We start from the raw sequence: 57,671 nt of genomic DNA on the forward strand, positions 1-57,671 counted from the left end.
CGAAGGCGCGCTGTGGCGCAACGGCAACTGGAAACTCGTCCTCAACCTGTACAAGCCGAGCTGGGGCGAGTCGTACCGCTCCATCGCCGCGCGCATGAGCGAGTTCGCACGCGAAAAAGTCGCGCAGCATCCCGGCGAACAGATCGTCGTCGTCAGCCACGAATCGCCGATCTGGTCGTACCGGCACCTGCTGGAGACCGGGCATCCGGAACACTGGATGTTCCTGCGCAAGACCGCGCTCGCATCCGTCACGTCCGTCACGTACGACTGCGCGACCGGCAATGTGATGTCAATCACGTACGTCGACCCCGCGGCCGACGTACAGTAGCGCGACAATGATAGACGGAGTAGCATGCCCGGCTACGGCGGGCGCGCTGCGGAAACGTATGCAAAGGAGCGAATATGGGGTTTGCAATCAATGACGATGCCGTCGCGCGCGTGGCCGCGTTGCCCGGTGTGCGCGCCGCGGCCGAGGCCGGTGCGCAGCTGATCGCGCTGTGGCCGCTGACCGACGCCAAGCAGATGGACAACGATGCGAAATACGCGGAGAACCTGCAGGTGCGTCTCACGCGCACGATCGCGCGCGTGGCGACCGGCGAGGATGTGACCGTGCCCGACGCCGAGTTCGTGTACGAAGGCGCGGACGAGATCCCCGGCCGCCCGCAGGAGATCGTCGACGCGCTGCTCGCCGCGAACGACGCGTACGACACGATGGTCGGCTACCGCGACCACCGCGATCCGAACGTGCTATTCGAGTCGACCGACGCGATGGGCGTGACGTGGTCGGACGCGACCGTCGACGCGCTGCGCGACGCCCTGCCGCAGGTCGAGCGGGCCGTTGCGGCGGATGCCGCCGATTCCGGTGGGGCCGAGGCCGGTGCGGCTGCGACCGGCGATCCGGCCGATGCCCCGGCGTCCCCCGAACTGGTCGACGGTCTGGCCGACCGATTCGCACAGGCTCTGGTGATCTGCGACGGACTGTTCGCCGTGATCGACGCAACGCTCGCGGCCGAACCCGGTTCGCGCGAGGCCGCCGTCGCCAAGCTGCCGATCATCCTGTTCGTCAACGAACTGCGCGAGCAGATGGCCGTGCCGCGCCTGTGCCTGAGCGACGGGCAGTATCAGGCACTGCTCGACGCGCGTGCGGCTGCGGCTGCGGCTGCGGCCGGCGGTTCGGACACGCTGGACGCCACTGCCGAGGCGATCGCGCTGATCGCCGTCAACGAGTGGAAGCGCCACTACGACGACGTGACCTGGGACCCCGACGAGGCCAAGCGTCGCGCCAAGGAGGAGGACGAGCGCAAGAACAAGGAGGCGCTCGCCGCCAAGTTCGCCCACATCAAGGACGACCCCTCCAAGCCCGAAGTCGAACTCTGACGTCGCGGTTCGGCGTCTGTCCCGAAGCGTCGGGAAACGACATATGAGAGGGCCGACCCCGCGTGGGATCGGCCCTCTGTCATGTGCTCAGTCATGCGCTCATGGGCGTGCCGCCGGCCATGCCGGAAGCTGCCCCGTCACTGCTGGGGCGGGTACTGGTTGTTGCCGTCGTACGGGTTCTGCGGCTGCTGGCCGCCGTTCTGCGGATACCCGTTCTGCGGATACGCGCCGGACGCTGGATCCGGATATTGGCCCTGATACTGCCCGTTGTACTGTCCGCTCGCGTCGGCGGGATATTGGGACTGCTGAGCCGGCTGAGCCACGGGCTGGGCGTACGGATCCTGCTGCGCCGGCTGGGCCGGATACTGGCCGTTGGGATACTGCTGCCCGTTCGGCTGGCCGTACTGGGGCTGGCCGTACTGGGGCTGGCCGTACTGGGGCTGGCCATACGGCTGTCCGTACTGCGTCTGTCCGTACTGCGCCTGCTGCGGCCCCATCGGCGGATACGGCTGGACATAGTCGTCGTCGAAACGCACACCTTCCGGCTTGCTGGCCTGGGCCATGAACACGATCCAGATGATGCCCGGAACAATCGCAAGCAGCAGGCCGAGCAGGAACACCATCACGCCGCCGGCCGACATGCCGTAGTGCTGCCCATACCCGTACCCGTAGTAGCCGCTGTCGTATCCGGCCAGCAGGCCGACGAGTGCGGTGCCGCCGCCCACGACCATGAGGATGCCGCCGATGAACGGCACGACGTACAGCGGGATCAGCAGCTTGCCGGAACGGTTCGTATCATGCAGTCGGCGCACACTCAATGCGACCGTCGGCCCGATAATCGCCAGATCCCAGATCACGGTCAGGAACGACGTGTGGCCGTCGGTCGATTCCGACAGCATGTTCAGCACGAAGCTGATCGCGAACGACGCCAGCATCCACCACCAGAACTCGCTGCGCGACGCGCGCCCCTTGAACGTGGCGTACTTCTTCCAGAACCGCAGGAACGCTTCCGGGAAGGGGCAGCCGTAATACGGCTTGTTCAGCGGTGGCACGCCGTACTGCACGCCCGCGCCCGGTCCGCCGGCCGGCATGCCGTACTGTGGCATCACGCCCTGCGGCGGCATCTGATAGCCCGGCTGACCCTGACCGTACGGATTCTGCCCGGCCTGTCCCTGACCGTACTGGCCTTGGTCATACGGATTCTGCCCGTACGGCTGGTTCGTCTGCCCGTACTGCGGCGCGTACTGTCCATACGCCGGCTGTTCCTGACCGGTCGGTGCGTACTGTCCGTACGACTGTCCGGCGTCCGGCTGACCGTATGCCTGATCGTACGGACTGGCCGAGCCGTACTGCGGTTGCGGATCGAACGGGTTGGCCGGGGGAGTCTGTGGTGCGGCCTGTCCGTAGGTTGCGTCGCCTGTCGTTTGTCCATATTCCGACTCGGCATACGACGGCTGGGTGTACGCCGACGAGTACGACTGGCCGTACGGTTCCTGCGCATAGCCGTTCGCATTGGTCGGGTCGCTTGGCTGCGGTGTCTGCGGCTCCGGCTGGGCGACCGGCGTGACCGGTGTCGCCGGCGTGGTCGGTTCAGGAGTAGTCGTCTCGGTCGGTGTGGTCGACTCGGTCGATTCGGTCGGCGTGATTGGTGTGGTCGAGGGCGCCGGCTCGGTCGGTGTGGTCGACTCGGTTGACGGCAGATGTGCACTGTTCGGCTCCGGCGTCTGGTTGTACAGCGTTTCCGCGCTCAAATCGGGGATGTCCGGCATGCTCAGAGACCCGACGCCGGGAATGTCCGGTATCGCCGGCACATGCGGCTCATTGGGATTGTTGTTGGCATCGGTCATCGTTTCGCTCCCTTCGCTGGAATGATGACGTTCACACCCATTCTTCCACAATTACGACGCTCCGTCCGTATTTGCCCAGTTCCCGTTTCTTCACTACGGGGAGCGTGACCGGGAGCGGATGGTCCCAATGGCAGGCATCTCAGAATCCTTGATATTCCAACGATTCCTGATCCGTCGGGTATCGGTGCGGGCGCTCCTCGTCACGCTCCCTGTCACATTTGCCGTGCGCGAGTTGGGCACGGGTCGGTTGCGCGGGCACTCCTGTGGGTCAGTCCTGCAGGGCGGCCCGCAGGTCAGTCCCGCCGCCACGCGTCGAAGAGCCGCAGCTTGGCGAACAGGTCGCCGAACAGGAGCCGGTTGTCGATCTGCGTGATCACATGAATGCCGCGCCCGGCCAAGGCGTCCGCCTCGCTCACCGGTTCGATTGGTCCCGGCCGGTCGTCGGCGTCCAGCGTCGGCCGCGCCGCAGTCACCCATCCGTGCGAGGCGGGGGCCGTGTCCCACGGCGTGAGCAGTGCGGTCAGGCTCACCAGCGGCGAATCGCCGAGGCAGTACGCGCCGGTCGGTCGAGTGCCGTACCGATTGCCGTTGAACCGAATACGGTCGATTTCACCGCACAGATACTCGCCCAGCTTGCCGCACGGCCGCACGTTCGCCGCCAGTTCCGCCGTCGAGACGAGGCATTGACGATAGGCGTTGCGCGGCACCTGCCACAGCGGCAGATCGCAGTCGGCGAGCAGCATGCGTGCCGCGACCGGGTCGATTTCGGCGTTGTACTCGCGCATCGGCCGGCCCAGCGGAGGTTCGGCCAGTCCCGGATACTCCTGACCGCCGATCCACACGACCGTCATGCGCCGGGCGATGCGCGGCTCGATCAGCCACGCGCTCATCAGATCGGTCACGCCGCCGCCGGCCACGTAGTACAGCGGCAGGTCGGTGTCGTCGCGCATCGCCTCGCGTATGATCGCCTCGCTCGCCGCGCCTCGCTGCGGGGTCGAGGGATCCGGCAACGGCAGTTCCGATCCGGTGACGAGCAGATCGTCGTAGTCTCGCAGTCCCATAAGCGCGAACATGCGCTCGATGCGGGCGCGTCCGTTCGCGGCTGTGGTGTCCGACCCGTCGATGAAGTCGCCGTGCCGCAGATGCGAGCAGACGATGAACCGGATGTCGACCGAATCCGAAAGCAGATGATGCGCGAGCTGGAACAGGTCGTCCGGGTCGCCCGCGAAGTCGTTGTCGATGATGACGCGACATGCGGCCTGCCGCGGCCCGTCGCCGAGCCATGGGCTCGTGTTCGGCCGCCATGTCCGTTCGGCGGCAGTGCCTGACTGATGACCGTCAATGATTTCCATGGTCCTCACCATTCCGTTTCATTGCAGCATATACAGCGTTGTAGTAAACAATACTCATCATACTCGCCAAGATACCGGAGGAGGCGCTTCTTATACGTCATGACACGAAGGGTCGGGAAGACCGGACGGGACATGACGCCGAGAAGGGGCCGTTGCACCGCGATCCGCGAATCACGCCATCAGACCCGCGAGCCCCAGATCGCCCGGTTGCCGCCGATCGCGGTGAACGTGAGCGTGGAGCGGCCGTCGGTCTCGCGCGGCAGCACCGCGAACACGCCCGTGTACGTCATGCCGTCGATCGTGAGCGCCACGTCGCTGTCGCAGCAGCGCACGCCGGCCGGGGCGGCGCCGAGCATCCGCCACGATCCGCGCGAGATGGGTCCGTCGGTCGGCCGCGGGGCCGCGCCCGGCGTGTCACTGAATTCGATCCGTCCGCCGCTGGTCACCCGGCCGTCGGGCTGCAGCGTGATCGTCTCCGGCAGGTTCACGCCGTGCCATGATCCGTCCGCGTCGCGCGTGCCGTCGAAGTACGTGTGCGGATCGTGCCGCACGAGCTCGTAGTCGCCGGCCAGATGCGCGGGATGCGCACGATCCGACTCGTATGACGGCCGTGCGTCCGTTGCGCGATCCGGCAACGCGGACGGCGGCAGCGCGACCGAACCGCGGTACTTGTACGGGGCGGCGGCCAGCCAGCCGTCGGCCGTGGGCAGCAGCTCGCGCACGCGCGCCTCGAAATCGTCCTCGCCGCGGCCAACGAACCGCGTGTGGTACGTGAGGAACAGCCGGCCGTCCGAGTTGCGAGTCAGCACCGAATTGTGCCCCTGCGACACCTCCACGTCGCGGTCGCTGACCGGCCCGCCGCTCCATCGCACCGACGACGTGAGCCGCACGCCGGTGTCCTTGGTCTGGTTGTCGGGGATCTCGCCGTTGGAGATGGCCGGATTGCCGTTCTGGTCGACGTACGGGCCGACGAGGTTGCGCGAGCGGAACAGGCGGATCTGGTAGCCGCCGGTGCGGCCGAGCCAGCCGTACGACATGAACAGGTACCACCAGCCGTTGCGGTGCACGAAATACGAGCCTTCGCCGGAATTCCAGTAGCCGCCGGCGACCTTCACGCCGTAGTACGGGTCGGACGCGTCGGGCACGAGCGGGTAACGCGTCGCGTAGTCGCGCAGGCCGGTGGCCGGGTCGAGCCTGAACATCCAGATGCCGCCGAACCACGAGCCGACGCTCATCCACATCTCGCCGTGGTCGCAGCGGATCGGCGCGGCGTCGATCGCGTTGATCCGCGTGTCCTTGAGCGAACGGTAGCGGGCGAGATCACCGTGAGCCTCCGTCTCGCCGAGCACACGCGGCACGTCGGTCGCGTCGACGTTGTCCGGACCGAACCCGGAGTAGACGACCGGCCCGACGTACGTCCAGTCGCCGTCGAGATGCTCGGCGGTCAGCAGCACGATCACCGAACGGAATTCATGGCCGTTGACCGACAGGTACATGCACCACTTGCGCATCACGTCGTTCCACACCACGTCCGGGGCCCAGGTGTTGCCGCGCAGATCGGGGTTCTCCGGCTGCTCGGGCCACGCCTGCCAGATCGAACCGAGCAGACGTTCCGGATCGCGGCTCAGGTTGTTCTCGAACGGCTTCCAGTGGACGAGGTCGCTGCTGCGCGCCCACTTGCGGTGCGTGCCGAACAGGTAGTACGTGCCGTTCTCCTCGATGATGGCCGGGTCGTGGATGGCGGGGCCGGGTACGGCCGGGGCGTGTTGCTGGTTCATGCGTCTTCCTTATGGGTATGCGGGCCGTGAGGACCCTACTTCTGCGAGCCCCAGATGCACAGGTTGTTGCCGATGGCCGAGAACGTCATGACCTGCTTGAGGTCCTTGTCGCGTGGCAGCAGGTCGAACACGCCCTGATATTCCGTGCCGTCGAGCGTGATGCTCATCTGGTCGGAGCCGTCCTTGACGCTCCATGTGCCGGTCTGGTCGCCGGTCACGGTGCCGTCGGACTTGAGTGTGATGTTCACCGCCTCGTTGACGCCGATGTAGTCGGTGCTGTCCTGGTCGGCGATGTTCTTCTTGCCTTGGAAGAACGTGTTCTGCGCGTGCGTGACCAGCTCGTAGTCGCCGGCCAGCCTGGACTTGTCGTAGCCCTTGGTCGCGGCCTTGACGCCGGTGTATTCGTATGGCGCGGCCACGATCCAGCCGTCGGAGGTGGGCAGCAGCTCGCGCACGCGCACCTCGTGCTCCTCGCCGCGGTTGGAGAAGCGCGTGTGGTAGATGATGTACGCGGTGCCGTCGCTGTCGACGAACGCCGAGTTGCCGCCCTGCGCGACCTCGATGTTCGTGTTGTCGTTGCCGCTCCACTTGACGGACGCCATCAGGCGCACGCCGATGTCCGACGTCCAGTTGCTCGCGACGGATCCGGTGTAGACGGCCGGGTTGCCGTTCTCGTCGACGTACGGGCCGGTGATGTCCTTGGAGCGGAACATGCGGATCTGGTAGCCGCCGGTCTGCTGCAGCGCGCCGTAGGAGGCGAACAGGTACCAGTAGCCGTTGGTGTGCAGCAGGTAGGAGCCTTCTCCGGAGTTGCCGTAGCCGCCGGCGAGCTTGATGCCGTAGTACTGGTCGGACTTGTCGGTCACGGTCTGGTAGGTGGTCTTGTAGTCGCGCAGGCCGGTGGCGGGGTCGAGCTTGAACATCCACAGGCCGCCGAACCACGAGCCGAACGTCATCCACATGTCGCCGTTGTCGTCGGTCTCGACGCTCGGGTCGATCGCGTTGATCTCGGTGTCGCCGGGGGACAGGTATCGGGTGGGCACCTCGTCGGTGCCGAGCACCTTGCCGACGTCGGTCTTGTCCATCGTCTCGGTGCGGAAGCCGGAGTAGACGACCGGTCCGACGTACGTCCAGTCGCCGCCGAGATGGTCGGCGGTCAGCAGCACGATCACGGACTTGTAGTTGGTGCCGTTGACGGACATGTACATGCACCACTTCTTCATGGTCTTGTTGTAGACGACCTCGGGGGCCCACATGTTGCCGGTCAGGTCGGAGTTGGACGGCTGCTGGGGCCATTCCTTCCAGATGCCGCCGAGGATGTCCTTGAAATCGGTGCTCAGGTTGTCGGTGAACGGCTCCCAGTTGACCAGGTCAGTGCTCTTGTACCACGCGCGGTGCGAGCCGTAGATGTAGTACGTGTCGCCGTCCTTGGCGATGGTCGGGTCGTGCGAGGAGGCGCGTTTGATGTCGGAGACCTTGGAGACGACGGGCTTGCTGCCGTCCGCCGCGGTTGCGGAACAGCCGGCGAGCGGCGCGACGGCGGCGATGACGACGATGGCGGCCGCGATGACGCGGCGCGCGAGAGATGACTTCATGGTGTCCCTTTCGTTGGTTGGTTCCATGACCGGATCGTCTGGCAAATGGGCTTTGTTGGGGTGTACGGACACGACGCGGCGATGCATTTGTACAACGATGTAATTATGAGTATACTGTACATCGATGTAAAAGACAAGTCGAGACGAAAGGCCGTCACATTGTCAAGCGCTTATTCCCTGATGTGCTATACGCGCATCCCCACCAGCCGCGACGAGGCGAACAACGAGGACATCGCGCTGAGCATGCACCTCGCGCTGCGCTCGCAGACCACCGGCGAATGGATGCCGCTCAACGAAAACTACGGCGTGTTCTTCGCCGCCGCCGTGCCGCGTGACGGCGTGCCGGCCTCCGCGCGCCGCGCCTGCACCGCCGCCGAGCGCCTCGCCGGCGAGCCCGCGGCCGACAGGCCGCCGGTCAGCGACGCCGTCGCGTTCGACGCGGTGATGCCCGACGTCGACACCGTGCTCAAGAGCCTCACGGACCCGTACCTGTTCCGCCTGCGCGACGGACGCTTCGGCATCGCCGCGACCCGCACCGCGCGCGGCGGCGGGGCCGACGGCTCCGAACGCTCCTCGTTCCTGCTCGCCGTCAGCCGCGACCTGCGCTCCTACACGCAGCTCGGCATGGTCCGACTCGACACCGAGGCCGGCGTGCGCCGCCCCGCCGTCGACTTCGACGGCCGGCGCTATGTCATCCGCTGGCGCGACGACGAAGGCGCCGCGCACGCCGCCGCCACGCCCGACATCCTCGCCGCGGCCAACGCCGCGCCGTTGTCCGTCGTCGACTCCGTGCCGGTGGCCCCCGCCTCCCCGGCCGCCGGCGAATTCCCCGCCCTCGGCTCCATCCGCCCCGGCAACGTCGTCGAGATCACCGAAACCGAGGCCGCCGCGCTCATCGCGCGCTTCGGCCGCGTCTACAACACCGGCGTCACGGTCCGCCCGTTCTCGCTGCCCGCCGACCTGCGCGGCGAGGACGCGCGCGCCGCGGTCCGCACGCTCGCCAACGCGACCGCGACGCTGCGCTACTCCGACGGATCCGACGCGAACCGCGCCGTCGACTGGAACGCCGACCAGCTGGCCGCGCTCGCCGACGACGCCGCGGCCGGCCGTCTCGCGCCCGGCCAGACGCGCCGCATCGACGGCCGCGTCCGGCAGACCGTCTACCCCGTCCCGTTCGCCGTCGAACGCGCCGACCCGTCCGTCTTCGCATGGAACTTCAACGGCGAGCCGATGTTCCTGTTCATCGCGACCGACGACACCGACGGCAACTGCATCGACCCGAACGGCGGCCGCACGCATATGCCGCTGCGCGTCGCATCGTCGATTCTCGAACTGTCGGATGCGGCCGGCGGACGCGAGCGCGAGATCGACCTGCTCAGGCGCGGCGACCGCAACAGCGAGGGCCGTGTGATGACCGGCTGCTTCTGGGCACCCGAACTGCACGTGATCGGCGGGCGGCTGTCCGTCCTGTTCATGCCGTGCTTCGACGGCGGGCCGACGAATCCGGACGGCTCGCCGAATCCGGCCGCGGGACGGCCGGACATGTGGACCGGCAGCTGCCACATCATGCAGCTGAAGCAGGACGCCGACGGCCGTGACCTCGATCCGCGCGACGCGGCCAACTGGGATGCGCCGCGGCCGATCCTCGACCCGGACGGCGGCCCGCTCAACCCGGTGCAGCGCATCTCGCTCGACATGACCGTCATCCAGGACTCCGGACGCTGGTACTACGCGTGGCAGCAGGTCGGCAGCGTGTGGATCGCCGCGTTCGACCCGGAGAGGCCGGACCGGCTCACGTCGAAGCCGCGGCAGATCATCGTGCCCGAGTTCGCGTGGGACAATCTCATCGCGGAGGGACCGAACGCGGTCGTGCACGACGGACGCATCTGGCTGATCTACTCGGGCTCGCTCGTCGGCATCGACTACACGACCGGCGTGGTGAGCGCGCCGGCCGGCCAGCGCGCCGATCTGACCGATCCGGCCGTGTGGACGAAGCTCGACTACCCGCTGCAGAAGTCCGGCGTGTACAACGGCGAATGGCAGCTCGGCACCGGCCACGGCATGTGGTCTCACGACGAGGATGGCAACCTCATCTACGTGTTCCACAACGCGGAGTACGAGAACGGGCGCTACGGCGGCCGCGACGCGCAGGTGCGCCGCGTCCACTGGGCCGCCGACGGCATGCCAATTCTTGACATGCAGTCCGACGAGGAGCTCAATCCGGCCTATGCTTGTATAACGATGGAAATCGTGGTGCGGTAGGCCGCTTCCGCCTCTGCCGTCGCCCGCTGCCGTGCGTTGGGCGGGCGACGGTCTGTTTTCCGGCGATACCGCTGTCGCCGCAACGCATGCCATCGAACGACGAGAACAGAATATGGAGAACATCATGAGCAGCAATGCGGCAACGGCGGGCCCCGAGCGCGTCGTGACGATGCGCGACGTGGCCAAGGCGGCCGGCGTATCGATCAAGACCGTCTCGAACGTGGTCAACGACTACCAGTTCGTATCCGACAAGACGCGCGACAAGGTCAACAAGGCGATCGAGGAGCTCGGCTACGTGATGAACGTGTCCGCGCGCAACCTGCGCCGCGGGCGCACCGGCATCATCGGCCTGGCGATCCCGGACCTGCAGATGCCGTACTTCGCGCAGCTGTCGTCGCTGGTGATCGAGGAGGCGAAGAAGGTCGGGCTGCGCGTGATCGTCGAACCGACGCTGTACTCGCGCGAGGGCGAGTTCGACGCGTTGCTCGGCTCCCAGCAGTCGATGATGGACGGCCTGATCTATTCGCCGCTGCATCTGGGGCTCGACGACATCAAGGACCTCAAACTGGAATACCCGCTGGTGCTCGTCGGCGAACGCATCTTCACCGAACGCTTCGACCACATCGCCACCGAGAACATCGAGGGCGCCAAGCACGCCACCCAGTACCTGCTGCAGTCCGGCTGCAAGCGCGTGGCCGTGCTGGGCACCCACCCGGGCGAGGACATCGGCTCCGCGTCGCTGCGACTGCGCGGCTACAAGGAGGCGCTCGAGGAGACCGGCGTCGACTACGATCCGCGGCTCGAGGCTCCGGTGGGCATGTGGCACCGCACCGATGGCGTGGCCGCGATGAACGCGCTGCTCGACTCGGGCGCGAACCCGGACGGCGTCGTCGCGCTCAACGACATGCTCGCGGCCGGCGCGATGCATGCGATCCAGATGCGCGGCCTGCGCATTCCGGAGGACATCTCCGTGATCGGCTTCGACAATTCGGACGACTCGCAGTACCTGTCGCCGGCGCTCACCTCGATCGCGCCGGGGCTGGAGGCGGTGGCGCGCATGTCGGTGCGCGTGCTCAACGAGCGCATCGCCGGGATGAACCCGCTCGGCAACGACACCGCGGACCCGATCTTCCGCAAGGTCGCCTCCACGCTGGTGGTGCGCGATTCCACCCGCGCGGTGTAGCCGGCCCTTTTTGGGCGTTGGTTCCTGGTGGGTAACAGCGTGGTTCTCGCCAGATTCTCACGCGAAATACCGTTTTGGCGTTGGAACTTGGTGGGGAGCATATGGTTCTCGCCGGTTTCCAACGCCGGTACCCCTCTTGGTGTTGGTTGTTGACGGGTAACACGTGGTTCTTGCCGTTTTCTAACGCAGTGTGCCTTGTTGGTGTTGGCGGCTGGCGGGTAACAGCGTGGTTCTTGCCATTTTCCAACGCTGGGTGCCTTGTTGGCGTTGGAACTTGGTGAGCGACAATATGATCTCGCCGGTTTCCAACGCCGAGGAGGCTGGGCGCGCCGGCTTGGCGGATCGCGGGAAACGCCGGTTTGTTTCATCGTTGTACATTTGCTAGTATTCATCGTTGTAAATCGAAGAATCCGTTGGATTGCAAAGGATGAACAATGACTGTTTACAACAATCCGATCGTGCTGCAGCGTGCCGACCCGTGGGTGCTCAAGGTCGACGGCGAATACTGGTTCACCGCCTCCGACCCGGAGTACGACAAGATCGCCATCCGCCACGCCTCGGCGATCAACGACCTGCAGAAGGCCCCGGAGACCGTGGTCTGGCGCAAGCACGAGACCGGCCCGTGCAGCAAATACATCTGGGCCCCCGAACTGCACCGCGTGAACGGCGCGTGGTACATCTACTTCGCCGGCGCGGAACGCGAGTTCGAGCCGAACGGCATGCCCACGCACCGCATGTTCGTGCTCGAGAACACCGACGACGACCCGACCACCGACAACTGGACCGAGAAGGGCCAGATCGTCACGCCGATCGACTCGTTCTCGCTCGACGCCACCACCGAGGTGATCGACGGCGTGCAGTACCTCGTCTGGGCGCAGAAGGACCCGGACATCCCCGGCAACTCCAACCTGTACATCGCCCCGATGGCCAACCCGTGGACGCTCGCGGCCGACCCGGTCATGCTCACCAAGCCGGAATACGACTGGGAGTGCATCGACTTCCTCGTCAACGAGGGTCCGGCGTTCCTGTTCCACGACGACAAGGTCTTCATCACGTACTCCGCGTCCGGCACCGGCGTGCCGTATGCCGTCGGCCTGCTGACCGCCGACCGCGGCGCCGACCTGACGGACCCGGCGAGCTGGACGAAGAGCCCGGTGCCGGTGTTCAAGACCTGCGCCGCCAACGGCCAGTTCGGCCCCGGCCACAACTCGTTCACCAAGTCCGAGGACGATGCCGAGGATCTGATGATCTACCACGCCCGCAACTACACCGACATCAAGGGCGATCCGCTGTTCGACCCGAACCGTCACGCCCGCGTCGGCGTGGTGCGCTGGCGCGAGGACGGCACCCCGGACTTCGGCGTGCCCGAGCCGGACGACGTGTGGTCGCCGATCACGACCGACGTGCTGCCGCCCGACGGCGGGGAACTGGCCGGATCGGCCGTCCGATGACGGCGTGACCGCGCTTCCGGCGGGTGCGCGGCGCCCGCCGGAATCCATCGGCAAGAAAAAATCTTGAACCCGTTCGACCGTTTTTAGCGGTCCGATTTGCGAAAATCGTTGGAACCAAGCCGAACAATCGGCGTGTCAGTCGATTTGTACATCGATAGAAAACGCGCTATACTAAATTCCATCGTTGTAAACGAGCGGTGAGGCTCACAGTGAACGCAACAACGGCGTTGACCGATATCAGTACGACATGAGTCGCCCGTAAGCAGCGAGGCAACCGTCTTGGGAAACCAGGAGGACAAGGAGGAAACCCATGAACATCAAGAAGAAGATCGTCGCGGCCACCGCGATGGTGCTGGCCGCCGGCCTCACGCTCGCCGGCTGTGGCGCCGAGAAGAGCGAGACCAACGCCGACGGCAAGCCGGTCATCAAGATCACGCTCATCAAGCGCAGCACCCAGATCGAAGCCAAGAAGATGAAGCTCACCAAGGACCTCGAGGCCGCCTGCGACTGCGAGATCAAGTGGGAGGAGATCCTCGACACCCAGTGGGCCCAGCAGGCCTCCACCGTGCTCGCCTCCGGCGACGTGAGCGACATCACCATCTGGGGCTACAACGCCGACAACTTCGCCCAGTACAACTACTGGGAGGACCTGAGCGACGACCTCGACCAGATGCCGAACGTTCAGGCCTACTTCAAGGCCGTCCCGGAGGCCAAGATGTTCGGCTCCGACCTTGAGGGCCACGTCTGGCAGGTCCCGTCCGACTACGGCAACGCCTCCGGCGCCAAGTGGTCCAGCGGCCAGAACCTGATGATCAACAAGACCTGGCTCGACAAGCTCGGCCTGCAGGTTCCGAAGACCTGGGACGACCTGACCAAGGTCCTCACCGCGTTCAAGAACGACGATCCGAACGGCAACGGCAAGGCCGACGAGGTCCCGATGCTCATCAACCAGCTCGGCACCGCGGGCTTCGGCTGGTGGAGCCCGTTCCTGCTGCTCAACGGCACCGGCCAGAACACCCAGGTCATCACCTCCGCCGGCTCCCAGGGCATCTACGTCAAGGACGGCAAGGTCGGCAACTGGATGCTCTCCGACAACTTCCGCAAGGTCATCGAGTACTACCACTCCCTGATCAAGGCCGGCCTCATGCCCGCCGACGTGCTCACCCGCGACGCCTCGCTGAACACCGCCGACATCTCCTCCGACGGCAAGACCGCCAAGGTCGGCCTGATCTTCGGCTGGAACACCGGCAACTTCGGCGACCTGTCCGATGAGTACGAGTCCATCGAGGTCCCGGCCGCGCCGGGCGTCTCCTACGACCAGACCACGTGGGAGCCGGAGTTCCAGGACATCTACAACGGCGCCGCCGTCAAGGCCGGCCTCGACGACGCGCACAAGACCGCCGCGCTCAAGATCATCAACGAGTTCCTCGATCCGGACATCTCCATGGAGTCCTACTACGGCGACCTTGGCAAGTACATCGAGAACAAGGGCGACGGCGTCTACAACGTCATCAAGTTCCAGGACGACCTGTCCACCTTCGGCCTAGCCGACCGCGGCCTGACCTGGGTGCGCGACGACATGAGCGTCACCGGCGACCAGGACAAGGTCCTCGCCGAGAAGGACGGCACCGTCTACAAGACCCAGCAGTCGCACATCGGCGAGAAGGACCTGATCCCGATGTACACCCGCCTGAGCGCCGAGGACAACACCACCGTGTCGAACAACAACTCGACCATCTGGAACTACGCCCTGCCGCTCATCTCCACCTGGATCCAGGACGGCGGCCTTGACGACGCCTCGTGGAACACCTACGTCGACACCCTCAAGAAGAGCGGCATCGAGGACAACATCAAGCTCTGGCAGAAGGCCTACGACGACACCATCGCGGCGTCCAAGTAAGCCCGGAGCCTGACCGCAGCGCCAGCCGCACCCAACAACCCACGCAAGGCCCGCCCCGCCGCCCGGCTCACGCCCGGCCCCGGAAGGGGCGGGCCTTGCCTGTTCCATACACTTCGCTTCACACCTCGTTTTCCCCTATCCGCAATCTGTGAAAGGATGGCCATGGCTTCCGCAATCAAAGGCACGCATCGCGCCGAAGCCGCCACGCCCGCGCCGAACAAGGCCGGCGTCGACATTCCTGACAACGACTACATCGCACGGCACCGTCCGCTACCCACCCGCATCGCAACCCACATGAGCCGCTACTGGCAGCTGTGGGCCATGTCGATCCCCGCAATCTTCTTCGTCGTCCTCTTCGCCTACGTGCCGATGTACGGCATCCAGCTCGCGTTCCGCGAGTTCGTCCCCGGCAAGGGCCTGACCGGCGGCAAGTGGGTCGGCTTCAAGTACTTCACCAAGTTCTTCGAATCCCCGCAGTTCTCCAGCCTGATCATCAACACCGTCCGCGTCTCCCTCGGAACGCTCGTGCTCGGCTTCATCGCGCCGATCATCCTCGCGCTGCTCATCAACCAGATCGGCGGCAAGAAGACCAAGTCGTTCGTGCAGACGGTCACGTACATGCCGCACTTCATCTCCACCGTCGTCATCGTCTCGATGATCAACATCTTCCTCGCGCCGAACTCCGGCATGATCGGACGCTTCCTCGGCCCGACCAACATCCTCGGCAACCCGGACGCATTCGCCCCGATCTACTGGATCACCGAGGTCTGGCAGCACTGCGGCTGGAACTCCATCATCTACCTCGCCGCGCTCGCCGGCGTGGACACCTCCCTGTACGAGGCCGCGAAGATGGACGGCGCCGGCCGACTCCAGCTCATCCGCTACGTCGACATCCCGGCCATCCTGCCCACCTGCGGCATCCTGCTCATCCTGAACATGGGCGGCGTGCTCGGCGTCGGCTTCGAGAAGGTCTACCTGATGCAGAACTCGCTGAACCTGTCCGGTTCCGAGGTGCTTTCGACCTTCGTGTACAAGATGGGCCTCGTCTCGAACCAGTACAGCTACTCCACCGCCATCGGCCTGTTCAACACGGTGATCAACTTCGCGTTCCTGATCGCCGCGAACGCGATCGCCAAGCGCGCGTCCAACACCAGCATCTTCTGATGCAGGGCCAACGAATCGTCACATCAGGCAAGAAAGGATCATCATCATGAGTGCATCCGCCCCCACGATCGCGCCCAAGGCATCGAGCGCCGACATTCCGTGGAACCCCAAGGTCCGCCAGCACAAGCAGCCGGTCGACTGGGTCGTCGACATCCTCATCGCGGCCATTCTGATCGCCGTCGTGTTCATCACGATCTACCCGCTGTGGTTCATCGTCATCGCCAGCTTCTCGAACGCCGGCCTCGTCTCGCAGGGCGAGGTGACGCTGCTGCCGAAGGGCATCAACTTCAGCGGCTACGTCAAGGTCATGCAGGAGCCGCGCATCTGGATCGGCTACCGCAACACCATCCTGTACTCGGTCGTCGGCACGCTGGTCAACATGATCGTCACGCTGCCCGTCGGCTTCGCGATGTCCCGCGCCGAGTTCAAGCCGCGCCGCATCATCCTGTTCCTGTTCACCTTCACGATGTTCTTCTCCGGCGGCCTGATCCCGGGCTACCTGCTCTTCAAGGACCTCGGCATCCTGAACACCATGTGGGTCTTCATCCTGCCGGGCGCGGTGAGCGTGTACAACGTGATCATCGTGCGCTCCTTCTTCGAATCGTCGATTCCGGAGGAACTGCACGACGCGGCCCAGATCGACGGCCTCGGCTACTTCCGCTACTTCATGAAGATCGTGCTGCCGCTGAGCTCCGCCATCATCGGCGTGATCGCGCTGTACTACTTCGTGGGCCACTGGAACGACTACTTCACCGGCCTTATCTACATCCGCGATCAGAACAAGCAGCCGCTGCAGGTCATCCTGCAGAACATCCTGCTCGCCAACCAGATCACCACGTCCGGCGGCGGCTCGAGCAACGGCCAGTCCATGATCGAACGCCAGCAGCTCGCCGACTCGATCAAGTACGGCATCATCATCGTCTCCACCCTGCCGCTTCTGGTCATCTACCCGTTCCTCCAGAAGTACTTCACCAAGGGCGTCATGATCGGTGCGGTCAAGGGCTGAGCCGTTAAACGGACAGTCCGGTGGACTGTCCGTAGGCTCAGCCTGAGCGAGACGGTAGTCGAGCGAAGGTCGGATTGAGTCTCGCGCATCGCGCGAGTCCATAGTTGCAGGCCTGAGCGAATACCTGCCGCGGCGCGGTTCCTTTCCTCTCCTCCTTGCGCCGCGGCCATCCGTTCATCCCCTCCTTGCGCCGCGGCCATCCGTTCATCCCCTCCCGGCCGCGCGGCGTGCCGCGACGCACCCGCCTTGCGTGCCTTCAGGCGGTGCCGCGCCGCCAGCCAGCCGTTCCACGGCCGGGAACCCAGCCCCGCGTCCCAACCGACGCGGGGCTTTTTCGTCGCCTGTGCAGGCCGTGCGTCGCATATAACGCCGTCCGGGGCATCGGACGTTCCGCATCCAGCCCGCGCCCAGCTTCGCGTCTAACGTTGTAATAGGATGTGATCAGACAATCGTGGTCGTAACGAGCGCGTCCCTCGCGCAGCCCCTCCCTGAAAGGAATCGTCGGAATGAACCGTTTCGCGGTCGGATATGAATACATTTGCCGCATCATCATGATGGTGGTCGTGGCGCATATCGCGTTCATCGTGCACACGGTGATGGGACTCGTCGTGGTCGGCTTCTTCCCGTCGATCGCCGCGCTGCACACCACGTACCGCACCTGGCTGCTCGACGTGGCCGACCGTTCGTGGACGATCAAGCAGACGTGGACCGTCTTCCACCGCGCGTGGAAGGCCGAACTCAAAAGCGCGAACCTGTTCGGCTATCCGCAGTTCGCGCTGTGGGCGCTGCTGATCTGGGAGTACTACCTGACCAACTGGAACGATTTCGGACCGATCGGCTACGGCCTGTCCGGCGCGCTGCTCGTGCTCAACATCTTCTACGGCCTGTTCGTGATGGTCTCGTGGGTGCTGCGCTCCAACTTCGACGAGAAGCCGATCTGGATCGTCAAGGCGTCGCTGCAGATGGTCGTCGCTCGCCCGCTCAACAGCCTGATGACCGTCGTCCTGTTCCTGGTGATGGTCTGGGCGTACTACACGTGGCCGGGCCTGGCCGCCGCGTTCGGCGTGTCCGTGCCCGCGTTCATCGCGATGATGGTCGCGTATTCGTACGCCCGCCTGCCCGGCATGGACGTGCATGTGATCGAGCCGCTCGAGGATCGTCAGCGTCGCCGCGCCGAACGCAAGGCCGAGGACCAGCGTCGCGCCGAGGCGCGCAAGGCCGCCCGCGATCAGGCCCGCAACAAGCGCTGATCGTGGATTGCGGGCATGCGTCGGTCATGTCCCGGCCGCGTCCGGCCCCGTCCCGGGCACGTCCCGCTTGCGCGGCAGAATAAGGGATTATGACTGAAGCTGACAACACTTCCGCAATCACCGAAAACCCGAAGGACATCAAGCCCGAACTGCCGAAGGACGTGCGCGTGCGCTTCTGCCCGTCGCCGACCGGCACCCCGCACGTCGGCATGGTGCGCACCGCCCTGTTCAACTGGGCCGAGGCCCGCGCCACCGGCGGCAAGCTGATCTTCCGCATCGAGGACACCGACGCGGCCCGCGACTCCGAGGAAAGCTACAACCAGATCCTCGACGCGCTGCGCTGGCTCGGCATCGACTGGGACGAGGGCATCGACGTCGGCGGCCCGCACGGCCCGTACCGCCAGTCCGAGCGCACCGACATCTACAAGGACGTCGCCGCCAAGCTGCTCGCCGCCGGCTACGCGTACGAGTCCTACTCCACGCCGGAGGAGATCAAGGAACGCAACCTCGCCGCCGGCCGCCCGGCCGAATTCGGCTACGACGGCTACGACCGCGACCTCACCGAGGAGCAGAAGGCCGCGTTCCGTGCCGAAGGCCGCAAGCCCGCGCTGCGCATCCGCATGCCCGACGAGGACATCGCGTTCGACGATCTGATCCGCGGCCGCATCGAGTTCAAGGCCGGCTCCGTGCCGGACTACGTGATCGTGCGCCCGAACGGCGACGCGCTGTACACGCTCACCAACCCGGTCGACGACGCGATGATGGAGATCAACGTCGTGCTGCGCGGCGAGGATCTGCTCAGCTCCACCCCGCGCCAGATCGTGCTCTACCGCTACCTCGAGGAGCTCGGCATCGCCAAGACCACCCCGCTGTTCGGCCACATGCCGTACGTGATGGGCCAGGGCAACAAGAAGCTTTCCAAGCGCGACCCGGAATCCAACCTGTTCAACCACCGCGACGCCGGCTTCATCCGCGAGGGCCTGCTCAACTACCTCGCCCTGCTCGGCTGGTCGATCGCGCCGGACCGCGACGTGTTCTCGATGGACGAGATGATCTCCAAGTTCGACGTGCGCGACGTGAAGGCCAACCCGGCCCGCTTCGATCTCGACAAGGCGATCTCGATCAACGCCGAGCACATCCGCATGCTTGACGCCGATGATTTCCTGCGTCGTTCCGTGCCGTATCTGCACCGCGACGGCGTCGTGTCGGCTTCGTCGTGGGACGAGCTGACCGCGCGCGAGCAGGAGATCCTGACCGCCGCCGCGCCGCTCGTGCAGCCGCGCGTGCGTCTGCTCGGCGAGGTCGCTGGCATGGTCGGCTCGCTGCTGTCGACCGAGGAGTACCTCGAGCCGGAGGACGACGCGAAGAAGACGCTCAAGGATTCCGCTGGTGCGGTGCTCGATCTGGCCATCGCGGCGCTTGAGGGCGTCTCCGAGGGCGATTGGAAGACCGACAACCTGCACGAGACGCTGAACAAGGCGCTTGTGGAGGACGGCGGTTACAAGCCGCGCCTCGCGTTTGGCCCGGTGCGCGTGGCCATGTCCGGCCGCCGCGTCTCGCCGCCGCTGTTCGAGTCGATGGAGATCGTCGGCAAGGCCATCTCGGTCGCCCGCCTGCGCGGTCTGCGTGAGCACCTGTGACCGACGGTGCATAACCACTGATCTCTCCTGCGCACTGCGCGGGGATTACGGGCGTCCGATCCTTACCGGGTCGGACGCCTTTTTCATTGCCTGCAGCATCTCCGTCGCCATGTGCGTCTTCCGATGGCGCCTCGTGATGCTGGCGGAGCCTCGGCCCCCTCACTGAGGGGGCTGTCACGCGAAGCGTGACTGGGGGAGCTCCGCGGCCGCAGGCCGCCAACAAACAGCATCGCGCGGAGCGTGATTTCAATAGCAAACCGGCATCCACGTCAAAACATGAAAAATAGATTTGTCAACCGAGGAATCACCATGTGACACGCCGTGGTTGACGTTGACGAGTCGTTCCCGTATATTTATCACTCGTTGCGCGGTTCGCCGCACAGCGGATAACTCAAGCCCCCATCGTCTAGCGGTCTAGGACTACGCCCTCTCACGGCGCCAACACCGGTTCAAATCCGGTTGGGGGTACTTCTTCTAGGGACCTCGGGCAACGCGCCCGAGGTCTTTTCGTATTCCGACCTATAAGGAGCCGGTGAGCTGAGACACCACCGGCCGGGCGGCCGGTTCGATCATCTGTGATCCATGCGTGTGCGGTCATACGCTCAAAGTCCCAGTGGCGGTTTTCTCTCACTGAGACATCGTCAGTGAGAGAAAACCGCCACGAAACCGTTGGAAAATAGCGCGACACGCCGTAAGTTGCGTAAAGACGGACCCTCGCGTATATTTATCACTCGTTGCGCGGTTCGCCGCACAGCGGATAACTCAAGCCCCCATCGTCTAGCGGTCTAGGACTACGCCCTCTCACGGCGCCAACACCGGTTCAAATCCGGTTGGGGGTACGACGACTGGCTCTTCGGAGTCGGTACGCCAGCCAAATTGGGATGTGGTGTAATTGGCAACACAGCTGATTCTGGTTCAGCCATTCTTGGTTCGAGTCCAGGCATCCCAGCCAATAAAACCCTCGCCTCGTGCGAGGGTTTTTTTGTTTTTCGCAGCCGCATGTATCCGCATGCAGCCGCATGTGAAGGCACGACACGCTAAGTGACGTGGGCTACGCTTGAGGTCATGACGGAACTGAATCAGAACGACGAGCGGCCGCGCGGCGAAGGGCGGCCCGTATCGGTCTCGGCGCGACTGGGACGCCTGCAATTCCATAATTCCGGCAAATTCCGCGTCCTGCAGCTCGCGGACATCCAGGACGGTCCGAAAGTCAGCAAGGACACCATCGCACTCATCGAGGCCGCCGTGGACGCGGCCCGTCCCGACCTCGTCGTCTTCACCGGCAATCAGATCGCCGGCTACGATCCGGCCTTCGCCGACACGTTCCGCAAACGTCACTGGACCCCGGTCAAACCGGGCAATCTTGACCGCACGCGCGAACTGGTGCGCGGCATGATCTCCACGTTCGTCGACCCGCTCGTCAGGCGCGGCGTGCCGTTCGCCGTCACGTACGGCAACCACGACTTCCAGTGCGGACTCGACGTCGACGAACTCGATGCGATCTACCGCGAGTTCCCCGGCTGTCTGAACCCGCCGCCGGAAACGGACGAAACGAGCGAAACGGACGACTCGTCCGAACGAAATCCGCGCACGGTACCGCAGTCCGGACTCGCCGACCAGCTCGTCTATCCCGGCGAAACCGGCACGTTCGCGCTGCCGGTCATGGACGCGGAACGCACGCGCACGGTGCTCGGCCTTGTCGTCGCGAACTCCGGCGACTATTCGGCCGAAGGCGGCTACGGCAAGCCGTCGTCGCGCACGCTCGGCTTCCTGCGACGACTGCCGTCGCATATCGGCGCGAAATCGCTGGTGTTCCAGCACATGCCGCTGCCGCAGTACTACGATCTGCTCAAGCCGGTCGAAGCGAACGCGGCCGGCGCGATCCAGGGCTACCGTGCGTGGGAATCGCACTATTACGTGCTTGACGAAACGAAAACGCAGCCCGGCAGCTACCTAGGGGAGGGGATCAGCTGCCCGGACTACGACAGCGGCGAGTTCGTGATGCTCGTCGATTCGGGCGGCTACTTCGGCGTGGCCGCCGGGCACGATCACCGCAACGGGTTCGTCGGCACGGTGGACGGGCTGATGTTGGTCGCCACGCCGACCTGCGGGTTCGGCTCGTACGGTCCGGCGGCGGGGAAGCGCGCGGCCCGGCTGTTCGAATTCGACATCCGGCATCCGCACCGGCCGCGTACGCAGCTGCTCGAATACGGCGATCTGGTGGGCAAGCCGAGTTCCGGCAAGGCGTATTCGTACGACATCGCCTCGGTCAAGTCGGACCGCGAGGGCATGGATCTGCTGAAGAAGAAGACCCTGTGGGACGCGCTGCGCGGCCTGTTCTCGTAGTCACCCGTCCAGCAGCACGGTGAGCGCGGCGTTGACGCCCGGACCGCCGGTCTGCGCGACGTATTCGAGCAGCGCGGCGTCGGCGTTCGGGTTGGCGACGAGCCAGCGCCGTAGTTCGGGAGCCTCGCGCGCGATATGCCACAGGATGTCCGGATCGGTCGCCGGATCGCAGGCGAGCAGCGGCGTGAGCGCGATCGGCGGGGCGGGCGGTTCGACGATGAGCGATTGCCTCGACTGGCCGGCCGCATGCCGTCCCGCACTTCTCGCGTTTGCCGTGGCGGCCCGTTGCGGCAGTCGCTGCGCGACTTCGGACGCGGCCGCGGGCCGATGCCTATGACGTGGACGACCGGTCATGTGCGGTTCCACGAGGCGAACAGCGCGCGGCCGAACGTGGCGTGCGGCCAGAACGGATTGTGCTCGAGGATGTGCAGGCAGTCCTGCGCGCTGACGCGATATTCCAGCATCAGATCGATGACCAGCTGATCCACCGTCTCGCCGCCGCCTTGGTATTCCTGGTATTCCGGCAGCAGCACGAGATCGCAGACCGTGCGCGTCGGCGTGGTGACGCGCGCGTCACCGACGCGCATGACATGCTCCTGCGGGCTTCTCCGGTTGAACACGCGGATGCGGCGATTGTGCACGGTCGCCCGGTAATGCGATTTCGAAATGACGTCCACGGTGTCCGGAAAGCGTCCGCCGACCCACACCCATGCGGCGGTGAGCGCGCAGATCGTCGTATTGCGTGGCGCGATGCGGGCCGCGATCGACGCGCGGCCGAACAGCGTGCCGGCATGGTCCATCTGGTAGCCGTTCGTGTCGTCCAGCCGCGTCATCATGCCGTAGTCGGACAGCGCCGTCAGGCTGAGCGGCCCGGGCAGCTCCTTGCTGCCGAGCAGCGGTTTGACGGTCGGCGGCTTGTCCTGCGGCAGCATCGACAGCGGCAGCGCCGCGGACAGGTTGTCTGCGGCGCGCTTGGCGCGTTCGTCGCGCCCGTTGCGTTCGTTGAGTTCGTTGCGTTCGTTGAGTTCGTTGCGTTCGTGGAATGCGTTCATGATGCCGACGCTATCGGCACGATCACGGTCGTACCGGCGCGACGGCCGAAAATGTGGATATGTGGATAAATTTCGGCGATGGGCCGCGCGCTGTGGACGATTCGGTGGAAAAGTCGCGCGTTCGTTGCGATTCCGCGGTTTGCCGGGGCTGTGCGACGGTATTGGATCGTGTATGCCGCGACTGTCGCGACGTGACGGAGCCGGTCGGTCCGGGCGTGTCGAGGCGGTCGCGACGCAGTTCGTCGCGACGGTAGCCGCGACGGTCGCCGCGATAGTCGACGATGCGCGGACGATACGACGTGCGACGATCTGCCGCCCGTCGTCGATCGTCCGCCGACATGCGTCGTGTATGCCGCGACGACGTCCGCGTCCGCGCGACAGGACGGCCGACGACGTGCCCGGCGGAACGGCCGGCCCTGTCCCCGCTGAGCCTGATAATCGGGGACTATGAGTCATATTCTGGTGAATGTTGCATGGCCGTACGCGAACGGCCCCCGTCATATCGGCCACGTCGCCGGCTTCGGTGTGCCGTCCGACGTCTACGCGCGCTACGAGCGCATGAAGGGCAACGACGTCCTGATGGTGTCCGGCACCGACGAGCACGGCACCCCGATCCTCGTCGAAGCCGAAAAGGAAGGCCTGACCGCGCAGGAGCTGGCCAACCGCTACAACCGCGTCATCGCCAAGGACCTGTGCGACCTCGGCCTGAGCTACGACCTGTTCACCCGCACCACCACCGGCAACCATGAGCACGTGGTGCAGGAGCTGTTCAAGCAGTGCCTCAAGAACGGCTACATCTACAAGGGCACGCAGAAGGTCGCGATCTCGCCGTCCACCGGCCGCACCCTGCCCGACCGCTACATCGAGGGCGAGTGCCCGATCTGCCACGCCGACGGCGCGCGCGGCGACCAGTGCGACGCCTGCGGCAATGAGCTCGATCCGGACGAGCTCATCAACCCCGTCTCCAAGATCAACGGCGAAACCCCGCGCTTCGAGGAGACCGAACACTACTTCCTCGACCTGCCGGCGCTCGCCGACGCGAACCTCGCGTGGCTCAAGACCCGCACCGGCTGGAGGACGAACGTCATCAACTTCTCGATCGGCCTGTTCAAGGAGGTCAAGCCGCGCGCGATCACGCGCGACATCGACTGGGGCATCCCGGTTCCGGTCGCCGGCTGGATCGACAACCCGAACAAGAAGCTGTACGTGTGGTTCGACGCGGTGATCGGCTACCTGTCGGCGTCGATCGAATGGGCTCGCCGCAAGGGCGACCCGGAGGCGTGGCGCGCGTGGTGGAACGACCCGGCGTCCCCGGCCTACTACTTCATGGGTAAGGACAACATCACGTTCCATTCCCAGATTTGGCCGTCCGAAATGCTCGCGTACAACGGCCAGGGCTCCAAGGGCGGCGAGACCGGCGAGTACGGCCCGCTCAACATGCCCGAACAGGTCGTGGCCTCCGAGTTTATGACGATGGAGGGCAAGAAGTTCTCCTCCTCGCGCGGCATCGTCATCTACGTCAAGGACATCCTCGCCCGCTACCCCGTGGATGCGGTGCGCTACTACATTTCCGTGGCCGGTCCGGAATCCTCCGACTCCGACTTCACGTGGGCCGAGTTCGTGCGCCACAACAACGAGGAGCTCGCTTCCTCGTGGGGCAATCTGGTCAACCGTGTCGCGAACCTTATCAACAAGAACTTCGGCGAGATCCCGGCGATCGACGAGGCGTCCCTGACCGACGAGGACCGTGCGCTGCTCGACGAGACGAACGCCGCGTTCGCTACCGTCGGCGGCCTGATCGAGCATCATCGCCAGAAGGGCGCGCTGAACGAGGCCATGAAGGTCGTCGGCGACATCAACAAGTACATCTCCGCCACCGAACCGTGGAAGATCAAGGACAATCCGGCGCGCCTCGGCACCGTGCTGCACGTGGCCGCGCAGGCCGTGTCCGACGCGAACCACCTGCTTGCGCCGTTCCTGCCGCACTCTGCGCAGAAGGTGTGGGAGGCGCTCGGCGGCACTGGCACGTTCTCGCCGCTGCCGCGCATCGAGGAGGTCGAGGATCTCGACAAGCCGGGCTTCGAATACCCGATCATCACCGGCGATTACAAGCTGGGCGAAACCGTGCACCCGTGGCAGCGCGAGGAGATCGTGGTCGGCGCCCCGGTGGCCAAGCCTTCGCCGATCTTCGCGAAGATCCCGCAGGAGGCCGTGGCCGAAGAGCTTGCCCGCTTCGACGCCGAGCTGGCCGCCCGCAAGGAGGCTGAGGCCAAGCGCCTCGCCGCCGCCAAGGCCGAGCTCAACAAGTAGGCAGTCCGACAGGCGCCATACCGGCGTTGCGAGGGGCATCCGCGAGTTGCGGATGCCCCTCGCCGCATTGCACACGGTTGGTGCACACGATCGCACAAATGTACCGTGCCCGCCCACACCACGTCCGACGGACACAGTGAATCAGTTTCATTCAATATCGGGTGTGGGCATAAGCGGATCATTATCCGCACCGAAAACCGGTTCGGAGACCGAACCCGTGTCGGGTGTGGGTGGAAGCGGATCATTTGGTCTGATAATCGTGGGCATATCCGGTTCATATACGGAAGCGTGGGCATAGACGGGTCATTGAGCACGGTCATAAGCCGCATGCATGTACCGTTCATGCACACACTAAGCCACGCATCATCAGCCAACAGCCCTTACATGCCAAAATGCGAAGAGCCCACAAACCCGTCACAGAGTTCTCAGGATTTTGTGAGGAACGCGCATCGTTCCTCACAGAAACCGGCGGTTATATAGTTCATGTCAACGGTTACGGCCGGTGGCGAGGTTCGGGTAGGACCCCATAACTGAAACCCTTCTTCTCTCTTCTCTCTCACCCGGCGGTTTTCTCTCCCGCCGGGTTTCTTTTTGTGTGCGCGTGCTCTTGCGCCGGTGCCGCCGTTCCCCTATAACAGTGCGGCAAGCAAGGCAAACGATTGACGTAAGTGATGCTTGAGAAACGTTGGTATTCCGCGGGTAATCGATTGCAAAATTTTTCTGTTCCCCGGAGTGTCGCGGGCCGACTGGCCTTATGCTGTTAAGCACCAAACATAAACGCAGTGAACAGGGTTGTTACTCCGAACGAGGCAAGACCTGAGACGGCGCAGCTCATCATCGGCGACGATGATGCGCACTGCGTTGTCTCAGGTCTTTTTTCGTTTCGGCCGAAATCAAAGACGACGGAAGGACGGGACATGGCAACGACGACTGCATCATCGGCATCAACCGAATCAACCGAATTCAAGGACACGATCGACACCGTGGCGGAAGGCGCGAACGCGGCTGCGACGGCGATCGAACAGGCGGAATCGCGCGCGTTCTCCACGCGATTCCCGATGAACAGCGCGTTCATCTTCACGTTCGGCGCGCTCGGCGGCATGCTGTTCGGCTTCGACACCGGCATCATCTCCGGCGCGTCGCCGCTCATCGAGGCCGACTTCGGCCTGACTGTCTCACAGACCGGCTTCATCACGTCGTCCGTACTCATCGGCTCGTGCGCGGGTGCGCTGTCGATCGGCGCGCTGTCCGACCGCTTCGGTCGCAAGAAGCTGCTCATCGTCTCCGCGATCCTCTTCCTGATCGGCTCGGGCATGTGCGCCACGTCCACCGGCTTCCTGATGATGGTCGCCGCGCGCATCATCCTCGGCCTTGCGGTCGGCGCAGCGTCCGCGCTCACCCCGGCCTACCTCGCCGAACTCGCGCCGAAGGAGCGCCGCGGATCGCTGTCCACGCTGTTCCAGCTCATGATCACGTTCGGCATCCTGCTTGCGTACGCCTCCAACCTCGGCTTCCTGAACCACAACCTGCTTGGGGTCCGCGACTGGCGCTGGATGCTCGGCTCGGCGCTCGTGCCGGCCGCGCTGCTGCTCATCGGCGGCCTGCTGCTGCCCGAATCCCCGCGCTACCTGGTGAACAAGGGCGACGAGCGCAACGCGTTCAAGGTGCTCACGCTCATCCGCAAGGATGTTGACCAGGCACAGGTGCAGCTCGAACTCGACGAGATCAAGGAAGTCGCCGCGCAGGACACCAAGGGCGGCGTGCGCGAACTGTTCCGCATCGCCAAGCCGGCGCTCGTCGCGGCCGTCGGCATCATGCTCTTCCAGCAGCTGGTCGGCATCAACTCGGTTATCTACTTCTTGCCGCAGGTGTTCATCAAGGGCTTCGGCTTCCCCGAAGGCGACGCGATCTGGGTGTCGGTCGGCATCGGTGTGGTCAACTTCGTCTCCACGATCGTCGCGACGATGATCATGGACAAGTTCCCGCGCAAGAAGATGCTGATCTTCGGCTCCGTCGTCATGACCGTCGCGCTCGCGATCCTCGCCGTGATGAACTTCGTGGGCGACGTGGCTGTGCTCGCCGTGCCGACGATGATCCTGATCGCGTTCTACATCCTCGGCTTCGCGATTTCGTGGGGTCCGATCGCGTGGGTGCTCATCGGCGAGATCTTCCCGCTGTCCGTGCGCGGCATCGGCTCGTCGTTCGGTTCGGCCGCGAACTGGCTGGGCAACTTCATCGTCTCCCAGTTCTTCCTGATGCTGCTCGCCGCGTTCGGCAACAATGTGGGCGGCCCGTTCGCGATCTTCGGCGTGTTCTCGCTGCTGTCGATTCCGTTCGTGATGCGCTTCGTGCCCGAGACCAAGGGCAAGTCGCTCGAGGAGATCGAGGAGGAGATGACCCGCCGCTAGGACCGAGGCGCGTCGCGCGGGTCGTTTCCGCGCGCGATCGCTTCCGCACAAAGACTGCCCCCGCCGGATTTGCAGGGAATCCATCCGGCGGGGGCTTTTGCGTTCGGCGTGTCGCCGGGTTGCGTTCAAGTGGGGTTGAACCTCTACAGTGTGTTACGACACGATTCAAGAACGGCGCCGCGAACGATGCGGCGCGAGGATACAACGAATAACGGGCAACACCGGAAACGGAGCAACACCATGAAGTATCGCAACGTAGGCAAGGCCGGCATCAAGGTCAGCGAGATCGCCCTCGGCAGCTGGATGACTCGCCTCGAGGACACCGCCGCCGTCGACAACGCGATGGCCATCGCCGATGCGGCGTTCGACGCGGGCGTCAACTTCTACGACTGCGCGGACGCGTACTCGGGCGGCGACGCCGAGCGTTTCCTCGGCCGCTTCATCGCCAAGCACGACCGCGAGGACGTGGTCATCTCCAGCAAGGTCTTCTTCGGCACCGGCAAGAGCGTCAACGGCCGTGGCCTCAGCCGCAAGCACATCTTCAACAACTGCGAGCGTAGCCTGAAGAACCTCGGCACCGACTACATCGACCTGTACTACTGCCACCGTTTCGACACGACCACGCCGCTCGAGGAGACGCTGCAGGCGCTCAGCGACCTTGTCGACCAGGGCAAGATCCTGTACTACGGCGTGTCCGAGGAGTGGAGCGCCGCGCGTCTCGAGCGCGCCGAGCGCATCATCTCCGAGCGCGGCCTGCATCCGCTGACCGTGGTCCAGCCGCAGTACAACATGGTCGACCGTTACATCGAGCATGAGATCGTCGAGACGTGCGAGCGCTACGGCATCGGCATCACGCCGTTCTCGCCGCTCGCGCAGGGCCTGCTGACCGGCAAGTACCGCAAGGGCCAGCCGCTGCCGGCCGGCTCGCGTGCGACGTGGCAGTCCGATCACCAGATCAACAACCTGCTCACCGACGAGAACCTCGACAAGGTCGAGCGGCTGAGCAAGATCGCCGACGAGCTCGGCGTGAAGATGCCGGTGCTGGCGCTGGCGTGGATCCTGCGTCTGCCGGTGATCAGCTCGGTGATCGTCGGCGCGAGCAAGCCGAGCCAGCTCGAGTCGAACATCGCCGCCTCCGGTGTGGAGATCCCGGCCGACGCGCTCAAGCAGATCGACGACATCCTCGGCTTCAAGCGCTTCGAGCGCCACATCGGCTGATTAGGAGCCGATTAAAACTTGCGCACGGCCGTGCGGCTTCGGCCGTTTCTCTCCTGCGGCTGCGCGCATACATACATAAGGCCCCATTGCCTGTTGTGGCAATGGGGCCTTGCTGCGTTGTCTCCAATGGGAGTCGGGATCAGATGCAGCGCTTAGTGAGCGGCTGCCAGGGTTCGAGCACGACCGGTTCGGCGGTCAGCAGCTCGCGCGTGGCGTCGTCGAGGTATTCCTTGCGGATGATGATCTCGGTGACGAAGCGGTCAAACCACGCGTCGGACATGACATAGTAGCCGTCCTTGCCGTTGTCCTTGCCCCAGCTGTTCTCGACCTTCCAGCGGTTCGGCTTGCCGTCCTCGATGTTCACGCCGGTGAAGGTCATGGCGTGGTTGCTCGGGCTGTCGGAGTATTCGAGGCCGTCGGCCTTGTCGAGCGTGAACTCGGTGCCGAACAGCTGGTCGACGCGCACGACGGACTGGTCGAAGAAGCCGTCGTGGCGCAGCGCGAACTGCGTGCAGTCGCAGGCAAACCAGATCGGGTGGCCGGCGGTGAGCTGGTCGATCGCGGCCTTCTTGAACACGTCGAGCGGCACGTTGACGAATTCCATGTCGCCGGCTTCCGCGACGTTCGCGCTGAATTTGATGACGTAGCGCTTGCCGAACGGCGTGGCGGCCATCGGCGAGTTGCACAGCGACGCGAAGTCGTTGACGTCGACCGGAACGTACTTCTTGTAGAACTCGAGCGGCGTGATGCCGGTTTCGCGGATGACCGGACGGTCGTCGATGCCGGAGTGCTTCTTGTCGTCGGACTTCTCGCCGCACGTGCACGACTTGCCGTCGGCCTCGCACTTGCATTCGTCGCCGCACTTGCAGCCGTCCTGCTTGCCGCACTTGCCGTCGGACTTGCAGCAGTCCTTGCCGTCCTTGTCGTCCTTGGTGTACGCGGCCCAGTCGAACTTGGCCGGCGGCTCGCCGAGCGCGATCGCGCAGAAGCGGTAGACGACGGACATCTGCTCGTCCTTGGCGGTGCGCAGTGCGTCGAGGCCCTCGCCGGCGGCGTGGCGGCGGCGCAGGTCGCGCGCGAACTCGCGCAGCTTGGAGTTGAGGTACTGCTTGAAGTCGGAGGAGTTGCGCGAGTTCGCGGACTCCGGGTATGCGCTCTTGGGCACCAGGCCGTACTTGTTGACGAGCGCGGCGAACATCTGCCACCAGCCGCCGTCGTCGGACGGGCCGGCGTTCACGGCGTCGAAGGTGCGGCTGTCGGTCGGCTCGTCGAGCGTGGCGAGCACGTTCTCGAGGTACGTGTTGGACTTCTCCATCGCGTCCCAGAAGAACAGGTAGGTCTCGGAGAACTCGAAGTCCTCGAGGTTCCAGCGGTGCATGAGTTCATAGCGCAGCGTGTTGAGCGACGCGAACATCCAGCAGCGGCCGGAGTGCTCCTGGTTGGTGATGGATCCCTGCTTGAGTTCGACCGAGAAGTCGCGCGGCAGTTCGCGCACGCCGCGGTAGTCCGTGGCGGCCTTGAGCACGCCCGCCGAGACGGCTGCGTCCGCGGCGATGAGGTTCGCTCGATCCTTGTTGAATGACTCGCTGTATTCGCGCAGCAGTTCCGGCTTGATCGCCGATGCGTCGCTGGTCATGAAGTCATGCCTCCATATACGATTTGGTCTGTCTTGTCAATACCTATGGTCGCCAAATGAGCGCCTCAGCCAGTCTAGGTCGGCCCCTTACAGCAAGATGAAACCAAAAATTTACAAACTGTTCCTGTGGCCTTAGTTTGCGGGGGTTGAGCCAATACCGCCGTTCCGACTATGTGTCAATGGGTCGTCTCACATGTTGGATTCGACTTTGGGGACATAGTGACCGGGGTATTATTCCTATAGTCATTTTCGGGAGGTGAAGGTGCTCAAGTACATCGTCAAGCGCATTGTGAACTATGTCGTCATGCTGTTTGTGGCAGTGTCGATGACGTACTTCCTCGCCAGCGCGTTCATGGATCCGCGCTCAAACTATATGGATCGTCATCCGCATCCGCCGATTGCGTCCATCAACCATTCGCTGGATCTGGCCAACATCAACGACCAGACCCCGATTCTCGTCCGCTATTTCCGCTGGCTGAAGGCCATTTTCACGCGTTGGGACTGGGGTCTGGCGCCTGACCAGTCGCCGGTCGGCCCGGCCATCGCGTCGCGTATCTGGACGTCCGTGGAGCTCGTCACGCTCGCCACGATCATCGGCATCGTCGCCGGCGTGAGCATCGGCGTGTACACGGCCATCCGCCAGTACAAGTGGCAGGACCGCACGCTGAACATCATCGCGACCTTCTTCCTCGTCATCCCGCCGGCCGTGCTCGGCCTGTTCGTCGTGCTCATCGCCATCGCGATCAACAACGGCGTCGGCACGCGTATCTTCTACGTGACGGGCCTGTCGTCGTATCAGGGCTCCAACCCGTTCCTGTGGCTGCTCGACTTCCTGCAGCACATCATCCTGCCGACGATCGTCATGGCCATCCCGGGCACCGTGAGCTACCACCTGACCCAGCGCACCTACCTGCTCGACTCGATGAACTCCGACTACGTGCGCACGGCCCGCGCCAAGGGCCTGACGCTCAACCAGGCCATCCGCAAGCACGCGCTGCGCACCTCCCTCATCCCGACCACCGTGAACATCGCGTTCTCGATCACCGGCGTGTTCACCGGCGCGGTCATCACCGAAACGGTGTTCGCCGTCAACGGCCTCGGCCGCTACTTCGTGACCGCGATCAACGGCAACGACATCAACGGCTCGGTCTGCATCGCCGCGTTCGGCGGCGTGTGCACGCTGACCGGCGCCCTGCTCGCCGACATCCTCGCGGCGTGGCTCGACCCGCGCATTCGCCTGAGCTGACGCGGAAAGGAACAACGATCATGGCAACTGACAACGCGAACAACGCGAAATCCGAAACCGCGGAAGCCCAGCTCGACCTCGACCCGCAGGACGCGGCTGTGGCCGACGCCGTCCTCGACGAGGAGGCCAAGGCGGTCGACGGCAACAACAAGGCCGAAGGCGAGTTCAAGCGCACCGGCCGCATGACGCTGTACGTGCGCCGCTTCTTCCGCCGCCCGTCCGCGGTGGTGGGCCTCGTCATGCTCATCCTGCTCGTCATCTTCGCCCTCGTCGGCTCCAAGTTCGGCAAGTGGCACTACGAGGACCTCGACTTCCTGTCGCTGGGCACCGCGCCGAATTCCGAGCACTGGTTCGGCACCACCGGCGGCGGCTCCGACATGTACGCCATGGTGGTCCGCGGCCTCGGCCGTTCGCTCGCCATCGGCATCATCAGCTCCATCGGCACCACCATCCTCGCCGCGATCATCGGCACCTCCATCGCCTTCTTCCAGGGCTGGGTCGAGCGCATCGGCATGTGGATCCTCGACATGCTGCTCGTCGTCCCGTCCTTCCTGCTCATCGCCATGATCGTGCGTTCCTCGGCCGGCATGAGCGGCTGGCTGTGGCTGATCTTCGGCCTCGTCGCGTTCGGCTGGATCGGCTACGCGCGAGTCCTGCGCACGCTGACCATGAGCCTGCGCGAGCTCGACTACGTGCGCGCGGCCAAGTTCATGGGCGTCGGCTCGTTCCGCATCATCCTGCGCCACCTCGTGCCGAACCTCGGCTCCGTGCTCATCATCAACACGGTGCTCGGCGTGGTCGGTGCGGTCGGCTCCGAAACCTCGCTGAGCTTCCTCGGCCTCGGCATCAAGGCCCCGGACACCTCGCTGGGTACGCTGCTCAACGACGGCCAGTCCGTGGTGCTCACCGCCCCGTGGGTGCTCATCTTCCCGTCCATCGTGCTGATCATGGTCACCTTCTCCGTCCAGCTGATCGGCGACGGCCTGCGCGACGCCATCGACCCGTACTCCCGCTCCGGCGGCAAGGCCAAGTAAGGCCAAGTGAGGTAGACAATCACCATGAATATGTTCCGCAAAACCAAGCCCGCGGCCGACGCCGCCCAGACCCCGGCCGTCCCGGCGGCGAGCGAAACGCTCGCGAGCAAGTCGACGTACGATCCGAACGACAAGAGCGCCCCGGTGCTCGAGGTCAAGGACCTGCGCGTCAGCTTCGCCTCCGAGGCCGGCACCGTCCGCGCCGTGCGCGGCATGAACTTCCAGCTGCACCGCGGCGAGACGCTCGGCATCATCGGCGAGTCTGGCTCCGGCAAGTCCGTCACGTCCATGTCGATCATGGGCCTGCTGGACTCCAACGCCAAGGTCGAGGGCTCCATCACCTATCACGGCGAGGAGCTGCTCACCAAGACCGACGCCGAGATGAGCAAGATCCGTGGCAAGGGCATCGCGATGGTCTTCCAGGACCCGCTCTCGGCCCTGACCCCGGTGTTCAGCATCGGCGAGCAGATGGCCGAGGCCCTGACCATCCACAACCCGAAGATGAGCGCCGAGGACGTTCGCAAGCGCTCCATCGAACTGCTCACCCTCGTCGGCATCCCGAACGCGGAGGAGCGCCTCAAGTCGTATCCGCACCAGTTCTCCGGCGGCATGCGCCAGCGCGTGGTCATCGCCATGGCCATCGCCAACGACCCCGACGTGATCATCGCCGACGAGCCGACCACCGCACTGGACGTGACGATCCAGGCTCAGGTGCTCGACGTGCTCAAGAAGGCGCAGCAGGAGACGGGCGCGGCCCTGATCTTCATCACGCACGATCTGGGCGTGATTGCCGGCATCGCCGACGAGATCATCATCATGTACGCCGGCCGCCCGGTCGAAAAGGGCTCGGTCGACGACATCTTCTACCGTCCGGTCATGCCGTACACCATGGGCCTGCTGGGCGCCGTGCCGCGCCCGGACAAGAGCAAGTCCAGCCGACTCGTGCCGATCCCGGGTTCGCCGACGAACCTCGTCAACCTGCCCAAGGGCTGCCCGTTCGCGCCGCGCTGCCCCATGGCCGAGGACAAGTGCCGCACCGCCGAGCCGGATCTGCTGCCCGTGGTCGGCCGCGACGGCCAGGTGGCCGCCTGCTACCGTTCCGGCGAGATCGTTGCGAAGAACCTCACGTTCCGCGACGTGTACCAGGTGGGCGAGGGCATCAAGTCCAAGTTCGACGGCGTGCCGCGCGAGGACCGTGCGGTGGTGCTCGACGTCAAGGATTTGAAGAAGACGTTCCCGCTGACTTCCGGCGGATTCCTGCGCCGCAAGATCGGCGTGGTCAAGGCCGTCGACGACGTGACGCTCGACGTGCGCGAGGGCGAGACCGTCGCGCTCGTGGGCGAGTCCGGCTCCGGCAAGTCGACCACGCTGCTCGAGATCATGGACCTCAAGAAGCCCGAGTCCGGTTCGATCACGCTGTTCGGCCAGAAGGTCGGCGAAAAGATGAGCCGCCAGACCAAGCGCGACCTGCACAGCCACGTCCAGTACGTGTTCCAGGACCCGATGAGCTCGCTCGACCCGCGTCTGCCCGTCTACGACATCCTCGCCGAGCCGCTCAAGGTGCTGCACAAGAGCAAGGCCGAGATCAACACGCGCATCGACGAGCTCATGAAGCTCGTCGAACTCAACCCGGATCAGGTCGACCGCTTCCCGACTCAGTTCTCCGGCGGCCAGCGTCAGCGCATCGCCATCGCGCGTGCGCTTGCCGTGAACCCGCAGCTGATCCTGCTCGACGAGCCGGTCTCCGCGCTCGACGTGTCCATTCAGGCCGGCGTGATCAACCTGCTCGAGGACCTGCAGAACAAGCTTGGCGTCGCCTACCTGTTCGTGGCCCACAACCTGTCGGTCATCCGCCACATCTCCAGCCGCGTCGCGGTCATGTACCTCGGCCGCATCGTGGAGCTCGGCCCGACCGACGAGATCTTCGACCATCCGCTGCACCCGTACACCGAGGCCCTGCTGAGCGCCATGCCCGCGCCGGACCCGCAGTACGAGCGCACGCACAACCGCATCGTGCTGCAGGGCGAACTGCCCAGCCCGACCGAGAAGATCGAGGGCTGCCCGTTCGCGTCCCGCTGCCCGCTGCGCCTTACACTGAGCGAGGAACAGCGCCGCATGTGCGACACGCAGCCGCCGAAGCTGCACCAGTGGTCCGGCGAGGACCGTCAGGTCGCCTGCCACTTCGCCGCGATGGCCTGAGCCTGAGTGATACTCCGATATGAGCCCGGCAATCCCCGAAACGTTTCGGGGATTGCCGGGCTTTTGCATGTTGCGACGATGCTGTGGTGGCGTGTGATCTATCCCATAGATGGACAAGGGGCATCCGCTTCGTGGACATTCCGAGCCGTTGGGGTGTGGGGTCAGGAACAATGAACCCCAGAACTTGATGGTTTCGTCCACGTTAACGATTTCTGTTAACACAAGGGCGATAAAGTCAGGCCCGGAATTGCGGACAGCCCATCGGTCGGCTGGACGCGAGCGCCGCCGCGGCAACGCGGCGACTGCACTTCGGACGGTTTGCCGTTCGGGAAAGGCCGAGGTGCCGGCTGCGATACGCCGCCGGTGGAAGATTGAGAGGATTATTCAATGACTAACTCGATGAAGGAGCGCCTGTTTGCGGCTGGCGCCGTCGTGTCGGCAGTGGCCATGCTGCTGTCCGGCTGCGGTGCGAACAACTCCAACACCAACAGCTCTGACAACGGCAGCAACACCACCGCCTCCACTCAGGAGGAGCCGGCCGAGGGCATCGACATCGCCAACTGGAAGGGCACCCTGCCGACCCCGGACGTGTCCAAGACCTACAACAACCCGCAGGAGCGCGACAACATCAAGGACGGCGGCACCCTGACGCTGGGCACCACCTACACCGCCAACTGGAACTCCCTGAACACCGACGGCAACACGCTGTACATGGGCACCTTCTGGCAGCTCTACATGCCGCAGCTGTGGGACTACACCGCTGACGGCGAAGTCTCCCCGAACCCGGACTTCCTGTCCAAGGTCGAGGTCACCAGCTCTGATCCGCTGGTTGTGACCTACGACATCAACCCGAAGGCCAAGTGGAACGATGGTACCGACATCACTTGGAAGGACTTCGAGTCCACTTGGAAGACCTCCAACGGCAAGGACGCTAACTACACCCCGGCTTCCACCGACGGCTACGACAAGATCGCCAGCGTCAAGGCCGGTACCAGCGACAAGCAGGCCGTGGTCACCTTCTCCGAGCCGTACTATCCGTACCAGGCGCTGTTCCAGAACCTGCTGAACCACAACTCGCTGGACGCCAAGACCTACACCTCCGGCTGGATCGACAACCCGCACAACGAGTGGGCCGCCGGCCCGTTCAAGGTGCAGTCCACCGACAAGGACAGCACCGTGTTCGTCCCGAACGAGAAGTGGTGGGGCGAGAAGCCGAAGCTGGAGAAGATCACCTTCAAGTACATGGAGGACGCCGCCGCGCTCAACGCCTTCAAGAACGGCGAGCTTGACTCCATCTCCGCTGGCTCCAAGGACAACCTGGCCGCCATCAAGAGCATGAAGGACATCCAGCTGCGCCTCGGCTACTCGCTGGCCACCTACGTGTTCACCTACAACACCAAGGCCGGCGCCCTGAAGGACATCGCCGTGCGCAAGGCCATCAGCCAGGCGTTCGACAACGAGACCTGGAACAAGATCGCCTACCAGGGCATGGACTGGAACCCGGAGCGCCCGGGCTCTGAGGTCTTCCTGCAGTTCCAGAAGGGCTACAAGAACAACCTCCCGGCCGACGCCCAGAAGTACAGCGTCGACGCCGCCAAGAAGACCATGGAAGACGCCGGCTACAAGCTCGGCTCCGATGGCTACTACGCGAAGGACGGCAAGACCGTCGAGGTCTCCTACGTCTACTACGGTGACTCCTCCACCACCAAGGCCAATGCCCTCGCCTACCAGGCCATGATGAAGAAGGCCGGCATCAAGGTGAAGGTCGACAACCGCGCCACCTCGCAGTGGTCCGACGATATGTCCAAGCACAACTACGAAGTGATGGGCATGGGCTGGACCGCGACCAACCCGTTCGGCCAGACCTCCATCGTCCAGCTCTACGGCTCTGACTCGCCGTCCAACTACGCGCAGATCGGTTCCGACGAGGTCGACAAGCTCGCCGCCATCCCGGGCACCATCGAAGATAACGATAAGGCTGTCGAGGCCGGCAACAAGGCCGAGGCCGCCGCGTTCGAGCTCTACGGCACCATCCCGACGGACACCCCGCCGAGCTACGTCGCCGTCAAGAAGGGCCTCGCCAACTACGGCCCCGCCGGCTTCCAGACCAAGCACTGGGAGAACATCGGCTGGCAGAAGTGAGCATGATCCGCGCATAACGCGCGAGGAACCAACTTCTACTTAGGGCATCGGGAAGGGTCCCTGCAGTTCGCTGCAGGGACCCTTTCTTGTATCCGGAATCGCGCTGCGCGCGATGCTGAGCGTATTGACGGCGCTATTGCGCCGTGACGCTCCCCAGTCAGCCTAGCGGCTGACAGCCCCCTCAGCCGAGGGGGCTCCTGTGGCTCCGACGGCGCCGATACCATGCAACGGCATTGATGTCGCAGGAGCTCCCTCTGACGAGGGAGCTGGCCGCCGCAGGCGGACTGAGGGAGAGAATGCGGCACACCAGTGCCGCTGGCAAACGCGGCATCGCGCGCGGCGCGAATCCTTGATTTCGCGACGGGCGGAAAAGGGGTTGAATCGTTGCAAAGTCGCGGCAACACGCACGGAATCAACGGGTTGAAATCACCTGCCGTTCGCATAGACTAGACGGCGTTTGCGAATCCGAACAGGGGTTTCGGCCGGCGAGGAGAGCGTCGGTTGCGGAATACTCGAGAAACACGACGGTCGTGAATCGTGGCGGCAGCGAATGCCGCGTGCGGTGGGAGAAGCCGCACAGTAACTACAAGCAAACAAACAAGAATGCGGGGATTTCCTCACATGTACGTCGACCCGACGAAAAACCAAGACAAGGGCAATCTGCGTTGGATCCTGCCCTACTGCAAACCCGACCTTCCGCGCGTGGCGGGAGCGCTCGTACTGTTCTGCGCGAACAACACGATGGCGCTGACCATCCCGCTCCTTTCCGGCATGCTCGTCGACCAGGTCATCACGCAGGGCCACACCGAACGGCTCGCGCACCTGTGCATGCTCATGATCGTGTTCACCATCATCCGCGTCGGCTCCCGATACGGCTACCAGATGTGGATGGAACGCTTCGGCCAGAACTCCGTCTACCGTCTCGTCTCCGACGAATACGAGAAGCTGCACGAACTCGACTTCACATACTTCAACCACACGCGCACCGGCGACATCATGAGCCGCCTGACCTCCGACACCGACGCCATCCGCCACGCGCTGAGCTGGGTGAGCTACAACGTGCTCGACTGCGTGGTCATGTTCATCGGCGCGCTGTGCGTCATGTTTTCGATCGACTGGCGACTCGCGCTCGCGCTTGCCTGCGTCACGCCGTTCATCTTCATCCTCACGCGCGGCCTGTCCACGCACGCCCACCCGCTGTTCTTCGCGATCCGCAACTCGCTCGCAAGCCTCAACTCGATGGTCGAGGAGAACATCGAAGGCAATCGCGTCGTCAAGGCGTTCGTGCGCGAACCGTACGAAACGCAGAAGTTCGACGAGCACAACGACGACTACATGCAGCGCAACATGGCGCTCGCGTACAACTCGCGCAAGTACATGCCGTGGCTCGACGGCCTCGGCTTCAGCCTGCAGCTCATCACGCTCGGCTTCGGCGGCTATCTGGTCATCACCGGCAACATGACGCTCGGCAACCTCGTCAGCTTCAACTCGTTCCTGTGGATGATCGACGGCCCCGTCCGACAGTCCGGCTGGCTCATCAACGACTGGCAGCGCTTCAACGCCAGCTGTATCAAGATCAGGAAGCTCCTGACAGCACAGTCGCGCATCGTCGAAAAGCCCGACGCGGAGGCCGCCGTCAAGCAGGCCGTGACCATCGCCGAACAGGTCGGCGCGGCGCATCCGCCGACCCCCGACCGCATCAGCGGCGAAATCCGCTTCGACCACGTCAGCTTCGCGTTCCCCGACGACCCGGACACGCCGATCCTCAAGGACATCGACTTCTCCATCCCGGCGGGCAGCAAGCTCGGCATCCTCGGCGAAACCGGCGCGGGCAAGTCCACGCTCGTCAACCTCATCTCGCGCTTCTACGACCCGACCGTCGGCCACGTGCTCATCGACGGCATCGACGCGCGCGACTGGCCGCTCGCCACGCTGCGCTCGCAAGTGTGCATCGTCGCGCAGGACACGTTCCTGTTCTCCGACACGATCGGCAGCAACATCGGCTTCGGCGCGAACAACGACGCGGCCCACGACGAACGCTACATCCAGCGCATGGCGCGCATCGCCGGCGCGGACAGCTTCATCCAGTCCATGCCGGAAGGCTACAACACGGTCGTCGGCGAACGCGGCGTCGGCCTGTCCGGCGGCCAGAAGCAGCGCCTGTCGCTCGCCCGCGCGCTCGCGGACGACCCGAGCATCCTGATCATGGACGACACGACGTCGGCCGTGGACATGGAAACCGAGGCGGAAATCCAGCAGCATCTGCGCGAAATGGACGGCGGCAAGACGATCATCACGATCGCGCACCGCATCTCGTCGGTCAAGGACTCCGACCTGATTCTCGTGCTCGAACACGGCCGCATCGTCGAACGCGGCACGCACGAGGAGCTCGTCGCCGCGCACGGACGCTACTGGGAGATCTACCACAAGCAGCTGGGCCTGCAGTCCGGCGCGTCGCAGGGCTTCTGACCGGCGCCGCCGCCCGGCCGGCGTCCGGCCGACAGGCGATCGCAACAAACAAGACCAAGCCAAGACCAAAGCATTCCCAAGGAAAAGGAATCATGGCACAACGCAATACGTACCGCGAGGATGAGGAACTCGAGGAGTCCATCAACTTCCACGACATCCTGCGCGTCGGCAAATATCTCAAACCGTACCTCGGGCAGGTGGCCCGCATCCTCGTCGTCGTCGTGTCGATGAGCTGCATCGCCGTGTCCGTGCCGTACTTGACCAAAATCATGATCGACGAGGCGATCCCGCACAAGGACCTCGGCCAGCTCGGCACGCTCGCCGGACTGCTCGCCTGCCTGATCGTCGTCTACGAGCTCTGCCTGCGCTACCGCACCGTGTCCATCACGCGCGTCGGCCAGCTCATGCTCAAGGACATGCGCCGTGACATCTTCACGCACATCCAGACGCTGCCGTTCAGCTACTTCGACTCGCGCCCGCACGGCAAGATCCTCATCCGCGTGGTCAACTACGTGAACACGCTGTCGGACACGCTCTCGTCGGGCCTGATCAACGTGATCTCCGACGTGTTCACGTTCATCATCACGCTCGTGGTGATGTTCGTGATCGACTGGAAGCTCGCGCTGTGGAGCCTCGTGCTGTTCCCCGCGCTCATCATCTGGGTGTACGTGCTCAAGATCTTCCAGCGCCGGGCCTTCCAGAAGCTGTCCAACAAGCAGTCGAACCTCAACGCGTACATCCACGAGTCGATTGCCGGCGTGAAGACCACGCAGACGTTCGCGCAGGAGAAGTCTCAGTTCGAAACGTTCCAGCAGCAGCAGGGCGAGGTGCGTTCCGCGTGGATGAAGGCCGTGCACATCCAGTTCCTCATGTGGCCGGGCGTGCAGACCATCTCCGTGATGACCATCGCGTTCATCTACTTCGTGGGCGTGACCGGCTTCGGTGGCGTGAACGTGACCACGGGCGTGCTCATCGCGTTCGTCGGCTACGCGAACAACTTCTGGAACCCGGTCATCAACATCGGCAACTTCTACAACCAGCTCATCACCTGCTCCGCGTACCTCGAGCGCATCTTCGAAACGCTCGACGTGGTCCCGGAGATCGAGAACAAGCCGAACGCGGTCGACCTGCCACAGATCCGCGGTCGCGTCGACTTCAACGACGTCGTGTTCCGCTACGAGGAGGGCGGCCGCAACATCCTCAACCTGGTCGACTTCCACGTCGAGCCAGGCAAGACGATCGCGCTGGTCGGCCCGACCGGCGCCGGCAAGACGACGATCATCAGCCTGCTGTCGCGCTTCTACGACGTGTCGGAAGGGTCGGTGACGATCGACGGCTACGACGTGCGCGACGTGACGCTCGAATCGCTGCGCAAGCAGATGGGCGTGATGCTGCAGGACACGTTCATCTTCTCCGGCAACGTGCGCGAGAACATCCGCTACGGCAAGCTCGACGCGACCGACGAGGAGATCGAGGCGGCGGCGAAGGCGGTGCATGCGCACGAGTTCATCATGGAGCTGCCCGACGGCTACGACACGGTGGTGGAGGAGCGCGGTTCGACCCTGTCGGCCGGACAGCGTCAGCTCATCGCGTTCGCGCGCGTGCTGCTCGCCGACCCGCGCATCCTGATCCTCGACGAGGCGACGTCGAACATCGACACGCGCACCGAGGAGGCGCTGCAGGCTGGCCTCGCGCACCTGCTCAAGGGCCGCACGAGCTTCATCATCGCGCACCGACTGTCGACGATCGAGAACGCGGACGAGATCTTCTACATCGACCACGGCCAGATCGTCGAGCACGGCTCGCACAAGGAGCTGCTCAAGGAGAAGGGCGCGTACTACCGGCTCTACGAGTCGCAGTACGCGATGATCCGCGTGGCGCAGGGGCAGTAGCGGGCTCTTCTTTCTGGGCTCTGGGCTCGGGTGTCTCCGGGCTCCGGTCCTCTTTAGGCTCTGTAGGCGGGGCATATCCTTCCGGATTGCGGAGGATATGCCCCGCCTTCTGCGTTCCGCGGGGCATTTCGACGAAGTTCTGGCCAGTCGCCCACGTTGAGATGGGTGTGAGCGTTGGTGATTGGCGATATCCTGACCGTTTTGCCACGCTGAGAGGTGTGAGCGTGGTGTTGTGGTGATGTTCTAGCCGTTTTCCCACGCTGAGGTGGGTGTGAGCGTGGGGTATTGGCGAAGGGCTGTCCGATTTGCCACGCAAAGGGGTGATTGACGGTGCGTCAATCGTGAACAGAATGTAAATATCATCGTGAAAGCCGATGAATATGACAAAGATACGACGAAATCGGCATGCGCGGCGCAACGGGGCGGCATATGCTGAAGCCATAACCGAAGATAGAGCAACCGAAAACAACAACCGTTCACAAACGGCATGACACGGAAAGGAGTCCATCATGATGGACGAAGAAATGATGAACAAGGCTCTGCGTTCCCCGCTGGCCGCGAACGACCCGTCGCTCGGATACTACGCGCTCTCGCAGGCCGCCTGGAAGGCCATCAAGCACTTCGCTGGCCGCAAGTAAGCGCCGCCCGGCGTCGCGTCGCCGCAAACCGCGCATCGCAGACGCATACAGACTTTCTTGAACTTCAACGCTCGCCGGCGTAAGGATCTCCGCCGATCATCGATCGGACGCAGGAACCGCGTAACGGCAGCCGACCGACAGACCCCGGCATCCGCACTTTAACGCGGATGCCGGGGCCTTTTTTGCATGGTCTTGTCTGCCCCTCGAAATGTTTGTCGTCGTGAGGGGGCCGAGGCTCCGCCGGCATCAGCGGCGTTATCGAGTGTCTCACGCGATGGTATGAGTCGCCAGCCGCCATGCGGACGCCATCCCGTATACCAATAAGCTATAGCGTGCGTGAAAACGTTGGAACCACGCCGTTTTCGGGCACTCCGTGTCGTTTCCCTCCGAAACGTTGACCGGCTAGTGTACATTACAACGACATTCATCGGTTCGGCACGGTATGGAACCACGCCCGCCCGTGAACGCCCGTCATACAGGAAACGAGAGGGAAGAACATGGCCACCACGCAACGCAACGTATTCAGGAAGGTGATCGCGCCCATCGCGCTGGCGCTGTCACTCGCGCTCGCCGTCGCCGGCTGCGGCGCAAGCTCGAACAACACCGCCAACCAGCCGAGCGAAACCGGTGCGAAGACCACCACCGGCACCGCCGTCAAGGATCTCAAGATCGCCAGCGCCTCCGCCGTGAGCACGCTGAGCGTCAACCAGGAGGCCGGCAGCGCCAACTACCAGCTCGCCGCGCTCTATCAGGAAGGTCTCACCGGCGTGGACGCCACCGGCAAGGTCGTGCCGGCGCTCGCCGAAAAGTGGAGCAGCACCGACAACAAGACGTGGGTGTTCGACATCCGCCAGGGCGTCAAGCTGCACGACGGCAGCTCGCTGACCACCGACGACATCGTCGACTCGATCAACACCGCCCGCGACTCCAAGCTGTCGCCGGGCCTGTCCGTCTACTGGCCGGACTACGTCGACAAGGTCGAGAAGACCGGCGAATGGCAGATCACCATCACGCTCAAGACCCCGCAGACCGAATTCCCGACGCAGGTCTCGAACGTGGCCGGCCTGTTCGTCACGTCCAAGAAGTTCCGCGAGGAGTCCGGCTCCGACTACGGTTCGGCCAGCAAGCTGATCGTGGGCACCGGCCCGTACCAGGTCACCGAATTCGACCCGTCCAGCCACGTCACGCTCAAGAAGTTCAAGGACTACTGGGGCGAGAACGACGGCCCCGACACCGTGCGCGTCGACTTCATCACCGAGGACTCCACCCGACTGCTCGCCTTCCAGGAAGGCAAGGTCGACGCCTCGTTCAACGTGCCCGTCACCAGCGTGAGCCAGTGGAGCAAGGACGGCGCCCAGGTCACCGCCTACTCCGACCGCTCCTACTACGGCCTGACCTTCGACCAGGGCGTCAAGCCGTTCGACGACATCCACGTGCGCAAGGCGTTCTCCTACGCGTTCGACAAGTCCGGCGTCGTCAAGGGCATCCTCAAGGGCTACGGCGAGGTCGCCACCGGCATCGACTCCCCGGAGCAGCTCGCCGGCTGGACCGACAACGACAAGGACAAGGCCGCCGAGAAGGTCAAGGACCTCGGCGCGCTCGACTACGACATCGACAAGGCCAAGGACGAGCTCAAGCAGTCCTCGCAGGCGTCCGGCTTCACCACCACGCTCACCTACCCGACCGGCTACCCGGCCGTCGGCAAGGCGTCCCTCGCGCTCGCCGAATCGCTCAAGTCGATCGGCGTGACGCTCAACGTCAAGGAGATCCCGCTCGAGCAGTGGCTGAGCGAGGTCGGCAACGGCAAGCAGGGCGTCGCGTGGATGATCTACAACCCGACCACCCCGCAGCCGAACGAGATCACCTCGTGGCTGCTCGCCGCCGGCGGCGCGGGCGCGAACCCGGCCAACTGGACCGACGCGGACGTGGCCGCGCAGACCGACAAGATCGGCACGCTCACCGACACGGACGAGAAGCTGCAGATCGTGCTCGACACCACCAAGACCGCGCTCGAGCAGGACATCTACTCGCCGGTCTACTGGGGCAAGGCCGCGGTCGCGACCAAGAAGGGTCTGGGCCTCAAGAACATCGACACGTTCTGGCTCGGCACCAACTGGGCCGCCGATTTCGTGGAACAGTAAGGAACCATGAACCAGAGCCGTACGGAACCGTGCGGAGCCGTGCGAAACCGTACGGCACCGTGCGGAACGGTACGGATAACCGCAAGGATGTAGACTGCGGTAATACGTAGTGCCTGCAGCCATACGGCGCGCATCTGCTCCCCCTGACAGTCCGGCTGTCAGGGGGAGCAGATGCGTATGGGGAACCATGCAAGGATCGATGAGAACGATGGAGGGGAGGAACCGTTGGATGCGCTGAAATTCCTCGGCAAACGGCTGGCGAACCTGATACTGCTGCTGTTCGTGCTGTCGCTGGTCACGTTCGGCCTGCTGTACATGACCAACAGCGACCCGGCCCGCACGCTCGCCGGCGCGAAGAAGGTGAGCGCCGAACAGCTCGCCGCCATCCGCGCACAGTATCACCTCGACGATCCGCTGTGGCGGCAGTATCTGCGCTGGCTGAACAACCTACTGCACGGCGACTTCGGCACGTCCATCCGCACGCAGCTGCCCGTCGCTCAGATGATCGGCCAGCGCGCGTGGATCACGCTCGCCCTCGCCCTGCTCGCCCTCGCCATCGCGCTCGTCATCGGTCTGCCGCTCGGCATCCTCGCCGCACGCCGCAACGGCCGCTGGCAGGACCGTCTCGTCACCGCGCTCGCCGTCGCCGGCCTGAGCGCGCCGAGTTTCGCGGTCGGTCTGCTGCTGCTGTACGGCCTGTCCGTGCAGCTCGGCTGGTTCCCGATCTACGGTCTCGGCGAAGGCGGCTTCCTCGACACGCTCTGGCATCTGCTGCTGCCGGCGATCACGCTCGCGATCGGCCTGTTCGCGTCCGTGGTGAAGATCTCCCGCGCCTCGCTCATCAAGCAGGTCGACTCCGACTACACGCTGTTCGCGCGCTCGCGCGGCGTCGCCCGGTGGACGATTCTCGCCGCGCAGCTGCGCAACGCCGCGCTGCCGATCATCACGTCGTCCGGACTGCTCATCGCGACGCTCGTCTCCGGCACGGTGATCGTCGAAACGACGTTCTCGATCGGCGGTCTCGGCACGCTGCTGCAGACGTCGGTCACGTTCAAGGACATTCCGACGGTGCAGGCGATCACGATGATCATGGCGACGATCATCTGCGTCGCGACGGCGATCGTCGACGCGCTCGCCGCGCTCATCGACCCGCGTCTGCGCGTGCGACGGTCGCCGGTTGCGGCCGGATCGGATGAGACCGGCTCGATTGCGGCCGGTGCCGGCAACGTTCGCGGTACTGACAACGACGGCGTGATCGCCGGCGACGACCGTGCCGCCGTAACTACGGTCGGGACCGCCGCCGGCTCGAACGACGGAAAGGAGAACGCACGATGATGGCTCGCATCTGGCATCGTCTGCCGCTGATCCTCGCGCTCGTGGTGCTCGCCGCCGTGGTGGTGCTCAGCGTCGTGCCCGCGCTGTCCGCCGGGGCGCTCGACCAGGACATCATGCTGTCCACGGCCCTGCCGGACGCCGATCATCCGCTCGGCACCGACGCGCTCGGCCGCGACGTGCTCAAGCTCACGCTCGCCGGCGCCCGGACCGCGATCATCGGCCCGGTCACGATCGCGCTCGGCGCGATGGCCGTCGGCCTCGTGTTCGGCCTGACCGCCGCATACGTTGGCGGCTGGGTCGACTGGATCATCTCCCGCGTCGTCGAACTCATGCTCTCGCTGCCGACGTTGCTGCTCGCGATCGTCGTCGCCGGCGTGATCGGCGGCGGATACTGGACGAACGTGCTCGTGTTCGTGATCCTGTACGCGCCGTACGAGGTGCGTCTGGTGCGCTCCGGCGCGCTCGCGCACATCAACGACCCGTTCCTCGACGCGGCCCGCCTGCTCGAGCTCGGACCGCTGCGCACGCTCGCATTCCACCTGTTCCCGGTCATCCGCCCGCTGGTCGGCGCGGCCCTGTTCCTCGACATGAGCAACGCGCTCGTCTCGCTCTCGTCCCTCTCGTTCCTCGGCCTCGGCGTCTCGCCGCAGGACGCGGACTGGGGCCGGCAGCTGTCGGACGCGCGCAACCTCCTCTTCGACAACCCGTACGCGGCGATCGCGCCCGGCGTGGCCATCATCGTCACGTCGATCGCGCTGAACATCGTCGGCGACTTCATCACCGAGCAAAGCGAGAAGGCGGAACGATGAGCGACAAGACTGTTTCCCCTGCGAACGCTGCCGCCTCTGCGAACGTGGCTGCACACGTTGCCGCAAACGTTGCGCACGCTGCGAACGACAGCGGCGCGGCCGCATCGCCGGCCGTGCGTGTGACCGGCCTGCACGTTACGATCGGCGGCAAGGAGATCATCCACGGCGTCGACCTGACGATCCCGCGCGACGCGACCGTCGCCGTCGTCGGCGAATCCGGCTCCGGCAAGTCCGTGACCGCGAAGACACTGTCCGGACTGCTGCCCGACCGGTCGGACGCGAGCGGCGACTACGCGCTGTTCGGCGAGCCGATCAACCTCGAAGCGGGGGAGCGCGCGTGGCGCAGGCTGCGCGGCGGCACGATCGTATGGCTGCCGCAGGATCCGTTCTCCTCGCTCGACCCGCTGCGCACCTGCGGCCGGCAGATCGAGGACGGACTGCGCTCGGCCGGACACGTCGGATCGTTGCCGGCACAGGACGTTGACAATGATCGCACCGTCGCGGCCTCAGCCGGAGGCTCCGGCAACGGCGGCGGCGCTCCGGCTGCAAACGGTCGCGGCCGCCTCACCAAAGCGCAGCGACGTGCGGCCGTCGAACGGCTGCTCACCGACGTCGGACTCGCGCCGGCCGTATACGACGCGTATCCGCACGAACTGTCCGGCGGCATGCGCCAGCGCGTCGCCATCGCGGCCGCGCTCGCGCCCGACCCGCGCATCCTCATCGCCGACGAGCCGACCACCGCGCTCGACGCGTCCACGCAGGAGACCGTGCTCGACCTGCTCGAATCGCTGCGTTCCAGTCGTCACATGACGCTGCTGCTCATCACGCACGACCTCGCGCTGGCCGTCGAACGCGCCGACCATCTCGTCGTGTTCCACGGCGGACAGGTCGTCGAGGAAGGCGGCCGCGACCAGGTCGTCCATCATCCGCGCTCGCCGTACACGCGCGAACTGCTCGACGCGCATACGCGACTCGCCGTCACCGACGTGCCCGCGTTCGGCGATGTCGTCATGCGGGCCAACCATCTCAGGAAAACGTTCGCCGGGTCGAACGTGCCGGCCGTCGCCGACGTGTCGTTCGACGTGCGCGCCGGCGAGATCCTCGGCCTCGTCGGCGAATCCGGATCCGGCAAATCGACCGTCGCGCGGTGCATCGTCGGTCTCGAAACACCGGATTCCGGCAACGTTGTCTTTACCGGCAACGATGGCAAGCCGATCGGCTGGTCGCGCGGCGAAGCGCAGCTTGTCTTCCAGAACCCGTACGGTTCGCTCAACCCGACGATGACCGTGCGCCAGACGCTCACCGAAGCGCTGCGCGTGTCCGGCAAACCCGCCGACGACGCGGCCGTGCGCGCGCTCGTCGCCAAGGTCGGGCTGGAAGCCGAACTCATCGACCGCAAGCCGGGCACGCTGTCCGGCGGCCAATGCCAGCGCGTCGCCATCGCCCGCGCGCTCGCGCCCGAACCGAAGCTGCTCGTCGCCGACGAAGCGGTGACCGCGCTCGACGCGAACATCCAGACGCACGTGCTCGAAACGCTGCTTGAACTGCGCTCGCGGCTTGGCCTGGCCATGCTGTTCATCTCGCACGACCTCGACACCGTGCGCCGCATCGCCGACCGCATCGCCGTCATGCGCCACGGCAGGATCGTCGAAACCGGCACCACGGGCCAGGTCATGAACCACCCCCAGCACGACTACGTGCGCGCCCTCATCGCCGCCATGCCGCCCGCCCTCGACTAAGAAAGGTGCTGTCTCCGATGGCACGTCTCAGCCTATTGGAAATAAGCGAATTGCCGAAGGACCTGCGCAATCTGTGCGTGAATTCCGCGGTGAATATGGCCGGGGCCGGCGTGATGACGGCTGGATATGTCGTTTATCTCACCACATATCTGCAGCTGTCCGCGACGGCTCTGAGCATGGTGCTCAGTGGTATGCCCTTAGGCCTATTCCTCGGTTCGCTGGTCGCCGGTCGCATGGTGGACCTCACCAACCCGAAGTGGTGCATTATCTGGAGCAACGTCTTGTTCGCCGCGGCCATGTGCGCGTTGGTGTCGCTCTCGGACGCCCGTTTCATCACCATAGCGATGTTCGTGGGCGGCGTGGCGAGTTCGTTGAATTACCCGGCGAAAAGCGTGTACACCGTTGCCGGAGGCCACGGACATATTGTGCTGTCTCGCTCGGTCATGCGTTCATGGACGTATCTTGGTTCCGGATTTGGTTCCCGAACGAGGTTCGCGACGTGGCATATCGGATAGACCATCGGTAGGTTGCTTCGCTCAGGGAGGGCTCGGCGTGGCGATCCGGTGACGACCTATCCGTTTTGCCCCGCTAAGAGTGGCCAGCATGGCAAAGCAGTTAGACTGTCGGTAAAACGCTACGACGAGGAGTGTGTAGGCGTGGCAATGCGGAGAAGTCCTGCTCGAATTGCCACGCTGAGACCGGTCAGCGTAGTGAAACGAGTGGAATGTCGGCAAATGGCTACGCTGGGAGGGGACTAAGCGTGGTGATTTGACGATGTCCCATCCGTTTTGCCCCGTTGAGAGTGGTCGGCGTGGTGAAGCGGTCGGACCGTCGTCAAAACGCTGTGCTGGAGAGAGTGTAGGCGTGGCAATATGGAGAGGTCCTATCCGTTTCGCCACGCTGGCAAAACCCGTACATGGCAGAATGTGAAGGGGCGGGAATGCCGACGGCTGATTTTGCAATGCGATGGATCCGGGTGTGCACGTGTGTTCGCTCCGGGTTCCAATGCACCGGCGCTGTTACCCTTGAGTGCACAGTCAAAGAATGATATGACAGCATGAACCAGGGGGTGTGACGTATGACCCGATACATCGCATATGCCGTCGCGCGGGGCGAGGCGCTCCGCGATATCGACGGCATCGCCATTCCGGAGCCGACCGCGGCGGCGCTTGCAGCGGCCGGCGGCGCGCTCGTACGCACCGTCTATCTGGCCGTCGATGCCGTCGACGATGAGAGCGCGGACAACGGTACGACCGGTGCCGCACACGCTGCCGATGACGCGGCCGATGCCGCCGTGATCGGTACGACCGCGACCGCAGCCGCAAGCCCGTCCGTCGCGTCGCTGCTCGGCTATCATCGTCCGCACACGGCACAGCAGAAGCTCACGGCGATCGGCGGCGACCGTGCACTGTGGGGCGGGCTGATTGCGTTCGCGGAACGGCAATCGTTGGCCGAACCGGACGTCGCCGTCGTCAAATACGACATCACCGAGCCGGACGTGACGAATGATGGTCCGGTATCCGCCAATCGTGCCGCCGCCGGCAAGACGGCAGACGTAGCGGCATCGGCTCCGAACGGTGACGCGGCAGCAACGTCAATGTCGGGCATCACCGGCAAACCGACCACTGCAGTCGCCGCAGCCGACGCGCCGCTGACCGCCACCGATTCACCTCTGCCCGCCACCGACGCGGCCGCGCACTACCGTCAGACCACCGAGTTCACGTGCGGGCCGGTCGCCGTGCTGACCGCGATGCACCGGCTCGGCATCACGCCCAAGCCCACGCGTGCGGAGGAACTGCAGATGTGGCGCGAGGCGACCATCGCCGTCGCGTGCGAGCCGTACGGGCTTGCGCTCGCCGCCGAACGCCGTGGCGCGCATCCCACGATCCGCGTCTCCCACACCGGTCCGGCACTGCATCCGGACAGCAAACTCGGCCTGCTCGACCCGGCCATGGCCCGCGACACGCAGCTCGCGTTCGCGCGGCAGGCGCGCGAGGCAGGCATCCCCGTCACCGTCGGGCCGTTCGACGCCGACGATATCGCGCGCATCGTAGACGACGGGCACATCGCGGTCGTCCTCATCGACGAACTGCACATGCACGGCGAGGCGTGCCCGCACTGGGTCACCGTCACCGGCCGCGATCCGGCCACCGGCGCGTTGTTGATCGACGACCCGTGGACCGACGCCGAATACGGCGAAACCGCCGTCGACGCCTTCCAGCTGCCCATCCGGCCCGCCGATCTCGAACTCATGATCCACTACGACGAACCCCGTTCCGCCCAGGCCATGCTCGTCTTCTGAGTGCCCTCCGCATGCGGCATCGTCACGGCGGCGACGTGAGGCAAGATGCCGAATGCTGACAGCAGTCAGTTCGGCGTGTCACTCCTCGTTCTGGATGGCGACCAAACGATCGCCTTCCAGACGATACCCGCATTCGGGATGCTCGGGGATCCACGCCTTCATGTCTTCCGGCATGGGCTTGTCCTTCGGCCAGTTTTGCGGGTAATACCACACTTCGCCGTTGTGGCCCGGATAGCGGCCGGTACCGATGAGAGACTCCCAATACTGCATGGTCTGTTCATCGGGCACTACGAATGTATGCGTCTGATACTCCTCCGGCGGCGCCGGTGCGGTTGCGGTCATCATGGCCTCCTTATCGTCGGTCGTATCGTGCTTGAACATATGATGTGTGCGAGGTCGAACATATGATGTGTGCGAGGTCGGTGTGTTGCAGCCAGTATCTATCGGAAGTCTTTCATGAACTTGTCGGTCATGTAATTGGCGTGAAAGATCACTCTGAGCGGATTGCCGCCTCGATCCTTGTACGCGCCTGCATCGTAAGCGACCATTTCGATGATACGGCCTTCGTCATCGCAGCCCATCGCGGCGATTTGCAGAGGATCCGTGCCGAGCCGGTAACGGAACGAGAACCGTTGTTTCCATGCCGTCGCCGCTGACTGCGGATCCACATGGGCGCTTGGTCCGATGATGGTGCGCTGATGCAACGCAAAATTGGGATTGTCCGCAACGACCACCATTGCTCGTCTCCTTCCCCATGGGCCACGATGGGTGCTTTGTAGTGTCTTTTCATCGTAGAGTCAGCTGGTTGCGATGTCCAGCGAAATCGGGGCCTGTGGTCGAAAGGTCGGTAGCCCTTGGAAAATAGCGAATATTGCCTGTACCAACGGTTGTGGATAATTCGAATGGCTAGTGATGCTCGCTAGGCCGGCGGGCTGTGGGCTAGGCTGGTGGGCATGGACGTGACGACTTGCAGGCTGGAGGGGCCGGCGGACTTCTTTTCGATCGGGCAGTTCGTGTCCGGGCCGGGCTGGCGGCATGCCCGCCGCGTGATCGACACGTTCGAGCTGGTGTTCGTGCGCCGCGGCGTGCTGCCGATGCGCGTGGGGGAGCGCGAGCTGACGATCGGCGCCAATCAGCTCGCCCTGCTGCCGCCTGGCGTCGAGCATGCCGGATCGCGCGCGATCACCGAACCGCTCGACTTCTACTGGATGCATTTCCGTCTGTCTGAACGGCGCGACGACCTGCGTGACATGCACGTCGGGAACGCCGATGATGCCGTCAGACTGCCCCAGTCCGGCGATAGCCTGATCCTGCCGCACTGGTGCCGCGCGGCCGACCCGGACCGGCTGGCCGTGATGTGCAACCAGCTGGTCGACCTGTACGCGCGGTTCGGCCCGCATTCGAACACGTACTGCGACTATTTCCTCACCTGCCTGCTGCTTGAAGTGACCGCGCAGACGCGCGTGCTGGTCGCCGGCATGGCCGAGTCGGCGGCCGATCGCGACGGCCGGGGCGCGGATGCCGTCGGCATGGCGAAACGCTACGTGATGGGCGTCGATACGGGCGGCGGCGTGGGCGGGTTCCGCCCGGACGGCCATACCGTGCGCGTCGGCGGTGCGAACGTTGCCGTCGAGGGCCATCGGCCGGTCGGACTCGGCCCGATGCTGTCGGTGCGCTCGTGGATCATGGCGAACGCCTTCGACGACATCACCGTCGCCAAGGTCGCCGACCGGTTCCACTATTCGCCGAGCTATCTGACGGCCGTGTACAAGCGCGCGTTCGGCATCGGCGTCAACGATCAGATCGTCGAATGCCGCGTCGACCGCGCGCGCGAGCTGCTCAGCTCCACGCCGTCGCCGGTCGCCGACATCGCGCGCGAAGTCGGCTACGACGATCCGAAGTACTTCATGCGTGTGTTCAAGCGTCGCACCGGGCTCACGCCCGGCCAGTACCGCGACGCGTTCCCCACGCGCCTGTACAACACGGTGTGAGAATCGAAAACGCTACGCCCGGTCCACCACCGAACCACGGTCGATGAGCTGCGGGTCGACGAACACGTGCCGCGTGGCGCGCTCCGGGTTCAGGATGCGCTCGACCAGCGTGCGTAGCGCCGCCTCGGCCAGATCGCGCGGCGACGAGCGCAGCACGGTGAGCGGACGCGAGCTGAGCGTCGCGTAGCCGTCGATCGAGATCATCGAAATGTCTTCCGGCACGCGTTTGCCGGCCTTCTCCAGCGCCTGCGCGAGCGCGATCGCCAGATAGTCGGAGTGCACGAGCACGGCCGTGGTGCTCGAGCCGAGGATGCGTTCGACGATCTCCTCCACGCCCGGCGCATCGTACGGCTGCACGCCGTCGAACACGAGCGTGCCGTTGATGTCGGGCACGTCGTGCACGACCTGCAGCCAGCCGGCGAGGATCACGTCGGAGGTCGGCGTGTTCGTGAACGCGGCGGCGATGTTCGTGTGCCCGTGCTGGATGAAGTGCGTGGCGGCCTTGCGCACGCCGTACGGATGGTTGGTGCGCACCGAGTCGACGTAGTAGTCGCCGATGACCGGCTGGTCGCGCTCGACGACGGTGACCGGCAGCGGCGACGTCGAGATCCAGTCCCACGTGCGCTGGCTGACGGTCGGTTCCGACGTGGGGGCGACGACGAGCCCGCACATGTTCGGGTCGGCGGCGAATTCGTCGAGGATGCGCTCCTCGTGGATGTCGCCGTTGTACGACGATTCGCGCACGTTGAGCGTGATCTGCGCGTGCGCGGCGAGCGTGCGCATCTGTTCGATGACGCTCGGCCAGAAGAAGCTCGGCTCGGGCAGCATGACGCCGATCGACCGGCCGGCCAGTGCGGCGAGCGCGTCGGTCGCGTCGTCGCCGCTGCGTCCGCGCGTGCCGAGTCCGTACGGCAGTCCGGTTCCGACGTGCGGCAGGCGGGCGTTCGCGGCGATGCCGTCGTGTGCGGCGAATGAGCCGGCGCCGATGTCTGCCGCCGCGCCGAGCTGGCCCGGACCGTACTCGCCGATCACGCTGATCGGACCGTCGGTGCCGTTCGGTGCGAACGGATCGTCGACATAGTCGTCGTGCGTAGTGCCGCCGGCGTGCGCGGTCGATGCGGCGGCGGACATGCCGTGGCCGCCGCCGTGGCTGACGGAGCCGCCAGTCGCGGCGGATGCCGCTGTACCGGCCGTTCCAGCTGAAGCGGCCGTGCGTCCGCCTCGTTGCGCGGGCTGCGCATCGCGCACGGACATCGCGCCGCCGCGGATACGCCGCAGGAGCCCCGCGTCGGCGAGCGTGGTGAGGTCGCGGCGGATGGTGATGTCGCTGGTGTTGAGTAAAGCGGCGAGCTCCTGCACGGTGGCCACGTTCTGTCGGGTGAGGAGACTGAGGATCATGTCCTGTCGTTCCGCGGGCAGGTAGTCGCGCTTCGTTGCGCCGGGCGCCGCGCCGGCGCCGGTCGGCCGGACGCCGTCTGTAGTGTTGGACATGGGTATGCACATCTCCGTTTGTTCGCCGCTGATCATCAATGATTGATTGTCTACGATTGACGCTCGGCGATTGATGATCAACGTACCGTTGTTGATCGTTACTGTTTGCAATCAGTGTACCCGATTACGCAACTGAACGTATTCGTTCGGACTGTCGCGAGTGTCGTGCGATCGTCGAGGGGCGTCTGCGTCTCCGACACTCTGCGGTGGGGCGCCCGACGGACGGAATCGTACGACCGCGGCGGTTCGGTCGACGAACGTGTACGGGCCGTCGCGGCTGTGCGGCCGGGCTCGTATATGGCTGCGCGGCGATCCCACGACAAAATCTGCCACAGTCATGTGATTGAAGTTGATTATTTCTGATCGATCATGTATGATTAACGACGAACGGCACAGCCGGCCGCGCAGTCGAGGCCGGCCGCGCAGCGCATACGTCACACAGCAACACACGCCAAAAGGAACGTCATGAGCAAGTACAGCAACGAATTCTGGACCGTCACCTCCGGAGATCTGTCGCAGCGCCGCGAAACGCTGGCCACGCCCGAAACCGTCGCCGACCCGGGCGACGCGACCAAGATCGTCATCGACACCGCCGACCGCAAGCAGCCGTGGCTCGGCGCCGGCGCGGCCATCACCGACGCCGCCGCGTCCCTGATCTGGGGCTCGATGGACGCCGAGCAGCGTCACGTCTTCCTCGACGACTGCTTCAATCCGGCCAAGGGCGGCTTCTCCGTCATCCGCATTCCGCTCGGTTCCTGCGAGCCGGCCGCGCAGCCCTACTACACCTACGACGACCTGCCGTTCGGCGAGCATGACAACGCGCTCACCAAGTTCTCGCTTGGCGAGGGCGAGCCGGGCGCGCCGGACGCCACCAAGGACTTCAAGTACATCATCCCGGTCGTGCTCGAGATCCTCAAGATCAACCCGGCCGTCAAGATCATCGCCTCCCCGTGGAGCGCGCCGGCGTGGATGAAGAACACCGGCCACCTGTGCCAGGGCGGCCATCTGCGCTTCAACGAGTGGACCGGCAACGGCTTCGACCCGATGCATGACAGCTTCGAGGGCTGCTACGCGCGCTACTTCGTCAAGTACGTCGAGGAAATGGCCAAGATCGGCATCCCGATCTGGGGCGTCACCGTGCAGAACGAGCCGAGCAACGCGCCCAAGTGGCCGGCCATGATGTGGACGCTCAAGCAGCAGGCCGAATTCGCGCACAACTTCCTGCGCCCGGCCATGAATGAGAAGTTCCCGGAGATGCGTATCTTCATCAACGACGACTCCACGCACAACCTGCTGTGGCCGGTGCGCGAGCTTGTCACCCCGGACGAGGCTGCGTCCATCGACGGCCTGACCGTGCACACGTACGAAGGCCCATACTCCAACTTCTTCAACGCGTCGCGCTCCTACAGCCACTGGATGTTCGGCATGACCGAACGCCGCTGCATGATCGACGAGACGCCGGAGGACGCCGCGCACATCATGTCCGGCATCATCGGCAACTGGCTCGTGCGCAACGGCGAATCGTTCATCACGCTGTGGAACATCGCGCTCGACGAACGCGGACTGCCGAACCAGGTCGGCGCGACCGGCCGCCGCGGCGTCGTGACCATCCAGCACGAAACCGGACAGGTCATCCGCAATCTCGAATACTTCATGCTGCGCGCCTTCGGCCAGGACGTCGAGCCCGGCTCCGTGGTCGTGCGCTCCAGCAACTACACGCCGGACGGCTGGTCGGGTGGCCTCGGCTCCGTGGCCTTCCTCGCGCCGAACGGCGACGTGGCCGCGCACATCTACAACCCGACCGGCGAGCCGATCGAGGCGGCCGTGACGATCAACGGCGAGGGCGCGGCGTGGCAGAAGGTCACCGTGCCGGCGTGGGGCACCGTCACCGTGCACAAGGGCTACGGCGAGATCAACACGTCCACGGTTCCGGCCGACGACGAGTTCGAGCTCAACCCGGCGCCGAAGCACCTGCTCGGCGACGTGGCTCCGGGCAAGGTGCGCGTGTGGGGCCAGGACGAGTGATCCTCCAACGAGCCGCGGCGGTGAGCCGCGACTGACATGAGATGTGCGGGCGCGCGATCGGAAAACAGGCATCCGGTCGCGCGCCCGCTGTTTATTGCCGGGCTTGCGGCTAGGTTGGAGAATGCTGTGGCCGGAAAGTGGAGTCTGGCGGTTCCGCGAGTCCATCTTGTTCGGGTGTGGTGCATTCGGGTCGGTTGCGGCGAAGTTATCCACATTATCCGCCGTACGGGGCATCTGTTGTGGATAACCGACGACCATCCGACCACAGGGGTCGGTTGGACTGGACGAGAGCATCGATGATGGTCTACCGTACACGCAGTACGAGCGGACAAATGATGTCCGCGATACACGAGAGGGAATCGATCATGACCACATCGCTCAGCAATATTGCATCCCAACGTATTGTACAATATCCAGTACAAGTACAGTCGTCGCCGGGAATGGAGAACCACATGGTGCAGGCAGTGTCGTACAGCGCATTCCGCAACAATCTCAAGTCCTACATCCGCAAGGTCAACGAAGACGCCGACATGTTGATGGTTACCAACATTGATCCGGAAGACAACGTGATCGTCATGAGCGTCAACGATTACGACTCCCTCATGGAATCGCTGCGCGTATATCAGAATCCGTACCTGCGCGACAAGATCGCCCGCGGACTGGAGCAGGTCCGACAGGGCGACGCCCGCGAACACACCCTCATTGAACCGGGGGCCGCATGATGCTGCTGTGCTGGACCGACGACGCATGGAACGACTATCTGTACTGGCAGTCGCAGGACAAACGCATGGTCAAACGCATCAATGCGCTGATCAAGGACACGCTACGCAGTCCATTCGAGGGCATCGGCAAACCTGAACCGCTCAAATGGACCTTCCCGGGCGCATGGTCGCGGCGCATCACCTCCGCGGATCGGCTGATCTACACGGTCGAAGGCGATCGGCTCTGCATTCTTTCTGCCAAAGACCACTATGAGTAGATGATTCCCGGCCGATCTCCAACACCGCGCATCGGTTGAGGTCGGGCCAGTGCCAGCTCATCGGCAGCGGGAACCAGCCGGCCGGGGCGACGGGCAGGTCGCAGCGGTAGCGTGCGGCGGTGCCCATGATGAGATACGGCTACCGTACGGCCGTCTTTCGATGAGGTGATCATGCCGGTTTGACGATTGAGAGGCTGATTTGCGGCTCTGTACGGGTCGGTTTGACGATTGAGAGGCGGCCGGCCATGGCGATGGCGGCGCAATCAGACCTATTCGGGCCGGAAACGGGTGCAATAACACGGATCCCTGCCTCTCAATCGTCGAACTGACCTATGCGAGGACTCGAATCAGCCTCTCAATCGTTGAACTGACCTCATCAACATCGTCGATGGCCTGAATTGCGACGTGTGTGCAAAACGGCACGCATCGCCGACGAAGGTCGCATGCCTCTTGCTGAGGGGCAT

At 64.6% G+C, this 57,671-nt stretch carries 41 protein-coding genes and 3 tRNA genes; 34 read left to right on the plus strand and 10 right to left on the minus strand.

Going from position 1 to position 57,671, the window contains the following annotated elements:
- A partial coding sequence (locus JS533_RS00630; protein ID WP_219059207.1) for a histidine phosphatase family protein occupies window positions 1-328 on the plus strand: 328 nt, incomplete at its 5' end.
- A 74-nt stretch (window positions 329-402) separates the two neighbouring features.
- Window positions 403-1,377, plus strand: coding sequence for a hypothetical protein (locus JS533_RS00635; protein ID WP_241512651.1), 975 nt, complete (start codon window positions 403-405; stop codon window positions 1,375-1,377).
- A gap of 137 nt (window positions 1,378-1,514) precedes the next feature.
- Here JS533_RS00635 and JS533_RS13655 read toward each other — a convergent pair whose 3' ends face one another.
- The 4 genes from JS533_RS13655 to JS533_RS00660 form a co-directional block, all read right to left on the minus strand.
- A complete protein-coding gene (locus tag JS533_RS13655; protein WP_274619122.1) occupies window positions 1,515-3,224 on the minus strand; it encodes a DUF805 domain-containing protein in 1,710 nt (569 codons plus the stop codon).
- Between the two features lie 293 nt (window positions 3,225-3,517).
- Entirely contained in the window at window positions 3,518-4,576 is a 1,059-nt protein-coding gene (locus JS533_RS00650) for a nucleoside hydrolase (RefSeq protein ID WP_241512652.1), read from the minus strand.
- A gap of 179 nt (window positions 4,577-4,755) precedes the next feature.
- Complete coding sequence (locus JS533_RS00655) at window positions 4,756-6,354, minus strand: glycoside hydrolase family 43 protein (protein WP_241512653.1); 1,599 nt, start codon at window positions 6,352-6,354, stop codon at window positions 4,756-4,758.
- A 35-nt stretch (window positions 6,355-6,389) separates the two neighbouring features.
- Window positions 6,390-7,949, minus strand: coding sequence for a glycoside hydrolase family 43 protein (locus JS533_RS00660; protein WP_241512654.1), 1,560 nt, complete (start codon window positions 7,947-7,949; stop codon window positions 6,390-6,392).
- A 159-nt stretch (window positions 7,950-8,108) separates the two neighbouring features.
- Between JS533_RS00660 and JS533_RS00665 the strand changes: the two genes are divergently transcribed.
- The 12 genes from JS533_RS00665 to JS533_RS00720 all read left to right on the plus strand — a co-directional run bounded on the left by JS533_RS00665 (window position 8,109) and on the right by JS533_RS00720 (window position 22,151).
- Entirely contained in the window at window positions 8,109-10,211 is a 2,103-nt protein-coding gene (locus tag JS533_RS00665; RefSeq protein ID WP_241512735.1) for a family 43 glycosylhydrolase, read from the plus strand.
- 124 nt (window positions 10,212-10,335) lie between these two features.
- On the plus strand, window positions 10,336-11,394 hold the full coding sequence (locus JS533_RS00670; RefSeq protein ID WP_241512655.1) for a LacI family DNA-binding transcriptional regulator: 1,059 nt from the start codon (window positions 10,336-10,338) through the stop codon (window positions 11,392-11,394).
- A 434-nt stretch (window positions 11,395-11,828) separates the two neighbouring features.
- Window positions 11,829-12,845, plus strand: a complete 1,017-nt coding sequence (locus JS533_RS00675) for a glycoside hydrolase family 43 protein (RefSeq protein WP_241512656.1) — start codon at window positions 11,829-11,831, stop codon at window positions 12,843-12,845.
- Window positions 12,846-13,155: 310 nt separating this feature from the next.
- Entirely contained in the window at window positions 13,156-14,745 is a 1,590-nt protein-coding gene (locus JS533_RS00680) for an extracellular solute-binding protein (protein ID WP_241512657.1), read from the plus strand.
- 162 nt (window positions 14,746-14,907) lie between these two features.
- On the plus strand, window positions 14,908-15,909 hold the full coding sequence (locus JS533_RS00685; RefSeq protein WP_241512658.1) for an ABC transporter permease: 1,002 nt from the start codon (window positions 14,908-14,910) through the stop codon (window positions 15,907-15,909).
- Between the two features lie 46 nt (window positions 15,910-15,955).
- The gene (locus JS533_RS00690; protein WP_241512659.1) at window positions 15,956-16,915 is read left to right on the plus strand and encodes a carbohydrate ABC transporter permease; all 960 of its coding nucleotides are present in this window, start codon (window positions 15,956-15,958) and stop codon (window positions 16,913-16,915) included.
- Window positions 16,916-17,421: 506 nt separating this feature from the next.
- Window positions 17,422-18,165, plus strand: coding sequence for a YesL family protein (locus JS533_RS00695; RefSeq protein ID WP_241512660.1), 744 nt, complete (start codon window positions 17,422-17,424; stop codon window positions 18,163-18,165).
- A gap of 89 nt (window positions 18,166-18,254) precedes the next feature.
- Window positions 18,255-19,805: a glutamate--tRNA ligase gene (gene gltX / locus JS533_RS00700; RefSeq protein ID WP_241512661.1), complete on the plus strand. Its 1,551-nt coding sequence runs from the start codon at window positions 18,255-18,257 to the stop codon at window positions 19,803-19,805.
- A gap of 395 nt (window positions 19,806-20,200) precedes the next feature.
- Window positions 20,201-20,273 (plus strand) — tRNA-Glu (locus JS533_RS00705).
- A 298-nt stretch (window positions 20,274-20,571) separates the two neighbouring features.
- Window positions 20,572-20,644: transfer RNA gene (locus JS533_RS00710), tRNA-Glu, on the plus strand.
- A gap of 38 nt (window positions 20,645-20,682) precedes the next feature.
- A tRNA-Gln gene (locus tag JS533_RS00715) sits at window positions 20,683-20,757 on the plus strand.
- A gap of 113 nt (window positions 20,758-20,870) precedes the next feature.
- Window positions 20,871-22,151: a metallophosphoesterase gene (locus JS533_RS00720; protein ID WP_241512662.1), complete on the plus strand. Its 1,281-nt coding sequence runs from the start codon at window positions 20,871-20,873 to the stop codon at window positions 22,149-22,151.
- Here JS533_RS00720 and JS533_RS00725 read toward each other — a convergent pair whose 3' ends face one another.
- A complete protein-coding gene (locus JS533_RS00725; protein ID WP_241512663.1) occupies window positions 22,152-22,505 on the minus strand; it encodes a variant leucine-rich repeat-containing protein in 354 nt (117 codons plus the stop codon). It abuts the gene before it with no gap.
- Entirely contained in the window at window positions 22,502-23,203 is a 702-nt protein-coding gene (locus JS533_RS00730; RefSeq protein WP_241512664.1) for a hypothetical protein, read from the minus strand. The genes JS533_RS00725 and JS533_RS00730 overlap by 4 nt, the downstream gene beginning before the upstream one ends.
- 447 nt (window positions 23,204-23,650) lie before the next feature.
- Between JS533_RS00730 and metG the strand changes: the two genes are divergently transcribed.
- From metG to JS533_RS00745, 3 genes are all read left to right on the plus strand, one after another.
- The gene (metG, locus tag JS533_RS00735; protein ID WP_241512665.1) at window positions 23,651-25,513 is read left to right on the plus strand and encodes a methionine--tRNA ligase; all 1,863 of its coding nucleotides are present in this window, start codon (window positions 23,651-23,653) and stop codon (window positions 25,511-25,513) included.
- Window positions 25,514-26,430: 917 nt separating this feature from the next.
- On the plus strand, window positions 26,431-27,921 hold the full coding sequence (locus JS533_RS00740) for a sugar porter family MFS transporter (protein WP_338010490.1): 1,491 nt from the start codon (window positions 26,431-26,433) through the stop codon (window positions 27,919-27,921).
- 240 nt (window positions 27,922-28,161) lie between these two features.
- The gene (locus JS533_RS00745) at window positions 28,162-29,139 is read left to right on the plus strand and encodes an aldo/keto reductase family protein (protein WP_033494121.1); all 978 of its coding nucleotides are present in this window, start codon (window positions 28,162-28,164) and stop codon (window positions 29,137-29,139) included.
- 139 nt (window positions 29,140-29,278) lie between these two features.
- Here JS533_RS00745 and JS533_RS00750 read toward each other — a convergent pair whose 3' ends face one another.
- Window positions 29,279-30,775: a C1 family peptidase gene (locus tag JS533_RS00750; protein ID WP_241512666.1), complete on the minus strand. Its 1,497-nt coding sequence runs from the start codon at window positions 30,773-30,775 to the stop codon at window positions 29,279-29,281.
- A gap of 262 nt (window positions 30,776-31,037) precedes the next feature.
- On the opposite strand from JS533_RS00750, the gene JS533_RS00755 reads away from it, so the two are divergent.
- From JS533_RS00755 to JS533_RS00810, 13 genes are all read left to right on the plus strand, one after another.
- On the plus strand, window positions 31,038-32,021 hold the full coding sequence (locus JS533_RS00755; protein WP_033494125.1) for an ABC transporter permease: 984 nt from the start codon (window positions 31,038-31,040) through the stop codon (window positions 32,019-32,021).
- Window positions 32,022-32,041: 20 nt separating this feature from the next.
- Window positions 32,042-33,055: an ABC transporter permease gene (locus tag JS533_RS00760; protein ID WP_081892362.1), complete on the plus strand. Its 1,014-nt coding sequence runs from the start codon at window positions 32,042-32,044 to the stop codon at window positions 33,053-33,055.
- 24 nt (window positions 33,056-33,079) lie between these two features.
- Window positions 33,080-35,254, plus strand: a complete 2,175-nt coding sequence (locus tag JS533_RS00765) for a dipeptide ABC transporter ATP-binding protein (RefSeq protein WP_241512667.1) — start codon at window positions 33,080-33,082, stop codon at window positions 35,252-35,254.
- Between the two features lie 387 nt (window positions 35,255-35,641).
- Entirely contained in the window at window positions 35,642-37,396 is a 1,755-nt protein-coding gene (locus JS533_RS00770; RefSeq protein ID WP_241512668.1) for an ABC transporter family substrate-binding protein, read from the plus strand.
- A 621-nt stretch (window positions 37,397-38,017) separates the two neighbouring features.
- A complete protein-coding gene (locus JS533_RS00775) occupies window positions 38,018-39,865 on the plus strand; it encodes an ABC transporter ATP-binding protein (protein ID WP_241512736.1) in 1,848 nt (615 codons plus the stop codon).
- A gap of 92 nt (window positions 39,866-39,957) precedes the next feature.
- Window positions 39,958-41,757: an ABC transporter ATP-binding protein gene (locus JS533_RS00780; protein WP_241512669.1), complete on the plus strand. Its 1,800-nt coding sequence runs from the start codon at window positions 39,958-39,960 to the stop codon at window positions 41,755-41,757.
- Window positions 41,758-42,266: 509 nt separating this feature from the next.
- On the plus strand, window positions 42,267-42,395 hold the full coding sequence (locus JS533_RS13660) for a hypothetical protein (protein WP_274619124.1): 129 nt from the start codon (window positions 42,267-42,269) through the stop codon (window positions 42,393-42,395).
- A 497-nt stretch (window positions 42,396-42,892) separates the two neighbouring features.
- Window positions 42,893-44,536, plus strand: a complete 1,644-nt coding sequence (locus JS533_RS00785; protein WP_241512670.1) for an ABC transporter substrate-binding protein — start codon at window positions 42,893-42,895, stop codon at window positions 44,534-44,536.
- A 177-nt stretch (window positions 44,537-44,713) separates the two neighbouring features.
- Window positions 44,714-45,871 (plus strand): ABC transporter permease, encoded by a 1,158-nt coding sequence (locus JS533_RS00790; protein WP_241512671.1) that lies wholly within the window; start codon window positions 44,714-44,716, stop codon window positions 45,869-45,871.
- Window positions 45,868-46,680, plus strand: coding sequence for an ABC transporter permease (locus JS533_RS00795; RefSeq protein ID WP_241512672.1), 813 nt, complete (start codon window positions 45,868-45,870; stop codon window positions 46,678-46,680). Before JS533_RS00790 ends, JS533_RS00795 begins: the two co-directional genes overlap by 4 nt.
- Window positions 46,677-48,419, plus strand: coding sequence for an ABC transporter ATP-binding protein (locus tag JS533_RS00800; protein ID WP_241512673.1), 1,743 nt, complete (start codon window positions 46,677-46,679; stop codon window positions 48,417-48,419). The genes JS533_RS00795 and JS533_RS00800 overlap by 4 nt, the downstream gene beginning before the upstream one ends.
- Window positions 48,420-48,436: 17 nt before the next feature.
- Complete coding sequence (locus tag JS533_RS00805) at window positions 48,437-48,934, plus strand: MFS transporter (protein ID WP_241512674.1); 498 nt, start codon at window positions 48,437-48,439, stop codon at window positions 48,932-48,934.
- A 563-nt stretch (window positions 48,935-49,497) separates the two neighbouring features.
- Complete coding sequence (locus tag JS533_RS00810; RefSeq protein WP_241512675.1) at window positions 49,498-50,721, plus strand: peptidase C39 family protein; 1,224 nt, start codon at window positions 49,498-49,500, stop codon at window positions 50,719-50,721.
- 78 nt (window positions 50,722-50,799) lie between these two features.
- Here the strand turns inward: JS533_RS00810 and JS533_RS00815 are convergent, their stop codons facing one another.
- On the minus strand, window positions 50,800-51,063 hold the full coding sequence (locus tag JS533_RS00815; protein WP_241512676.1) for a hypothetical protein: 264 nt from the start codon (window positions 51,061-51,063) through the stop codon (window positions 50,800-50,802).
- Between the two features lie 98 nt (window positions 51,064-51,161).
- Complete coding sequence (locus JS533_RS00820) at window positions 51,162-51,458, minus strand: hypothetical protein (protein ID WP_241512677.1); 297 nt, start codon at window positions 51,456-51,458, stop codon at window positions 51,162-51,164.
- A 216-nt stretch (window positions 51,459-51,674) separates the two neighbouring features.
- On the opposite strand from JS533_RS00820, the gene JS533_RS00825 reads away from it, so the two are divergent.
- Entirely contained in the window at window positions 51,675-52,712 is a 1,038-nt protein-coding gene (locus JS533_RS00825) for an AraC family transcriptional regulator (protein WP_241512678.1), read from the plus strand.
- Between the two features lie 12 nt (window positions 52,713-52,724).
- Here the strand turns inward: JS533_RS00825 and JS533_RS00830 are convergent, their stop codons facing one another.
- Window positions 52,725-54,203 carry a substrate-binding domain-containing protein gene (locus JS533_RS00830; RefSeq protein WP_241512679.1) on the minus strand — a complete coding sequence of 493 codons (1,479 nt, stop codon included), beginning with the start codon at window positions 54,201-54,203 and terminating at the stop codon, window positions 52,725-52,727.
- Between the two features lie 465 nt (window positions 54,204-54,668).
- Here JS533_RS00830 and JS533_RS00835 point away from each other — a divergent pair, with 465 nt between their 5' ends.
- From JS533_RS00835 to JS533_RS00845, 3 genes are all read left to right on the plus strand, one after another.
- The gene (locus tag JS533_RS00835) at window positions 54,669-56,228 is read left to right on the plus strand and encodes a glycoside hydrolase family 30 protein (protein WP_241512680.1); all 1,560 of its coding nucleotides are present in this window, start codon (window positions 54,669-54,671) and stop codon (window positions 56,226-56,228) included.
- A 365-nt stretch (window positions 56,229-56,593) separates the two neighbouring features.
- Window positions 56,594-56,950: a type II toxin-antitoxin system Phd/YefM family antitoxin gene (locus JS533_RS00840; RefSeq protein WP_241512681.1), complete on the plus strand. Its 357-nt coding sequence runs from the start codon at window positions 56,594-56,596 to the stop codon at window positions 56,948-56,950.
- Window positions 56,950-57,207 carry a Txe/YoeB family addiction module toxin gene (locus JS533_RS00845; protein WP_241512737.1) on the plus strand — a complete coding sequence of 86 codons (258 nt, stop codon included), beginning with the start codon at window positions 56,950-56,952 and terminating at the stop codon, window positions 57,205-57,207. Before JS533_RS00840 ends, JS533_RS00845 begins: the two co-directional genes overlap by 1 nt.
- Window positions 57,208-57,671 lie beyond the last annotated feature (464 nt).

Origin of the sequence: Bifidobacterium amazonense, assembly GCF_018555435.2 — a bacterium.
GTDB lineage: Bacteria > Actinomycetota > Actinomycetes > Actinomycetales > Bifidobacteriaceae > Bifidobacterium > Bifidobacterium amazonense.

Coding starts and splice junctions, on each gene's coding strand:
- JS533_RS00745 (WP_033494121.1), top strand. CDS start 28,162: ATGAAGTATCGCAACGTAGGCAAGGCCGGCATCAAGGTCAGCGAGATC.
- JS533_RS00845 (WP_241512737.1), top strand. CDS start 56,950: ATGCTGCTGTGCTGGACCGACGACGCATGGAACGACTATCTGTACTGG.
- JS533_RS00635 (WP_241512651.1), top strand. CDS start 403: ATGGGGTTTGCAATCAATGACGATGCCGTCGCGCGCGTGGCCGCGTTG.
- gltX (WP_241512661.1), top strand. CDS start 18,255: ATGACTGAAGCTGACAACACTTCCGCAATCACCGAAAACCCGAAGGAC.
- JS533_RS00805 (WP_241512674.1), top strand. CDS start 48,437: ATGGCACGTCTCAGCCTATTGGAAATAAGCGAATTGCCGAAGGACCTG.
- JS533_RS00685 (WP_241512658.1), top strand. CDS start 14,908: ATGGCTTCCGCAATCAAAGGCACGCATCGCGCCGAAGCCGCCACGCCC.
- JS533_RS00830 (WP_241512679.1), bottom strand. CDS start 54,203: ATGTCCAACACTACAGACGGCGTCCGGCCGACCGGCGCCGGCGCGGCG.
- JS533_RS00820 (WP_241512677.1), bottom strand. CDS start 51,458: ATGGTGGTCGTTGCGGACAATCCCAATTTTGCGTTGCATCAGCGCACC.
- JS533_RS00790 (WP_241512671.1), top strand. CDS start 44,714: ATGGGGAACCATGCAAGGATCGATGAGAACGATGGAGGGGAGGAACCG.
- JS533_RS00825 (WP_241512678.1), top strand. CDS start 51,675: ATGGACGTGACGACTTGCAGGCTGGAGGGGCCGGCGGACTTCTTTTCG.
- JS533_RS00675 (WP_241512656.1), top strand. CDS start 11,829: ATGACTGTTTACAACAATCCGATCGTGCTGCAGCGTGCCGACCCGTGG.
- JS533_RS13655 (WP_274619122.1), bottom strand. CDS start 3,224: ATGACCGATGCCAACAACAATCCCAATGAGCCGCATGTGCCGGCGATA.
- JS533_RS00750 (WP_241512666.1), bottom strand. CDS start 30,775: ATGACCAGCGACGCATCGGCGATCAAGCCGGAACTGCTGCGCGAATAC.
- JS533_RS00650 (WP_241512652.1), bottom strand. CDS start 4,576: ATGGAAATCATTGACGGTCATCAGTCAGGCACTGCCGCCGAACGGACA.
- JS533_RS00840 (WP_241512681.1), top strand. CDS start 56,594: ATGACCACATCGCTCAGCAATATTGCATCCCAACGTATTGTACAATAT.
- JS533_RS00690 (WP_241512659.1), top strand. CDS start 15,956: ATGAGTGCATCCGCCCCCACGATCGCGCCCAAGGCATCGAGCGCCGAC.
- JS533_RS00760 (WP_081892362.1), top strand. CDS start 32,042: ATGGCAACTGACAACGCGAACAACGCGAAATCCGAAACCGCGGAAGCC.
- JS533_RS00765 (WP_241512667.1), top strand. CDS start 33,080: ATGAATATGTTCCGCAAAACCAAGCCCGCGGCCGACGCCGCCCAGACC.
- metG (WP_241512665.1), top strand. CDS start 23,651: ATGAGTCATATTCTGGTGAATGTTGCATGGCCGTACGCGAACGGCCCC.
- JS533_RS00795 (WP_241512672.1), top strand. CDS start 45,868: ATGATGGCTCGCATCTGGCATCGTCTGCCGCTGATCCTCGCGCTCGTG.
- JS533_RS00695 (WP_241512660.1), top strand. CDS start 17,422: ATGAACCGTTTCGCGGTCGGATATGAATACATTTGCCGCATCATCATG.
- JS533_RS00680 (WP_241512657.1), top strand. CDS start 13,156: ATGAACATCAAGAAGAAGATCGTCGCGGCCACCGCGATGGTGCTGGCC.
- JS533_RS00660 (WP_241512654.1), bottom strand. CDS start 7,949: ATGAAGTCATCTCTCGCGCGCCGCGTCATCGCGGCCGCCATCGTCGTC.
- JS533_RS00730 (WP_241512664.1), bottom strand. CDS start 23,203: ATGAACGCATTCCACGAACGCAACGAACTCAACGAACGCAACGAACTC.
- JS533_RS13660 (WP_274619124.1), top strand. CDS start 42,267: ATGATGGACGAAGAAATGATGAACAAGGCTCTGCGTTCCCCGCTGGCC.
- JS533_RS00835 (WP_241512680.1), top strand. CDS start 54,669: ATGAGCAAGTACAGCAACGAATTCTGGACCGTCACCTCCGGAGATCTG.
- JS533_RS00655 (WP_241512653.1), bottom strand. CDS start 6,354: ATGAACCAGCAACACGCCCCGGCCGTACCCGGCCCCGCCATCCACGAC.
- JS533_RS00775 (WP_241512736.1), top strand. CDS start 38,018: ATGTACGTCGACCCGACGAAAAACCAAGACAAGGGCAATCTGCGTTGG.
- JS533_RS00810 (WP_241512675.1), top strand. CDS start 49,498: ATGACCCGATACATCGCATATGCCGTCGCGCGGGGCGAGGCGCTCCGC.
- JS533_RS00720 (WP_241512662.1), top strand. CDS start 20,871: ATGACGGAACTGAATCAGAACGACGAGCGGCCGCGCGGCGAAGGGCGG.
- JS533_RS00800 (WP_241512673.1), top strand. CDS start 46,677: ATGAGCGACAAGACTGTTTCCCCTGCGAACGCTGCCGCCTCTGCGAAC.
- JS533_RS00725 (WP_241512663.1), bottom strand. CDS start 22,505: ATGACCGGTCGTCCACGTCATAGGCATCGGCCCGCGGCCGCGTCCGAA.
- JS533_RS00740 (WP_338010490.1), top strand. CDS start 26,431: ATGGCAACGACGACTGCATCATCGGCATCAACCGAATCAACCGAATTC.
- JS533_RS00770 (WP_241512668.1), top strand. CDS start 35,642: ATGACTAACTCGATGAAGGAGCGCCTGTTTGCGGCTGGCGCCGTCGTG.
- JS533_RS00785 (WP_241512670.1), top strand. CDS start 42,893: ATGGCCACCACGCAACGCAACGTATTCAGGAAGGTGATCGCGCCCATC.
- JS533_RS00815 (WP_241512676.1), bottom strand. CDS start 51,063: ATGACCGCAACCGCACCGGCGCCGCCGGAGGAGTATCAGACGCATACA.
- JS533_RS00780 (WP_241512669.1), top strand. CDS start 39,958: ATGGCACAACGCAATACGTACCGCGAGGATGAGGAACTCGAGGAGTCC.
- JS533_RS00670 (WP_241512655.1), top strand. CDS start 10,336: ATGAGCAGCAATGCGGCAACGGCGGGCCCCGAGCGCGTCGTGACGATG.